72 protein-coding genes and 3 pseudogenes (1 of these 75 only partly in view) are annotated in these 53,030 nt (G+C 52.5%); 54 read left to right on the forward strand and 21 right to left on the reverse strand.

What is annotated here, in order from left to right:
- The first annotated feature begins 212 nt into the window (after positions 1 to 212).
- A complete protein-coding gene (gene tdk, locus GT756_RS07865; protein WP_025999297.1) occupies positions 213 to 830 on the forward strand; it encodes a thymidine kinase in 618 nt (205 codons plus the stop codon).
- 146 nt (positions 831 to 976) lie between these two features.
- Here tdk and adhE read toward each other — a convergent pair whose 3' ends face one another.
- Entirely contained in the window at positions 977 to 3,652 is a 2,676-nt protein-coding gene (gene adhE, locus GT756_RS07870) for a bifunctional acetaldehyde-CoA/alcohol dehydrogenase (protein ID WP_004203165.1), read from the reverse strand.
- Positions 3,653 to 3,729: 77 nt separating this feature from the next.
- On the opposite strand from adhE, the gene GT756_RS25810 reads away from it, so the two are divergent.
- The 8 genes from GT756_RS25810 to GT756_RS07905 all read left to right on the forward strand — a co-directional run bounded on the left by GT756_RS25810 (position 3,730) and on the right by GT756_RS07905 (position 11,991).
- On the forward strand, positions 3,730 to 3,915 hold the full coding sequence (locus tag GT756_RS25810; RefSeq protein WP_032425908.1) for a hypothetical protein: 186 nt from the start codon (positions 3,730 to 3,732) through the stop codon (positions 3,913 to 3,915).
- A 213-nt stretch (positions 3,916 to 4,128) separates the two neighbouring features.
- Positions 4,129 to 4,776, forward strand: coding sequence for a YchE family NAAT transporter (locus GT756_RS07875; protein WP_002910095.1), 648 nt, complete (start codon positions 4,129 to 4,131; stop codon positions 4,774 to 4,776).
- Positions 4,777 to 5,519: 743 nt separating this feature from the next.
- On the forward strand, positions 5,520 to 7,154 hold the full coding sequence (gene oppA, locus GT756_RS07880; protein WP_004203164.1) for an oligopeptide ABC transporter substrate-binding protein OppA: 1,635 nt from the start codon (positions 5,520 to 5,522) through the stop codon (positions 7,152 to 7,154).
- 85 nt (positions 7,155 to 7,239) lie between these two features.
- Positions 7,240 to 8,160 (forward strand): oligopeptide ABC transporter permease OppB, encoded by a 921-nt coding sequence (gene oppB / locus GT756_RS07885; RefSeq protein WP_002910089.1) that lies wholly within the window; start codon positions 7,240 to 7,242, stop codon positions 8,158 to 8,160.
- Between the two features lie 14 nt (positions 8,161 to 8,174).
- Entirely contained in the window at positions 8,175 to 9,083 is a 909-nt protein-coding gene (gene oppC, locus GT756_RS07890; RefSeq protein WP_004145396.1) for an oligopeptide ABC transporter permease OppC, read from the forward strand.
- A gap of 11 nt (positions 9,084 to 9,094) precedes the next feature.
- A complete protein-coding gene (locus tag GT756_RS07895; RefSeq protein WP_004151853.1) occupies positions 9,095 to 10,108 on the forward strand; it encodes an ABC transporter ATP-binding protein in 1,014 nt (337 codons plus the stop codon).
- Entirely contained in the window at positions 10,105 to 11,109 is a 1,005-nt protein-coding gene (gene oppF / locus GT756_RS07900; protein WP_002910083.1) for a murein tripeptide/oligopeptide ABC transporter ATP-binding protein OppF, read from the forward strand. Before GT756_RS07895 ends, oppF begins: the two co-directional genes overlap by 4 nt.
- Before the next feature lie 54 nt (positions 11,110 to 11,163).
- Positions 11,164 to 11,991: an ion transporter gene (locus GT756_RS07905; protein ID WP_160124660.1), complete on the forward strand. Its 828-nt coding sequence runs from the start codon at positions 11,164 to 11,166 to the stop codon at positions 11,989 to 11,991.
- A 63-nt stretch (positions 11,992 to 12,054) separates the two neighbouring features.
- Here the strand turns inward: GT756_RS07905 and GT756_RS07910 are convergent, their stop codons facing one another.
- Positions 12,055 to 12,384: an HI1450 family dsDNA-mimic protein gene (locus GT756_RS07910; RefSeq protein WP_002910079.1), complete on the reverse strand. Its 330-nt coding sequence runs from the start codon at positions 12,382 to 12,384 to the stop codon at positions 12,055 to 12,057.
- Between the two features lie 34 nt (positions 12,385 to 12,418).
- The gene (gene cls / locus GT756_RS07915; protein WP_004203158.1) at positions 12,419 to 13,879 is read right to left on the reverse strand and encodes a cardiolipin synthase; all 1,461 of its coding nucleotides are present in this window, start codon (positions 13,877 to 13,879) and stop codon (positions 12,419 to 12,421) included.
- A gap of 143 nt (positions 13,880 to 14,022) precedes the next feature.
- On the opposite strand from cls, the gene GT756_RS07920 reads away from it, so the two are divergent.
- Positions 14,023 to 14,196, forward strand: coding sequence for a YciY family protein (locus GT756_RS07920; RefSeq protein ID WP_023290120.1), 174 nt, complete (start codon positions 14,023 to 14,025; stop codon positions 14,194 to 14,196).
- A 278-nt stretch (positions 14,197 to 14,474) separates the two neighbouring features.
- On the opposite strand, the gene GT756_RS07925 is transcribed toward GT756_RS07920, so the two are convergent.
- Complete coding sequence (locus GT756_RS07925; RefSeq protein ID WP_072206868.1) at positions 14,475 to 15,122, reverse strand: YceI family protein; 648 nt, start codon at positions 15,120 to 15,122, stop codon at positions 14,475 to 14,477.
- Between the two features lie 884 nt (positions 15,123 to 16,006).
- Between GT756_RS07925 and GT756_RS07930 the strand changes: the two genes are divergently transcribed.
- Positions 16,007 to 17,200 (forward strand): site-specific integrase, encoded by a 1,194-nt coding sequence (locus GT756_RS07930; protein ID WP_087761504.1) that lies wholly within the window; start codon positions 16,007 to 16,009, stop codon positions 17,198 to 17,200.
- Here the strand turns inward: GT756_RS07930 and GT756_RS07935 are convergent.
- The 15 genes and pseudogenes from GT756_RS07935 to GT756_RS26310 form a co-directional block, all read right to left on the reverse strand.
- Positions 17,197 to 17,391 (reverse strand): excisionase, encoded by a 195-nt coding sequence (locus tag GT756_RS07935; protein WP_087761503.1) that lies wholly within the window; start codon positions 17,389 to 17,391, stop codon positions 17,197 to 17,199. The two genes, GT756_RS07930 and GT756_RS07935, sit on opposite strands and share 4 nt — an antisense overlap.
- 1 nt (position 17,392) lies before the next feature.
- On the reverse strand, positions 17,393 to 17,611 hold the full coding sequence (locus GT756_RS07940; protein ID WP_160124661.1) for a TraR/DksA family transcriptional regulator: 219 nt from the start codon (positions 17,609 to 17,611) through the stop codon (positions 17,393 to 17,395).
- Positions 17,612 to 17,775: 164 nt separating this feature from the next.
- Positions 17,776 to 18,093: pseudogene (locus GT756_RS07945) on the reverse strand (hypothetical protein); the annotation flags it as partial.
- Positions 18,090 to 18,314 carry a hypothetical protein gene (locus tag GT756_RS07950; RefSeq protein WP_064291614.1) on the reverse strand — a complete coding sequence of 75 codons (225 nt, stop codon included), beginning with the start codon at positions 18,312 to 18,314 and terminating at the stop codon, positions 18,090 to 18,092. The pseudogene GT756_RS07945 and the gene GT756_RS07950, both read right to left, overlap by 4 nt.
- Complete coding sequence (locus tag GT756_RS07955) at positions 18,311 to 18,532, reverse strand: hypothetical protein (RefSeq protein WP_023283320.1); 222 nt, start codon at positions 18,530 to 18,532, stop codon at positions 18,311 to 18,313. The genes GT756_RS07950 and GT756_RS07955 overlap by 4 nt, the downstream gene beginning before the upstream one ends.
- On the reverse strand, positions 18,529 to 19,185 hold the full coding sequence (locus GT756_RS07960) for an MT-A70 family methyltransferase (protein ID WP_160124662.1): 657 nt from the start codon (positions 19,183 to 19,185) through the stop codon (positions 18,529 to 18,531). Before GT756_RS07960 ends, GT756_RS07955 begins: the two co-directional genes overlap by 4 nt.
- Entirely contained in the window at positions 19,182 to 19,610 is a 429-nt protein-coding gene (locus GT756_RS07965; RefSeq protein WP_160124804.1) for a regulator, read from the reverse strand. The genes GT756_RS07960 and GT756_RS07965 overlap by 4 nt, the downstream gene beginning before the upstream one ends.
- A complete protein-coding gene (locus tag GT756_RS07970) occupies positions 19,607 to 20,287 on the reverse strand; it encodes a lambda exonuclease family protein (RefSeq protein WP_160124663.1) in 681 nt (226 codons plus the stop codon). The genes GT756_RS07965 and GT756_RS07970 overlap by 4 nt, the downstream gene beginning before the upstream one ends.
- The gene (gene bet / locus GT756_RS07975; RefSeq protein ID WP_032438697.1) at positions 20,284 to 21,129 is read right to left on the reverse strand and encodes a phage recombination protein Bet; all 846 of its coding nucleotides are present in this window, start codon (positions 21,127 to 21,129) and stop codon (positions 20,284 to 20,286) included. The genes GT756_RS07970 and bet overlap by 4 nt, the downstream gene beginning before the upstream one ends.
- 15 nt (positions 21,130 to 21,144) lie before the next feature.
- Complete coding sequence (gamL, locus tag GT756_RS07980) at positions 21,145 to 21,429, reverse strand: host nuclease inhibitor GamL (RefSeq protein WP_004201105.1); 285 nt, start codon at positions 21,427 to 21,429, stop codon at positions 21,145 to 21,147.
- A gap of 80 nt (positions 21,430 to 21,509) precedes the next feature.
- Positions 21,510 to 21,716, reverse strand: coding sequence for a phage encoded cell division inhibitor protein (locus tag GT756_RS07985; protein WP_008807814.1), 207 nt, complete (start codon positions 21,714 to 21,716; stop codon positions 21,510 to 21,512).
- A complete protein-coding gene (locus GT756_RS25815; protein ID WP_254067441.1) occupies positions 21,709 to 21,819 on the reverse strand; it encodes a hypothetical protein in 111 nt (36 codons plus the stop codon). The genes GT756_RS07985 and GT756_RS25815 overlap by 8 nt, the downstream gene beginning before the upstream one ends.
- A gap of 411 nt (positions 21,820 to 22,230) precedes the next feature.
- Entirely contained in the window at positions 22,231 to 23,253 is a 1,023-nt protein-coding gene (locus tag GT756_RS07990; RefSeq protein ID WP_160124664.1) for a P63C domain-containing protein, read from the reverse strand.
- A gap of 120 nt (positions 23,254 to 23,373) precedes the next feature.
- Entirely contained in the window at positions 23,374 to 23,790 is a 417-nt protein-coding gene (locus GT756_RS26145; protein WP_228725269.1) for a S24 family peptidase, read from the reverse strand.
- Positions 23,791 to 23,829: 39 nt separating this feature from the next.
- Positions 23,830 to 24,096 (reverse strand): annotated as a pseudogene (locus GT756_RS26310) (helix-turn-helix domain-containing protein); the annotation flags it as partial.
- Between the two features lie 68 nt (positions 24,097 to 24,164).
- Here GT756_RS26310 and GT756_RS08000 point away from each other — a divergent pair.
- The 39 genes and pseudogenes from GT756_RS08000 to GT756_RS08190 all read left to right on the forward strand — a co-directional run bounded on the left by GT756_RS08000 (position 24,165) and on the right by GT756_RS08190 (position 48,152).
- Positions 24,165 to 24,392 (forward strand): Cro/Cl family transcriptional regulator, encoded by a 228-nt coding sequence (locus tag GT756_RS08000; RefSeq protein ID WP_032431544.1) that lies wholly within the window; start codon positions 24,165 to 24,167, stop codon positions 24,390 to 24,392.
- A gap of 40 nt (positions 24,393 to 24,432) precedes the next feature.
- Entirely contained in the window at positions 24,433 to 24,654 is a 222-nt protein-coding gene (locus GT756_RS08005) for a CII family transcriptional regulator (RefSeq protein WP_001548453.1), read from the forward strand.
- 85 nt (positions 24,655 to 24,739) lie between these two features.
- Positions 24,740 to 25,537, forward strand: a complete 798-nt coding sequence (locus GT756_RS08010) for a DNA-binding protein (protein WP_160124666.1) — start codon at positions 24,740 to 24,742, stop codon at positions 25,535 to 25,537.
- A gap of 59 nt (positions 25,538 to 25,596) precedes the next feature.
- Complete coding sequence (locus tag GT756_RS08015; RefSeq protein ID WP_160124805.1) at positions 25,597 to 26,562, forward strand: replication protein; 966 nt, start codon at positions 25,597 to 25,599, stop codon at positions 26,560 to 26,562.
- Positions 26,559 to 27,296, forward strand: a complete 738-nt coding sequence (locus GT756_RS08020; protein ID WP_124989811.1) for a replication protein P — start codon at positions 26,559 to 26,561, stop codon at positions 27,294 to 27,296. The genes GT756_RS08015 and GT756_RS08020 overlap by 4 nt, the downstream gene beginning before the upstream one ends.
- On the forward strand, positions 27,293 to 27,595 hold the full coding sequence (locus tag GT756_RS08025; RefSeq protein ID WP_004218528.1) for a helix-turn-helix domain-containing protein: 303 nt from the start codon (positions 27,293 to 27,295) through the stop codon (positions 27,593 to 27,595). The genes GT756_RS08020 and GT756_RS08025 overlap by 4 nt, the downstream gene beginning before the upstream one ends.
- Entirely contained in the window at positions 27,592 to 28,137 is a 546-nt protein-coding gene (locus GT756_RS08030; RefSeq protein WP_160124667.1) for a hypothetical protein, read from the forward strand. Before GT756_RS08025 ends, GT756_RS08030 begins: the two co-directional genes overlap by 4 nt.
- Positions 28,134 to 28,340 carry a hypothetical protein gene (locus GT756_RS08035; protein ID WP_160124668.1) on the forward strand — a complete coding sequence of 69 codons (207 nt, stop codon included), beginning with the start codon at positions 28,134 to 28,136 and terminating at the stop codon, positions 28,338 to 28,340. Before GT756_RS08030 ends, GT756_RS08035 begins: the two co-directional genes overlap by 4 nt.
- Positions 28,337 to 28,531, forward strand: a complete 195-nt coding sequence (locus GT756_RS08040) for a hypothetical protein (RefSeq protein ID WP_160124669.1) — start codon at positions 28,337 to 28,339, stop codon at positions 28,529 to 28,531. Before GT756_RS08035 ends, GT756_RS08040 begins: the two co-directional genes overlap by 4 nt.
- Positions 28,531 to 28,881, forward strand: a complete 351-nt coding sequence (locus tag GT756_RS08045; protein WP_160124670.1) for a hypothetical protein — start codon at positions 28,531 to 28,533, stop codon at positions 28,879 to 28,881. The genes GT756_RS08040 and GT756_RS08045 overlap by 1 nt, the downstream gene beginning before the upstream one ends.
- 223 nt (positions 28,882 to 29,104) lie before the next feature.
- Positions 29,105 to 29,677: pseudogene (locus tag GT756_RS08050) on the forward strand (DUF550 domain-containing protein); the annotation flags it as partial.
- Between the two features lie 409 nt (positions 29,678 to 30,086).
- On the forward strand, positions 30,087 to 30,686 hold the full coding sequence (locus GT756_RS08055) for a hypothetical protein (RefSeq protein WP_117073879.1): 600 nt from the start codon (positions 30,087 to 30,089) through the stop codon (positions 30,684 to 30,686).
- A 78-nt stretch (positions 30,687 to 30,764) separates the two neighbouring features.
- Positions 30,765 to 31,361 (forward strand): DUF1367 family protein, encoded by a 597-nt coding sequence (locus tag GT756_RS08060; protein ID WP_001548464.1) that lies wholly within the window; start codon positions 30,765 to 30,767, stop codon positions 31,359 to 31,361.
- 5 nt (positions 31,362 to 31,366) lie between these two features.
- A complete protein-coding gene (locus tag GT756_RS08065; RefSeq protein WP_032413853.1) occupies positions 31,367 to 31,537 on the forward strand; it encodes a NinE family protein in 171 nt (56 codons plus the stop codon).
- Positions 31,530 to 32,168 (forward strand): recombination protein NinG, encoded by a 639-nt coding sequence (locus GT756_RS08070; protein WP_134936467.1) that lies wholly within the window; start codon positions 31,530 to 31,532, stop codon positions 32,166 to 32,168. The genes GT756_RS08065 and GT756_RS08070 overlap by 8 nt, the downstream gene beginning before the upstream one ends.
- Complete coding sequence (locus GT756_RS08075; protein ID WP_160124671.1) at positions 32,165 to 32,389, forward strand: protein ninY; 225 nt, start codon at positions 32,165 to 32,167, stop codon at positions 32,387 to 32,389. The genes GT756_RS08070 and GT756_RS08075 overlap by 4 nt, the downstream gene beginning before the upstream one ends.
- Positions 32,386 to 32,526: a YlcG family protein gene (locus GT756_RS08080; RefSeq protein ID WP_160124672.1), complete on the forward strand. Its 141-nt coding sequence runs from the start codon at positions 32,386 to 32,388 to the stop codon at positions 32,524 to 32,526. Before GT756_RS08075 ends, GT756_RS08080 begins: the two co-directional genes overlap by 4 nt.
- Positions 32,523 to 33,212, forward strand: a complete 690-nt coding sequence (locus GT756_RS08085; RefSeq protein WP_160124673.1) for a bacteriophage antitermination protein Q — start codon at positions 32,523 to 32,525, stop codon at positions 33,210 to 33,212. Before GT756_RS08080 ends, GT756_RS08085 begins: the two co-directional genes overlap by 4 nt.
- A gap of 429 nt (positions 33,213 to 33,641) precedes the next feature.
- The gene (locus GT756_RS08090; RefSeq protein ID WP_019704119.1) at positions 33,642 to 33,866 is read left to right on the forward strand and encodes a class II holin family protein; all 225 of its coding nucleotides are present in this window, start codon (positions 33,642 to 33,644) and stop codon (positions 33,864 to 33,866) included.
- On the forward strand, positions 33,844 to 34,338 hold the full coding sequence (locus GT756_RS08095) for a lysozyme (protein WP_153931723.1): 495 nt from the start codon (positions 33,844 to 33,846) through the stop codon (positions 34,336 to 34,338). Before GT756_RS08090 ends, GT756_RS08095 begins: the two co-directional genes overlap by 23 nt.
- Positions 34,335 to 34,685, forward strand: a complete 351-nt coding sequence (locus GT756_RS08100; protein ID WP_160124674.1) for a hypothetical protein — start codon at positions 34,335 to 34,337, stop codon at positions 34,683 to 34,685. The genes GT756_RS08095 and GT756_RS08100 overlap by 4 nt, the downstream gene beginning before the upstream one ends.
- Positions 34,686 to 34,838: 153 nt before the next feature.
- Positions 34,839 to 34,976 carry a hypothetical protein gene (locus GT756_RS25820; protein ID WP_174562428.1) on the forward strand — a complete coding sequence of 46 codons (138 nt, stop codon included), beginning with the start codon at positions 34,839 to 34,841 and terminating at the stop codon, positions 34,974 to 34,976.
- 145 nt (positions 34,977 to 35,121) lie between these two features.
- Positions 35,122 to 35,976 carry a hypothetical protein gene (locus GT756_RS08105; protein ID WP_160124675.1) on the forward strand — a complete coding sequence of 285 codons (855 nt, stop codon included), beginning with the start codon at positions 35,122 to 35,124 and terminating at the stop codon, positions 35,974 to 35,976.
- Between the two features lie 128 nt (positions 35,977 to 36,104).
- Positions 36,105 to 36,743 carry a putative metallopeptidase gene (locus tag GT756_RS08110; RefSeq protein ID WP_160124677.1) on the forward strand — a complete coding sequence of 213 codons (639 nt, stop codon included), beginning with the start codon at positions 36,105 to 36,107 and terminating at the stop codon, positions 36,741 to 36,743.
- A 30-nt stretch (positions 36,744 to 36,773) separates the two neighbouring features.
- Complete coding sequence (locus tag GT756_RS08115) at positions 36,774 to 37,241, forward strand: DUF2280 domain-containing protein (RefSeq protein ID WP_064323892.1); 468 nt, start codon at positions 36,774 to 36,776, stop codon at positions 37,239 to 37,241.
- Positions 37,225 to 38,523 (forward strand): PBSX family phage terminase large subunit, encoded by a 1,299-nt coding sequence (locus tag GT756_RS08120; RefSeq protein ID WP_064181888.1) that lies wholly within the window; start codon positions 37,225 to 37,227, stop codon positions 38,521 to 38,523. The genes GT756_RS08115 and GT756_RS08120 overlap by 17 nt, the downstream gene beginning before the upstream one ends.
- Before the next feature lie 12 nt (positions 38,524 to 38,535).
- A complete protein-coding gene (locus tag GT756_RS08125; protein ID WP_160124679.1) occupies positions 38,536 to 40,005 on the forward strand; it encodes a DUF1073 domain-containing protein in 1,470 nt (489 codons plus the stop codon).
- The gene (locus GT756_RS08130; RefSeq protein ID WP_160124681.1) at positions 39,932 to 40,933 is read left to right on the forward strand and encodes a phage minor head protein; all 1,002 of its coding nucleotides are present in this window, start codon (positions 39,932 to 39,934) and stop codon (positions 40,931 to 40,933) included. Before GT756_RS08125 ends, GT756_RS08130 begins: the two co-directional genes overlap by 74 nt.
- Positions 40,934 to 40,965: 32 nt before the next feature.
- Complete coding sequence (locus tag GT756_RS08135) at positions 40,966 to 41,595, forward strand: hypothetical protein (RefSeq protein ID WP_130963605.1); 630 nt, start codon at positions 40,966 to 40,968, stop codon at positions 41,593 to 41,595.
- A gap of 55 nt (positions 41,596 to 41,650) precedes the next feature.
- Positions 41,651 to 43,036 carry a DUF2213 domain-containing protein gene (locus GT756_RS08140; protein ID WP_160124683.1) on the forward strand — a complete coding sequence of 462 codons (1,386 nt, stop codon included), beginning with the start codon at positions 41,651 to 41,653 and terminating at the stop codon, positions 43,034 to 43,036.
- Positions 43,037 to 43,039: 3 nt separating this feature from the next.
- Entirely contained in the window at positions 43,040 to 43,471 is a 432-nt protein-coding gene (locus tag GT756_RS08145; RefSeq protein ID WP_160124684.1) for a hypothetical protein, read from the forward strand.
- An 11-nt stretch (positions 43,472 to 43,482) separates the two neighbouring features.
- On the forward strand, positions 43,483 to 44,580 hold the full coding sequence (locus GT756_RS08150) for a major capsid protein (protein WP_004178847.1): 1,098 nt from the start codon (positions 43,483 to 43,485) through the stop codon (positions 44,578 to 44,580).
- A 9-nt stretch (positions 44,581 to 44,589) separates the two neighbouring features.
- Positions 44,590 to 44,901 carry a hypothetical protein gene (locus tag GT756_RS08155; protein ID WP_160124685.1) on the forward strand — a complete coding sequence of 104 codons (312 nt, stop codon included), beginning with the start codon at positions 44,590 to 44,592 and terminating at the stop codon, positions 44,899 to 44,901.
- 2 nt (positions 44,902 to 44,903) lie between these two features.
- Positions 44,904 to 45,284, forward strand: coding sequence for a hypothetical protein (locus GT756_RS08160; RefSeq protein WP_024622703.1), 381 nt, complete (start codon positions 44,904 to 44,906; stop codon positions 45,282 to 45,284).
- A 172-nt stretch (positions 45,285 to 45,456) separates the two neighbouring features.
- Complete coding sequence (locus GT756_RS08170; RefSeq protein ID WP_023301678.1) at positions 45,457 to 45,819, forward strand: hypothetical protein; 363 nt, start codon at positions 45,457 to 45,459, stop codon at positions 45,817 to 45,819.
- Positions 45,820 to 45,821: 2 nt separating this feature from the next.
- A complete protein-coding gene (locus GT756_RS08175; RefSeq protein ID WP_160124686.1) occupies positions 45,822 to 46,190 on the forward strand; it encodes an HK97 gp10 family phage protein in 369 nt (122 codons plus the stop codon).
- A complete protein-coding gene (locus GT756_RS08180; protein WP_160124687.1) occupies positions 46,187 to 46,570 on the forward strand; it encodes a hypothetical protein in 384 nt (127 codons plus the stop codon). Before GT756_RS08175 ends, GT756_RS08180 begins: the two co-directional genes overlap by 4 nt.
- Positions 46,571 to 46,628: 58 nt before the next feature.
- The gene (locus GT756_RS08185) at positions 46,629 to 47,393 is read left to right on the forward strand and encodes an immunoglobulin domain-containing protein (protein ID WP_160124688.1); all 765 of its coding nucleotides are present in this window, start codon (positions 46,629 to 46,631) and stop codon (positions 47,391 to 47,393) included.
- A gap of 66 nt (positions 47,394 to 47,459) precedes the next feature.
- Positions 47,460 to 48,152 (forward strand): DUF6246 family protein, encoded by a 693-nt coding sequence (locus tag GT756_RS08190; RefSeq protein WP_160124689.1) that lies wholly within the window; start codon positions 47,460 to 47,462, stop codon positions 48,150 to 48,152.
- 50 nt (positions 48,153 to 48,202) lie between these two features.
- Here GT756_RS08190 and GT756_RS08195 read toward each other — a convergent pair whose 3' ends face one another.
- The gene (locus tag GT756_RS08195) at positions 48,203 to 48,586 is read right to left on the reverse strand and encodes a hypothetical protein (RefSeq protein WP_087847127.1); all 384 of its coding nucleotides are present in this window, start codon (positions 48,584 to 48,586) and stop codon (positions 48,203 to 48,205) included.
- 234 nt (positions 48,587 to 48,820) lie between these two features.
- Complete coding sequence (locus GT756_RS08200) at positions 48,821 to 49,294, reverse strand: hypothetical protein (RefSeq protein ID WP_231535051.1); 474 nt, start codon at positions 49,292 to 49,294, stop codon at positions 48,821 to 48,823.
- A gap of 139 nt (positions 49,295 to 49,433) precedes the next feature.
- Between GT756_RS08200 and GT756_RS08205 the strand changes: the two genes are divergently transcribed.
- From GT756_RS08205 to GT756_RS08220, 4 genes are all read left to right on the forward strand, one after another.
- On the forward strand, positions 49,434 to 49,772 hold the full coding sequence (locus GT756_RS08205; RefSeq protein WP_087847129.1) for a hypothetical protein: 339 nt from the start codon (positions 49,434 to 49,436) through the stop codon (positions 49,770 to 49,772).
- A 58-nt stretch (positions 49,773 to 49,830) separates the two neighbouring features.
- Positions 49,831 to 50,298 (forward strand): hypothetical protein, encoded by a 468-nt coding sequence (locus tag GT756_RS08210; protein ID WP_241506745.1) that lies wholly within the window; start codon positions 49,831 to 49,833, stop codon positions 50,296 to 50,298.
- A gap of 91 nt (positions 50,299 to 50,389) precedes the next feature.
- Positions 50,390 to 52,960, forward strand: a complete 2,571-nt coding sequence (locus tag GT756_RS08215; RefSeq protein WP_160124691.1) for a tail protein (tape measure) — start codon at positions 50,390 to 50,392, stop codon at positions 52,958 to 52,960.
- Positions 52,961 to 53,002: 42 nt separating this feature from the next.
- On the forward strand, positions 53,003 to 53,030 hold the 5' end (the start) of the coding sequence (locus tag GT756_RS08220; RefSeq protein WP_174562429.1) for a hypothetical protein. It continues 449 nt past the right edge of the window; the window shows 28 of its 477 coding nt (coding positions 1-28); it begins with the start codon at positions 53,003 to 53,005; its stop codon lies off the right edge, out of view.

The following is a 53,030-nucleotide window of genomic DNA, read 5'->3' on the forward strand; positions in this document are numbered from 1 at the left end:
CCTATAAGCACGAAAAGACAATGGTTACCCCGCCAGTAGCGTAACGGGGCGCACAAATAATGGCCCTGTAAATTCAATTCATCCTCTTAATCCTTTGGCTTCGCAGGCTCTTCGGCTGCGATACAATACCCCTGCTAAATGGGCGGCTGTACGCATAAAATATGGTATAATCGCCGCCGCGATAAAACACTTTGATTGGGGTCACGCAGCCGATGGCACAACTTTATTTCTACTACTCTGCAATGAATGCAGGTAAGTCGACCGCTCTGTTGCAATCTTCGTACAATTACCAGGAGCGGGGGATGCGTACCGTCGTTTATACCGCTGAGATTGATGACCGCTTTGGCGCCGGAAAAGTTAGCTCGCGTATCGGTCTCTCATCGCCGGCCCGTTTGTATAATCCACAGACGTCGCTATATAACGATATTGCCGCAGAGCACAAGTTAAAACCGATTCACTGCGTGCTGGTGGATGAAAGCCAGTTTCTGACGCGCGAGCAGGTTCATGAGCTGTCTGAAGTTGTCGATACGCTGGACATTCCGGTGCTTTGCTATGGCCTGCGGACAGACTTTCGCGGTGAGCTCTTCACCGGTAGCCAGTATTTGCTGGCCTGGTCAGATAAGCTGGTGGAGCTAAAAACCATCTGTTTCTGCGGACGAAAGGCTAGCATGGTGCTGCGCCTCGATCAGGAGGGGCGTCCTTATAATGAGGGCGAGCAGGTCGTCATCGGCGGTAATGAACGATACGTTTCAGTCTGTCGTAAGCATTATAAAGAAGCGCTGAGCGTCGGCTCGTTAACCCAGGTACAAAACCTGCACCGCCCCTGCTAATACGCGCAGAAGCTCGTCCAGGCGCCTGTAGGCGCCTTTTTATTGCCTGCGCTCCGTTGGGCCAGCAGGCGTTAAAGCTTGGCTGTCGGTGGGCAAAAAAAAGCCCCGTCAGATGACGGGGCTTGCAGAACGTTTATGCTTGTTGATTAAGCGGATTTTTTCGCTTTTTTCTCAGCTTTCACCGGAGCTGCTTCGGCTTTCGCGGCGGCTTCGCCTTCGACGAACTCGCGACCGTAGTAGGTATCCAGCAGGATCTGTTTCAGTTCGGAGATCAGCGGGTAGCGCGGGTTAGCGCCGGTGCACTGGTCATCGAATGCATCTTCAGACAGCTTATCAACATGGGCCAGGAAGTCAGCTTCCTGAACGCCAGCTTCGCGGATAGATTTCGGAATACCCAGCTCAGCTTTCACGCTTTCCAGCCATGCCAGCAGTTTCTCGATTTTCGCTGCGGTGCGGTCGCCCGGTGCGGAGAGACCCAGGTGATCGGCGATTTCAGCGTAGCGACGACGAGCCTGCGGACGGTCGTACTGGCTGAACGCGGTCTGCTTGGTCGGGTTGTCATTCGCGTTGTAGCGGATAACGTTGCAGATCAGCAGGGCGTTGGCCAGACCGTGCGGGATATGGAACTGGGAACCCAGTTTGTGCGCCATGGAGTGGCACACGCCGAGGAAGGCGTTAGCAAACGCAATACCGGCGATGGTAGCGGCACTGTGTACGCGCTCGCGGGCAACCGGGTTCTTGGAACCTTCGTGGTAGGACGCCGGCAGGTACTCTTTCAGCAGCTTCAGCGCCTGCAGAGCCTGGCCGTCAGAGAACTCAGAAGCCAGAACGGAAACGTAAGCTTCCAGGGCGTGGGTCACTGCATCCAGACCACCGAACGCACACAGCGATTTCGGCATATCCATCACCAGGTTGGCATCGACGATGGCCATATCCGGGGTCAGCGCGTAGTCCGCCAGCGGATATTTCTGACCTGTCGCGTCGTCGGTCACAACGGCGAACGGCGTAACTTCAGAACCGGTACCGGAGGTGGTAGTGATCGCCACCATCTTGGCTTTAACGCCCATTTTCGGGAACTTGTAGATACGTTTACGGATATCCATAAAGCGCAGGGCCAGTTCTTCGAAGTGGGTTTCCGGATGTTCGTACATGACCCACATGATTTTCGCCGCATCCATCGGGGAACCGCCGCCCAGCGCGATGATCACGTCTGGTTTGAAGGAGTTCGCCAGTTCAGCACCTTTACGTACGATGGTCAGCGTCGGGTCAGCTTCAACTTCGAAGAAGACTTCAGTTTCCACACCCGCAGCTTTCAGTACGGAGGTGATCTGATCGGCATAACCGTTGTTGAACAGGAAGCGGTCAGTCACGATCAGCGCGCGTTTGTGACCATCAGTAATCACTTCATCCAGTGCGATAGGCAGGGAGCCACGACGGAAGTAGATAGATTTCGGAAGTTTGTGCCACAACATGTTTTCAGCTCGCTTAGCAACGGTTTTCTTGTTGATCAGGTGTTTCGGACCAACGTTTTCAGAGATGGAGTTACCACCCCAGGAACCACAACCCAGAGTCAGGGAAGGAGCGAGTTTGAAGTTGTACAGGTCACCGATACCACCCTGAGAAGCCGGGGTGTTGATCAGGATACGCGCCGTTTTCATCATCTGGCCGAAGTAAGCCACGCGAGCCGGCTGGTTATCCTGGTCGGTGTACAGGCAAGAGGTATGACCGATACCGCCCATGGCGACCAGTTTTTCTGCTTTGGTCACGGCGTCTTCGAAATCTTTCGCACGGTACATCGCCAGCGTCGGAGACAGTTTTTCGTGAGCAAACGGCTCGCTTTCGTCAACGTCGGTGACTTCGCCAATCAGGATTTTAGTCGTGGCCGGTACGGTGAAGCCTGCCAGTTCAGCGATTTTCGCTGCAGGCTGACCAACGATAGCGGCGTTCAGCGCGCCATTTTTCAGGATAATGTCCTGAACGGCTTTCAGCTCTTTACCCTGCAGCAGGTAGCCGCCGTGGCTGGCGAAACGTTCGCGAACCGCGTCATAAACGGAATCAACCACCACAACGGACTGCTCAGAAGCACAGATAACGCCGTTATCGAAGGTTTTAGACATCAGAACGGAAGCAACGGCGCGTTTGATGTCAGCCGTTTCATCAATCACCACCGGGGTGTTACCGGCACCTACGCCGATAGCAGGTTTACCGGAGCTGTATGCTGCTTTCACCATGCCTGGACCACCGGTTGCAAGGATCAGGTTGATATCCGGGTGGTGCATCAGGGCGTTAGACAGCTCAACAGACGGCTGATCGATCCAACCAATCAGGTCTTTCGGTGCGCCGGCAGCGATGGCAGCCTGCAGGACAATGTCAGCCGCTTTGTTAGTGGCTTCTTTAGCACGCGGGTGCGGAGAGAAAATGATGGCGTTACGCGTCTTCAGGCTGATGAGCGATTTGAAGATGGCTGTTGAAGTCGGGTTCGTGGTCGGAACGATACCGCAGATGATGCCGATAGGTTCAGCGATAGTGATGGTACCAAAAGTGTCGTCTTCTGACAGGACGCCACAGGTTTTTTCGTCTTTATAAGCGTTGTAGATGTATTCGGAAGCGAAGTGGTTTTTGATCACTTTGTCTTCAACGATGCCCATGCCGGATTCGGCAACGGCCATTTTGGCGAGAGGGATTCGAGCATCTGCAGCGGCCAGCGCGGCGGCGCGGAAGATTTTGTCGACTTGTTCTTGAGTGAAACTGGCATATTCACGCTGGGCTTTCTTGACACGCTCAACAAGCGCGTTCAGTTCAGCGATATTAGTAACAGCCATAATGCTCTCCTGATAATGTTAAACTTTTTTAGTAAATCAGTCGCTCGATTCGACATTATAGACAGGCTGTAAACAGCTTGCATGTAAATGTTTATGTAGGAAAATCAGGACGCTGTTTTACCGATTTACTAAAAAAGCTTTATCTTTTTAACTTTCAGGTACTGCTGCCTTCCACTCTGTTGGTGTCATCAAGATTACTCACTTCTGAGTACAAATTACGTGATTTAGATCAAGTATTGGCACTGCTGATACCTTTCAGCTGACTGCTTTTTGACCGGTTCGATCAAGTGTAATGGGAGGGTTTTGAAATTAAAAAAACGATTAGCATTAAAACTACAAATAGCTAACATTCGATACATATCACCGGGTTATGCATATTTATAATGAATATTGCATGCAAAAAGCGTATGTTTCGCGCAGTTATTTTATGCTGTTAACAGTCAACCGCCAATTTTGATGATGCTGCGGAGCCCATTGTGACTCAATCACTGTTCGATTTTTCTGCATATTTCAAGTTTTTCATCGGCTTATTTGCTCTGGTTAACCCGGTGGGCATTATTCCTGTGTTCATTAGTATGACCAGCTACCAACCGGCAGCAGTGCGCAATAAGACCAACCTGACCGCCAACCTGTCGGTGGCGATCATCCTCCTGACGTCATTGTTTCTCGGCGATGGCATTCTGCAGATTTTTGGTATCTCCATTGATTCATTCCGTATCGCCGGCGGCATCCTGGTGGTGACCATCGCGATGTCGATGATCAGCGGTAAGCTCGGTGAAGATAAGCAGAACAAGCAGGAGAAGTCGGAGACGGCGGTGCGGGAGAGCATCGGCGTGGTTCCTCTCGCGCTACCGCTGATGGCCGGACCGGGGGCAATCAGTTCCACTATCGTGTGGGGTACGCGGTATCACTCCTGGGTGCACCTCGTCGGTTTTTCACTGGCGATTGCCGTCTTTGCCCTCTGCTGCTGGGGGATTTTCCGCATGGCGCCGTGGCTGGTGCGTCTGCTAGGGCAGACAGGGATCAACGTTATCACCCGTATTATGGGCCTGCTGCTGATGGCCCTTGGCATTGAGTTTATTGTGACGGGGATTAAAGCGCTCTTTCCGGGGCTGCTGAGTTAGCTGGTTGCCACGCAGGCGGGTAGGTTCCCTTCTCGCCTGCGCGATTATTAGCAAAACCTATTAGCCAGCGCGTAACCGGCGGTAGGAATAACATTTTGCGATATCGCTATTAATTCCATAATTTTCATTAATATATGAAATATTTCTCTTAACATTCCCCTCACGTCTCCCCATCCTGTGATGTTATTTTCTTCACATCATTCTCTGGTACTTGCTGTCGGATCATCGAAATGATATTAGTAATTTTAACAAGGCTGTAGATGAATGTGCTAAAAAGTAATCTATTGTTAAATTTTTGTACAAAAAATCATCTTGCGGTCGTTGATCAGTATGTTGGCTGGTGAAAGTGTCATAACTAAATGATTAATAATGATATTTTTCTATCGGCGTTTTGTGGCAACCGCGAGTAACGCTGGCAAAGCCGGCAATAAAAGAGAATCCGGTAACATATTTGCAAATTGCATTGGCGGAGGTGTTTACCTTTTGGTACTTTCCGCCGTTATCGTCTGCTGAATTATGTGCGTAAATGAGAATCATTTTTAATGATCTCGCTATGCCGGAACTGCCCCCCAGCGAGGGGGAACGAATCGACGTTAAGACTGCCGTTCGAGCGGTCGTAATAAATAAGTCGGTGATAGCAATCTGCCAATCGCAAACACTCCTGCGCTGGACAGATCCCCTAAACGGGAAAAAAACAGGCTGGTTAAAAAACCAGTAATTATAATGACTGGAGTTACAACACAATGACCATCATCACTAAAAAACGTTTGATCGCCGCAGGAGTGCTATCCGCACTCATGGCCGGCAATATGGCTATGGCAGCGGATGTCCCGGCCGGTGTGCAGCTTTCGGATAAGCAAACGCTGGTGCGAAATAGCGGCGCCGAACCGCAATCGCTGGACCCGAATAAAATCGAAGGGGTGCCTGAGGCGAATATTAGCCGCGACCTGTTCGAAGGCTTGCTGAATACCTCGCCGAAAGATGGCCACCCGATCCCTGGCGTGGCAGAGAGCTGGGATAATAAAGATTTCAAAGTCTGGACTTTCCATCTGCGTAAAGATGCGAAATGGTCTAACGGCGAGCCGGTGACCGCCCAGGACTTCGTTTATAGCTGGCAGCGTCTGGTGGATCCGAAAACCGCGTCTCCTTATGCCAGCTATCCGCAGTATGGTCATATCGTGAACGTCGACGAAATCATTGACGGCAAGAAAGCTCCGAGCGAACTGGGCGTAAAAGCCATTGACGACCACACGCTGGAAGTCACCCTCAGCGAGCCAGTACCCTATTTTTATAAACTGCTGGTTAACCCGGCGATGTCTCCTGTCTACAAACCAGCGATTGAAAAATTTGGCGAGAAGTGGACGCAGCCTGGCAATATCGTCACCAACGGCGCGTACACCCTGAAAGACTGGGTGGTCAACGAACGTATCGTCATGGAGCGCAACCCGCATTACTGGGATAATGCCAAAACCGTTATTAACACTGTCACCTGGCTGCCGACCTCTTCTGAAGTGACCTATGTTAACCGTTACCGCAGCGGTGAGCTGGATATGACCTATAACCAGCTGCCGATCGAGCTCTTCCAGAAACTGAAAAAAGAGATCCCGAACGAGCTGCACGTTGACCCGTATCTGTGTACTTATTACTACGAAATTAACAATCAGAAAGCACCGTTCACCGACGTGCGCGTACGTACCGCGCTGAAGCTGGGTCTGGACCGCGACATTATTGCCAATAAGGTAAAAGGACAGGGCGATCTGCCGGCCTACGGCTACACCCCGCCGTATACCGATGGCGCGAAACTGACCGAGCCGGAATGGTTTACCTGGTCGCAGGAAAAACGGAATGAAGAAGCGAAAAAACTACTGGCCGAAGCCGGCTATAGCGCCGATAAACCGTTGACCTTCAACCTGCTCTATAACACCTCTGATTTGCACAAGAAGCTGGCGATTGCCGCCGCCTCGCTGTGGCGTAAAAACCTGGGCATTGACGTGAAGTTAGTCAACCAGGAGTGGAAAACGTTCCTCGATACCCGTCATCAGGGTACCTATGACGTGGCGCGTGCAGGCTGGTGCGCCGACTATAACGAGCCAACCTCATTCCTGAATACCATGCTTTCAGACAGCTCAATGAACACTGCGCACTATAAGAGCCCGGCGTTCGATAAGATTATGGCTGAATCCGTGAAAGCATCCGATGAAGCGCAGCGCACTGCAGCCTATGCGAAAGCAGAGCAGCAGCTGGACAAAGACAGCGCGATCGTACCGGTCTATTACTACGTTAACGCCCGCCTGGTGAAACCGTGGGTCGGTGGCTACACCGGTAAAGACCCGATGGATAACGTCTATACCAAAGACCTTTACGTTATCAAACATTAATGGCAATACGTGGAGCGGGCCTGTGCTCGCTCCATCGTGTCTTATTTGAGAGCAGTGCAAAGGCACACGCCAGAAGGTACGGGCAATGTTAAAATTTATCTTACGTCGCTGTCTGGAAGCGATTCCGACGCTATTCATTCTTATTACCATTTCATTCTTCATGATGCGTCTGGCTCCGGGAAGTCCTTTTACCGGGGAACGCACGCTACCGCCGGAAGTCATGGCGAATATTGAAGCAAAATACCATTTAAACGACCCCATCATGACGCAGTACTTCAATTACCTGAAGCAGCTGGCGCATGGCGATTTTGGTCCCTCCTTTAAATACAAAGATTATTCGGTCAACGATCTGGTGGCGGCCAGCTTCCCGGTTTCGGCGAAACTGGGCTTCGCTGCCTTTTTGCTGGCGGTAGTGATCGGCGTCGCTGCGGGCGTTATTGCCGCTTTGAAGCAGAATACCCGCTGGGACTATGCGGTGATGGGGGTAGCCATGACCGGCGTGGTTATTCCGAGCTTTGTGGTGGCGCCTCTGCTGGTGATGATCTTTGCTATTACCCTGCACTGGCTGCCGGGCGGCGGCTGGAACGGCGGGGCGTTGAAATTTATGATCCTGCCGATGGTGGCGCTTTCCCTGGCCTATATCGCCAGCATCGCGCGAATTACCCGCGGCTCAATGATTGAAGTGCTGCACTCTAACTTTATTCGCACCGCGCGGGCGAAGGGGCTGCCGATGCGCCGCATTATTTTGCGCCATGCGCTGAAGCCGGCGCTGCTGCCGGTGCTCTCCTATATGGGGCCGGCTTTCGTGGGCATCATTACGGGCTCAATGGTCATTGAAACCATTTACGGCCTGCCGGGGATTGGCCAGCTGTTCGTTAACGGGGCGCTTAACCGCGACTACTCGCTGGTGCTCAGCCTGACGATCCTCGTGGGTGCCCTGACTATTCTGTTCAACGCCATCGTTGACGTGCTTTACGCCGTTATCGATCCGAAGATTCGCTACTGAAGCCGGAGTTCGCCATGATGTTAAGTAAGAAAAATAGCGAGGCGCTGGAAAACTTCAGTGAGAAGCTGGAAGTGGAGGGGCGTAGCCTCTGGCAGGATGCGCGTCGCCGCTTTATGCATAACCGCGCCGCGGTCACCAGCTTGATTATGCTGGTGCTCATTGCGCTGTTCGTGACCTTCGCGCCGATGGTGTCGTCATTCTCCTATTTCGATACCGACTGGGGCATGATGTCCAATGCCCCGGACATGGCCTCTGGCCACTACTTTGGGACCGACTCCTCCGGTCGCGATCTGCTGGTGCGCGTGGCGATCGGCGGGCGTATTTCGCTGATGGTTGGGGTGGCGGCGGCGCTGGTGGCGGTGATCCTCGGCACGCTGTATGGTTCGCTTTCCGGGTATCTCGGCGGCAAAGTGGATTCGGTGATGATGCGTCTGCTGGAGATCCTCAACTCCTTCCCGTTTATGTTCTTCGTTATCCTGCTGGTGACCTTTTTTGGTCAGAATATCCTGTTGATTTTTGTCGCTATCGGCATGGTCTCCTGGCTGGACATGGCCCGTATCGTACGCGGACAGACCTTGAGCCTGAAGCGCAAAGAGTTTATTGAGGCGGCGCAGGTCGGCGGGGTCTCCACAGCGAGCATCGTGCTGCGCCATATCGTTCCTAATGTGCTGGGTGTGGTGGTGGTGTACGCCTCGCTGCTGGTCCCCAGTATGATCCTCTTTGAATCCTTCCTCAGCTTCCTGGGGTTGGGGACGCAGGAGCCGCTCAGCAGCTGGGGGGCATTGCTCAGCGATGGCGCCAACTCAATGGAGGTCTCGCCCTGGCTGTTGCTGTTCCCGGCGGGTTTCCTGGTGGTGACCCTGTTCTGTTTCAACTTTATCGGCGATGGTCTGCGTGATGCCCTCGACCCGAAAGACCGCTAAGGAGCGCTGCCATGACCATGATTGAAACGGCAAAAGCGCCGCAAGCGCAGAGTCACAGCGGCCTGCTGCTGGACGTGAAAGATCTTCGCGTCACCTTTAAAACGCCGGATGGCGATGTCACCGCCGTCAATGATCTGAACTTCACCCTCCAGGCGGGCGAAACGCTCGGTATTGTCGGGGAGTCCGGCTCCGGTAAATCGCAGACCGCCTTCGCCCTGATGGGGCTGCTGGCGGCCAACGGTCGCATCGGGGGTTCCGCCACCTTTAACGGTCGGCAAATCCTCAATTTGCCCGAGCGTGAGCTGAACAAACTGCGCGCCGAGCAAATCTCGATGATTTTCCAGGATCCGATGACCTCTCTGAACCCATATATGCGGGTGGGAGAGCAGTTAATGGAAGTCCTGATGCTGCATAAGGGGCTGAGCAAAGCCGAAGCATTTGAGGAGTCGGTCAAAATGCTCGACGCGGTGAAAATGCCGGAAGCGCGCAAGCGCATGAAGATGTTCCCGCACGAGTTCTCCGGCGGGATGCGCCAGCGCGTGATGATTGCCATGGCGCTACTGTGCCGGCCGCGGCTGCTGATTGCCGATGAGCCGACCACCGCCCTGGACGTCACTGTGCAGGCGCAGATCATGACGTTACTGAATGAGCTGAAACGCGAATTTAATACGGCCATCATTATGATCACCCATGACCTCGGAGTCGTGGCGGGGATCTGCGATAAAGTGCTGGTGATGTATGCGGGCCGCACCATGGAGTACGGTCAGGCGCGCGATGTCTTTTATCAGCCGTCGCACCCATACTCTATTGGGCTGTTGAATGCGGTTCCTCGTCTGGATGCCGAAGGCGATGCGTTATTGACCATTCCGGGCAACCCGCCGAACCTGCTGCGTTTGCCGAAAGGCTGCCCATTCCAGCCGCGCTGTCCGCATGCAATGGAACAGTGCAGCAGCGCGCCGCCGCTGGAGTCTTTCGCGCCAGGTCGCCTGCGCGCCTGCTTTAAACCGGTGGGGGATCTGCTATGAACGCCGTAACTGAACAACGAAAAGTCCTGCTCGAAATTGCCGACCTGAAGGTGCATTTCGATATTAAAGATGGCAAACAGTGGTTCTGGCAGCCGTCGAAAACGCTGAAAGCCGTAGATGGCGTGACGCTGCGTCTCTATGAAGGCGAGACCCTCGGCGTGGTGGGGGAGTCAGGCTGCGGTAAATCGACTTTCGCCCGCGCCATCATTGGCCTGGTGAAGGCCACCGATGGCAAAGTGGCCTGGTTGGGTAAAGATCTGCTGGGCATGAAGCAGGAAGAGTGGCGCGACGTGCGCAGCGATATCCAGATGATCTTCCAGGATCCGCTGGCCTCGCTGAACCCGCGTATGACCATCGGAGAAATCATCGCTGAACCGCTGCGTACCTATCATCCGAAGATGCCGCGTCAGGAAGTGCGCGATCGCGTGAAGGCGATGATGATGAAAGTCGGGCTGTTGCCTAACCTGATCAACCGCTATCCGCACGAGTTCTCTGGCGGTCAGTGTCAGCGCATCGGCATCGCGCGGGCGCTGATCCTCGAGCCGAAGCTGATTATCTGCGATGAGCCGGTGTCCGCACTTGACGTGTCCATCCAGGCCCAGGTGGTCAACCTGCTGCAGCAGCTGCAGCGTGAAATGGGACTGTCGCTGATATTTATCGCCCACGATCTGGCGGTAGTTAAGCACATCTCCGATCGCGTACTGGTGATGTATCTGGGCCATGCGGTGGAGCTGGGAACCTACGATGAGGTGTACCATAATCCGCTGCATCCCTATACCAAAGCGCTGATGTCGGCGGTGCCGATCCCCGATCCGGACCTCGAAAAAACGAAAACCATCCAACTGCTGGAGGGCGAATTACCCTCGCCGATTAATCCGCCTTCGGGCTGTGTCTTCCGCACCCGCTGTCCGCTCGCTGGACCGGAGTGCGCCAAAACCCGTCCGGTGCTGGAAGGCAGCTTCCGCCATGCGGTTTCCTGCCTTAAGGTAGACCCGTTATAATCTCAGGGGCTGACGCAGGTCAGCCCTTTTTTTTGCGAGGTTAACGAAGTGGGTATGCTTTCTGCCGCTCGCCTGCGGCTTTATCATTTGCTTTTCGATCAAAACCGACGTTCCGGCGGCCGCTTCGAAGGTCTGTGCGGACTTTTCGCATTGCTCAGCGTGGTGGTGATATTTGTCGAGTCGGGGCTGGGCACGCAATATCATCTGACATTAGATGAATGGCATATTTTCGTCTGGCTGGAGCTGCTGGTGACCGCGGTCTTTACCCTGGAGTATCTGCTGCGTATTGCGACATGGCCCAATCCGCTCCACTACATTTTCAGCTTCTGGGGGTTTATTGACTTAGCGACCATCCTGCCGCTGTACGTGATGTGGCTGTGGCCGGAAATTAGCCTCAATTATGTCTTTGCCTGGCGGGCAATGCGGGCGATCCGCGCGTTGCGTATTCTCAAACTGTTGCGCTTTATGCCTTCGCTCAATGTGTTCTGGCGGGCGATTGTCAGCGCGCGCCATCAGCTGATCCTGTTCTATTCGTTTATCGCCATTGTGATGGTGATTTTCGGCTCGTTAATGTACCTGATAGAAGGGCCAGAGTATGGTTTTACCACGCTCAACGCTTCGGTCTATTGGGCCATTGTAACCATCACTACCGTCGGCTACGGGGATATCACGCCGCATACACCGCTGGGCCGCATCCTGGCCTCCATTCTCATCCTGATCGGATACTCCATTATTGCCATTCCGACCGGGCTTATCACCACCCATATGACCAGCGCCCTGAACCGGCGGCGTCAGCAGCGGGTATGCCCGCAGTGCCAGCAGGGCCACCATGACGATAACGCCCGGTTTTGTCACGCCTGTGGCCATGCGTTACCGCAGTAAACCCTCGGCATAAAAAAAGCCTGCCGGGAGGAACGCGGCAGGCTTTTCACTGGCTAGTCAGCGTTATTCACGCCACAGAATATGACACAGCTTATGATCTTTCTCGCGGCACAGCAGTACGCGGGCGAAGATATCATTGATTTCCCCGCCGTCGGTATCCGCCAGGCCAATCACCACTTCGGCGAAGAAATCCGGGTTCAGATCGTAATCCACATGCTCTTCCCAGTCTGCAGACGGGTCGAACAGCTCGGCGCCGCCGCGCTCCTCAAACTGCAGGTTAAACAGAATGATGTCCGCCGGGTCGAGGTTATCGGCCGCCAGTTCGAGGAAGATGTCGTATGCCTGCTCAAGCGTTTCGTCTTCGGTCAGACGGTTGTTTAAATCCATATCCATGATTGCTACTCATTCGGTATCTGATGGGCACGTTTTACAGCAACGGGCTGAAGAAGTAAAACAGTCGCTCGGCGATCCGCTGCCACAGCGGACGTTTTAACCAGCGACGGGCGTCCAGCAGGCGCGAGCGCGAGATATAGTCATCCTGGACCGCCGCCAGATCGCTGCCGAAGCCGGCGTCATCGATGACCAGCGTGATTTCAAAATTGAGCCACAGGCTGCGCATATCCAGATTCACGGTACCCACCAGACTCAGTTCGCCATCGACCAGCACGCTCTTGGTATGCAACAGGCCGCCTTCGAACTGGTAAATCTTCACCCCTGCTGCCAGCAGCTCGGTGAAAAAGGCCCGGCTGGCCCAGCCCACCAGCAGCGAATCGTTCTTGCGCGGTAAAATAATACTCACGTCCACGCCGCGCTGGGCAGCGGTACAGATCGCGTGCAGCAGGTCGTCGCTGGGTACGAAGTAGGGCGTGGTCATGATCAAATGCTCTTTCGCCGCGTAGGCGGCGGTGAGCAGCGCCTGATGGATAAGATCTTCCGGAAACCCCGGGCCGGAGGCGATCGTGTGGATGGTATGTCCACTGGCCTCTTCAAACGGCATGATATTGACGTCCGGCGGCGGCGGCAGAATACGCTTTCCGGTCTCGATCTCCCAGTCACAGGAGTAGACGATGCCCATCGAGGTCGCCACCGGGCCTTCCATGCGCGCCATCAGGTCAATCCACTGTCCGACCCCTGAGTCCTGTTTAAAGTAGCGGGGATCAACCATATTCATGCTGCCGGTGTAGGCGATATAGTTATCGATCATCACCATTTTGCGATGCTGACGCAGGTCCATCCGGCGCAGAAACACACGCATCAGATTGACCTTGAGAGCCTCGACCACTTCAATGCCGGCGTTACGCATCATTGCCGCCCATGGGCTGCGGAAAAAAGCCACACTGCCCGCGGAGTCGAGCATCAACCGGCAGTGAACCCCGCGACGGGCGGCGGCCATCAGCGATTCGGCGACGCTGTCGGCCATGCCGCCTGGCTGCCAGATATAGAAGACCATCTCAATGTTATGGCGAGCCAGTTGAATATCGCGGATCAGGGCCTGCATGACGTCGTCAGATTCCGTCAGCAGCTGCAGCTGGTTGCCTTTTACGCCGCCAATGCCCTGGCGCCGTTCGCACAGCTTGAACAGGGACTCGGCCACCGGGCTGTTATCTTCCGCGAAGATATGTTTGCAGGCTTTGAGGTCGTTTAACCATTTGGCCGTGGAAGGCCACATCGCCCTCGCGCGTTCTGCCCGCCGCTTGCCAAGATGCAGCTCGCCAAAGGAGAGATAGGCGATGATCCCCACCAGCGGCAGAATATAAATGATCAATAACCATGCCATCGCGGACGGCACAGCGCGGCGTTTCATTAGAATTCGTAATGTTACACCGGCGATCAACAGCCAGTACCCCAGAATGACCAGCCAGTTCACCACCGTGTAAAAGGTTGTCATAGATGTAAAATCCTTTTGAATGACGTTATGTGATGAGTTTACGCATCAGTATTTTTCTGGCAAATAAAAACGCAGCGAAAGCGGTGGTCAGCCGCAGGCAGAGGTTTATAATGGGGGCTGTTTTCACTCGTAGAGTCGTTGCAATGAAGCGTAGTAGAACGGAAGTAGGGCGCTGGCGCATGCTGAGACAGGTGAATCGCCGTAAAGCGCGCTGGCTGGAAGCCCAATCACGCCGCAATATGCGGATCCTCGCCATCAGGAAGGGGCTGGTGAAACGGCAGCGTCATGCTCTGCTGTTTATTTTCCCCGACTGTTAAGCGAGCAGACTAACGGCACCGTGCGCGGTGCCGTTGTCGTTTTCTCAGCCCTGCGCCGAACTCCCTTTTAACATCGCCAGGTGGCCTAATGAAATATCTATGCGATGTCTGTCAGGGTATGACGGGGAATTACCGACAGAACTCCTTATTCTGCGACAGACATTAACCGCCCTGCAGAAGCCTGAACAGGGCGCGGGGTTGTCGATCGTTTTTCAATTTCATGCTAACTATCGGGGTGACCACTCTGATTAAAATGCACCGCTTTTGTGGGTGTAAATTTATTTGGCATAGGCTTCCGTAGATAACGTGATGGTCACGTTATCACTCACCGCCGGAACATATTTATCAAGCTTGAAGTCTGAACGTTTTATTACCCCAGTGGCATCAAAACCAATGGCCTCCTTTTTCACCATCGGATGCATGTCCTGCTTGTTCAGGGTGGCATGCAATACTACCGGTTTAGTGATGCCTTTAATGGTCAGGTTACCTTCAACATCATATTTATTGCCGCCTTTACTTTCCACCCGGGTGCTCTGAAAGGTTGCCTCAGGATACGTTTTGACATCGAAGTACTCTTTGCCTAAAAACTCATCCGTTAACGCTTTGACATGCGTATCAATGGTTTTGACTGGCAGCGTGACGTGCACAGAGGATTTCTCTGGGTTATCTTTGTCAAAAGAGAGTTTCCCTGAAACATCAGAGATATAGGCGGTAGGGTTAGAGAAACCAAAATGGTTCCAGGCAATAACAACCGAAGTATGCTGTGGATCCAGGCTATATTCTGTCGCAGCGGCCTGTGATACAGGAATATATAAGGCAAGCAGAGAAAATAATGCGGTTTTTTTCAGGGTGTTCATACAAAAATCCTCATAAGCGTCAGGTGCATAAATGGTAGCCCAAAAAAATGCAGGGCTTATTGAAAACATTTGTTATTCCCGTTCAAATATTTTAACCAACCAATAATAACCCTACAATCACTCCGCGTGAATTTTACCTAACGAAATTAATAGGCATTAAAAAAATCCTCTGTAACGTAAATCTGGTCACGTGATCTTTATACGTTCATCCCTATGGGATATGCCTGGATCAGCGCATTTTTTTATTTCCGGTTGTTTTCCAGACACCGCGATCCTGAATGCAGCAAGATAGGCGATATTTGGTCCTATGTCAGCTGAACCGGATATACATGCTTATTTACTCCAGGCGTTAATATCTGTTGCTGAGAATCCCTCTCTCTTTAACGATCTTCTTTCAACTGTGTTTAAGATTTACCGGACGATGTCGGGATGCGCTGGCATGCAAAGCAAGCGATAGATCCATGCAAGATCTCTGTCACAGACTTATTGAATATATTAGCCATTCAATATCATGCCGGGCGTCGACGTTTGGTCGGCATTTTCTGTTGCCGCAAAAGGCGAGGTGATGGTCGATGATGTCGTCGCTGGGGAAGAGATGTGCTCATCTTCCAGGCATCTCAGGCGGATAACAGCCAGCGCTTTCGTGCGGTTAAAAAGGGCGGCATTTTAATGTTGTGTAGAAAAATGCGCCCTTTCATCTGATGGCCTGGTGTGTTTTTGCGGTTAACCAGAAAAAGAAAAGGGTATTTTCAAAATACTTTCTTATATTGTCATTTATCTGGTTTCGAACAATTCCACTCAAAAACGATCCGTTACGTCCAGGCGCTGCTACTCATGGGGTTGGAGCTATGTGAAGGTACGTTCCATGTATAAGTGTTACATTGTGGGTATCTTTGAGCAAATGATTTTGTGTACACTTTTGCGTACTCAACGATCACATGTGTACTCATCAGATGCTCACCGATACAAAGCTTAAAAAAGCGCTTGGAAAGAAACGTGACGATATTGAAGTGCTGTCCGACTCCCATGGACTTAACGTCAGGATCAGCCAGGCTGGAAAAATCACCTTCTTCTATCGCTACCGCTGGCAAGGTAAACCAGTAAAAATCAATGTCGGTGATTATCCTGCAATGAGTATCGCCCAGGCAAGAGATCGCCGCCAGCAATTCAGGGCATGGCTTATTGAGGGAAAGGACCCTCGCGAGCAAGCCAAGCTGGAGCGGATAAGCCGACAGGATGCTCTGTCAGTAGAGGAAGCTTTTAATTACTGGGTAGAGAGACACTGTATTGCCAATAACCTGACTAATACGACCTATTACCAATCAGTGTTTGCTAAGCACATATCAGCGCAGATGAAGGGGGTTAAGGTCGATAACTCAACCCGGCGCCACTGGACAGAGCTTTTCGACAGCATAGAGAGCAGGGTGATGGCTCACTATATGCTTTCTTTGTGCAAAAGAGCTTTCCGTTTTTGTTTTAATCGTGGTGTTATCTCTACGAACCCACTGGATGGACTTATCCCCACAGATGTAGGGCAAAAACCAAAGATCAGCACACGACGACTCAGCGATGAGGAACTTCGGGCTGTGTACCAGTGGTTAAAAAATCACATGTCCATAGAGTCGGTATTCCTGGTGAAATTTATTATGCTGACCGGTTGCAGAACAGGGGAAATCAGACAGAGCGAAAGATCCTGGTTCCAGCTCGACGAATGTGAGTGGACCGTGCCCGCCAAGATTTATAAAACGAGGGTCAATACGCGACGTGGTTTGCCTGATGCTGCTGTTAACCTTGTGAAAAGCCACCTTGAAATGGTAGGCACGAAGCATCTTGTCACTTCACAAAGACGTGTTGATGGGGAGATTTTGGACAAGCCTGTTCAGGGGCCCGTGGCTTCAAATTATGCGAGGTCAATATGGTCTGGCGCCAACATGCAGGAGTGGTCTATGCACGATTTGCGGCGCACTATCGCAACTACTCTTTCTGAGCTTGGCGCACCTCCCCACGTGATAGAAAAAATCCTTGGTCACCAGATGGTGGGGGTAATGGCTCATTACAACCTTCATGATTACATCGATGACCAGAAACACTGGCTCCGCGTTTGGCAGAGCCACTTAGAGAAGGTCATCGGCGAGCCATTTTGTTAGTGCTGCTTTGTCTCTTCCCACTCCTTTATCGACTCTGCTTTCCAGCGGTTAGGATTCCCGGGGAAGTCAGGCGCAGGGAAGGGGCGAGCAAAACCCCGTGGCATGGTTTCTTCGCTTTGCCATGACCACAGGGTTTTGCGCGAAATTTTGTATCGACTGGTCAGGTCGGATGTCAGCAAAATATCGTCCATATCACCTCCGATGCTTTTTCAGTATTTCTTCAACTTCCTGGCAATCAGCGCAGCGCTGACAACCCGCCACCAGTTCCCGGCGCCGCTCAGGTATCTCTTCCCCACAGTCGCGGCAGTGAGTAGCTGAAACTGCCGCATGGTTGATGCGCATGCTCTGGATGGTCATTTCCAGCCGGCGCTCTGCCAGCTCGTTGGCCTGATCGATGATTTCTGCGCTCATGCTGCACCGCCTTTGATGCGGGCGATGGCCGTGCGGGCAACGGCAATTGGGTGATCGCCTGAGAACTCCATACCAGGCGGCGCGTATTCCATGCACTCAGCCCAAGGCAGCAGGCGCTCCAGCGCCGCCAGAAGTTCGTCGCGCTGCCCGGCGACTTTCGCATACTCAAGCGCTGCGTTTTCCAACTGGGCTTTGTGCTTCTTGTAGGCCTCGTATGCGTGCCAGCTCTGGCCTTTTCGAACGCTCTCGCTGATTTCCGCTACCTGCTCAGGCGTGAGCGCGGTCAGAGGTTGAGCCGGGTAGATAATCACCTGCCCCGCGTCCCAGTCGAAGCCAGCGTGAATGGCCTCTACCTCGACGGATGGCGACGGCCCGATGCTGCCGGGCGAATGGACAAGTATTGTAATCTCGGGGTCGCGCCGCTGGGTCAGTGGGTTAGACCATAGGCGCGCCACCAGCTCAGAGAACTTGGAGAATTTCATGCTGCACCTGCCTTGTCTTCATCCATTTTCCAGGCAGTGGCAAGAGCGCCAGCCACCTGGTGGAAGCTATGTTTTACTGCCACCTTCCCATGGTCGCCGGCTGGCGAAACCAGTTCGATTGTGGTCAGCTCTCCGCCGCTTTCAGCGTCTGGGTAAAACTGCGCGACGTCGTTGGTTTCGACGATCACAGACCCGGATGGGGTATACATTTTCAGCTTCATGACTCCACTCCATAGCGGCCGCTCAGCCGCCCAATAACACTGACAAATTTCACCAGGCTGACACCCATCGGCTTTACCTTCTCGTAGTGCTTGCGAAGGATAGGGGGGCATACAGCGTTCCACTTCGGTTTAGGCTTTACGCTCATCGCTTTGGTTATCTCTTCTGCGCAGCGACGAGCCTGGGCGCGGAGAGCGTTTTCTTTTTCTTCTGGCGTCATGCTGCCTCCGTCTTCACTACGTCGATGGCGCAGCCGGGGATCAGCTCAACGGAAGCGGTGGCGCACTGGTTGCCCCAGTGGCTCCAGCCTGGCGCTGCGCTGCGGCTGAAAAGCTCAATCCGCGGCACGTCGCCGTAAAGCAGCTCCAGGCGATGGCGAACTTCCCACGGTTTCTCGCTGTGCGCGCCGAGAGGGCTGTAGACCACCTGCTTAATGCCGGCGTGCTTGCGCTCCAGCACGGCGCCGCGGGTGGCGATCAGCACGTCTTCGGTATTGGCGCGGGTGTGGTTGCCGCCGTTCATGCGCGTCTCGGCATTCAGCAGGGCGAGGAAGTCGTAAAAATCGTTCACATCGCCATCTGCCAGAGCCTTGGTAATGCGCAGCTCGGCCAACTGGTTCAACTTCACCCAGGTGAAGCCCTTCATCGTGCGAACCGTAAAGCCCCAGGCCTCGGCCAGCTCGATCGCCTCCTGGTTGTGGGTGCCGGTGTACCACATCGCCAGCACAGCGTTATCCGCTGCGAGTTCCCATACCGGGAGCCGCTTCATATCGAGCAGGCTCATGGTGGGGTAGTGGTCGGCAGCGGCGCCGTTGCTGATCGTGTTCCCGTAAGACCTGGCCGGGTCAGCATAGATAAGTGAGTAGCGGTTCATAGGACTGACTCCATTTCATCGATATAGAGGCCAGATGCGATAAGCCGGCGGCGCCGGGCCGCTTTATCAATACATTTCTGGCGGTTGCCAGAGGCGGCCTGAGCTATCGAGCGCTTAGTGAACAGGCGAGTTTTACCCTGCGTGGTAATGACCTTTGGCCTTGTGATCAGGTCAAAGGTGCGATCGCAGATGCCGTCCTCGTTAAGCCAGGTTTCCGATGCAATCAGCTGCGCAATGCGGCCTTCTCCCTTGGTTATGCCGTTCGCAACGCGGTTAAATTCGACAAGCGTCACGCCGAACTTCTCCGCTATTTCGCTGCCGGTAACAGGGCGGCAGCGCGTCTGAATCATCCAGATCACGCGCTCGCGAAGGCCGGAGAATTTCCCTGCTTTACCGGGCCTGCGGTAAAATGGAGTGCGTTTCATTTCCACTGCTCCCCGAAGGTAAAGCCGATCTCCGCCAGCGATTCGTCCATCTTGCTGATGAACTCCGGCACCATTTCGTTGAAGTCGGACATGTATTTGTCGTCGCGCTCAACAACGACATGGTGAATGCCTTCTCGCTTCATTCGAGGGTCATAATTCGCGAAATACCAGGCATCCTTCCCGGTTACCCACATGCTGAATTGCACTTGGGCCATGTAGGCGGATTTGATAGCCTCGAAGCCGCCAAGCCGGAACTTCATGAAGTCCCGAGAGGTAAAAGGGCACTTCAGCTCAAGGCCGCGGCCATCACTGCACAGGCCGTCTGGTGAGCAGGCGGTGCGCATACCTTCGTCACGGAAAAGGATCGGCGACTCGGTTACCTGCACGTCGGTGGTGAACTCAAACAGGGTGCGAGCATCGGCCTCGTACTGTTTCCCCCAGGCCAGCGCCTTGGCGTTAACTTCCGGCGCCACGCCGGTGCACACTTCGGCAAGGAGCGTAAGGAAGTAGGACATCTTCATATCAGTCCATTTCTTGCCTGACTTAGGCTTAGAAATGACGTTGTGAACTTCCGAGGCAGTTATCACGCCCAGGCGTAAGCGGTGCCATGATTCATCTCCCTGTTCAACGCGGGTAACGTCAATGCCAGTTCGAACGAGGATAATTTCTGGTGTCATGCTGCCACCTGCGCTTTTTTCTGGAGGAAGCTAAAGCCTTTCTGCGCTTCTTCTTCGGTGAGTTGTGATGCCTGGAAAATGTCACGCTTGAAGATGTTGCTGCACAGAGGCAGGAAGTCCTGCTCCCAGTCCTTATTCAGGGACGTCAGGAGGTCGGTAATTGCCTGCAGCGTTTCCTCACTGGCCACCAGGGGGAGCGCCTCTGTCGTGCTGCGCGGCGTCACGTCACGCGCATCCACTTCCAGCGTTTTACCTTCCATCTCCTCGGCAGTGGGCTGCTGGCCAATTTCAGGCCACGCCTTGCGCAGAGCCTGAGCCTCGGCACATTTCGCCAGCTGGCCATAAGGGCGCTTCTTCCACATAGCATTTGGCGCGGTAGTGTCGCGGCCGGCGGTGGCATAGTTCTCGACCCAGTATTCTTTCGCGCTGAATTCGACGATCTCCCCGCTCGGCATGCGCTTGCTGACCGTGTACTTGCACCATTGAGGTACGGTCACTTCAATACCGGTAAGCGTCAGAGTGACGTCCGGCCCGAACTCTGGTTCTTTTGCGCCAGCGTAATCACCGGAGCGATCGGCCTGAATCCGATAAAGCCCGATGCCAGGCATAACCACATCGCGCCACTCGCTTTTACCCGACTTCGAGTCCTTAACGCTCATTGGCACCAGATGAACGGGCTTCAGAAGCGGATCGAGGTTTCTGGCCCGGCAGTAGTCCAGCGCCATCATCACCGACTCATCCTTGGCGCCAGGATAAATACTGTTCTTGAGGGCGCTCCAGGTAGCGCCGTCAATTCCTCGCTCAGCAAGAGAGCTGGCTGTAATCACAAGTTCGTTAGCCATTGCTATTCCCCAAAGTTAAAACGGGCAGCCGGTGCGGTGATCCCAGTCGTATTCCGCCTGGGCGTAAGCTACTGCCGAGATGAGATCGTTATATGCCTCGCCAGCTGCATCGCTGCGGAGGCCTTCGTATGGGCTTTTGTCCATCGGCACTGAGAAGCGGAACAGGCCTGACGGCTCTTTCGGCAGAGAGTCGATAATTTCCTGCGCCCGATCGTCAATCCACTTTTGCTTCTCTTCGGTGAGCGACTGTTCAGCCCATTTCCGTTCTTCGATAGCGTCGTATGCGCGGTATGCGTTCATAGCTCGCTCCTGAAATTTGGTTGTAATAATCCCGGCACCGTATTGGCTGCCTGATAACTCAGTTAAATTCTTCGTTTCGATTACCGGCTGAGACCTTGTCCCAACCCGTTCAGATAAACTTCAACCAGCAAGTCGGTTGTGTAAGTCCGCTCAATACCGCGATGCAGGTAGAGGCGGCCGCGTTTATTTGCTGATGCTGTCCAGGTGCTTTCCCGATGCTTAACCAGCATCCCTGGGAGAACGGCGCCGCGGTTAACGGTCTGTGTCCCGTAATGATGACTAACCATTGAACACCCCCGTAGCGTGCAGAATTTTGATAATCAACGCTGTCCAGATAACGCCGAAGATCAGCAGGCAGTAAATCAGTGAACGAATGCCGTTTCTGCTCATGCTGAACCACCAGGCATCAGGCAGAACGCGCTTGCTATCAGTACGCATACGACGATGGCGAATGCGTGTGCCAGAAACTTAAACCACTCAGTTTTATCTTCTTCGCGGATCATCTCTCCACCTTTGCCTTAAAGCCGGCCAGCTGAGCGTTGTTACGATTACCCGGCGTTGCCGGTGTTGTTTGGATGAGTTGATAATGTACTAATGGTTCATCATTGTAAAGTACCAAAAGTACATTTTTGGTTTGTGGATAGTTCAAATTTAGGTAAGTTAATGAACTTAAAGTATATTATTTTTGCGTTTTGTTCAGGTGGCGGGAATCTTGCGGTTAAGTTGGGGCAGGATGTGGTAATCCAGCCGGAAGAACAGGGCAATAAAAACCCGGCACGGTGGCCGGGTTAGGTAGGATTATCAATGAGAATCAATATCTTCTATCTTCAGAAGAGGATGCACTCTATCAAGTAATTCTATGAATTCTTCATATGTATCGCTTGCTTGCATGAGGGTTGTTACCCCGGTTAGCCTCTTCTGAAGGAGGCTGTATCCAGTTCCATCTGATAAGAACTGATGCATTTTTGCCCCGGTTTTCTTGGTTTTTGCTCTTTCTTCTTTCAGCGCGCTTCTTAGCTCGGGTGCCATACGGTCATAAGTTATGTTATTAACTAGATGCCCGAAATATTGTGGTCTACGCATATTGGCTTTGAATGGAACGTTTCGCAATCGGCATAACTGTTCGAAAAATTCTGGTGGATAGGTGCTGACCCAGGGGCGCATTTCTTTGGCAATAAACTCTTCAAGCAGCTTCGCAAGTGCATCTCGCTCTCTCTCTTTTTGGTAGCCTGTCGCCTCATCTACAAGAGCAATAATACCAACCTTAGCTAGAGATCGAACGAGAACTTCAGCTTTTTGAGCGACTGCAAGCTGTTCTTTATTTTTTATCGCTCCATCCTCTCTCGCCCTGAGGTATAAATCGCCAACAAGAGGAAGAATTACTGCATTGTATCCATCCTTAATCATTCCAGATTTCGTCTTGAATTCAACGCGAGAGATCACGCCCTTAAGCTCTTGATTAATATATGGAATAAGGTTTATTGCATCCATAAATGCGGGTGTCTGGATCCCATCTATAAACCTTTGATCTTCAAGATGTTTTTTATTCCCCCTGCGAGTCCTTCCAAGGGCTGTAAATACTGATGCAGCAGATACGACCCGCTCCCCATTATCAAGCACGGCCACTTCCAGTTCTGCATCGCCAACACGCAAGTACCCTTCATTTGCAACTGTAGGGAGCATGGCTTTAGCTTTTTTGGCTTCGGCCATTTTCTTTGCTGCTTCTTTTCGCTCCTCTGGGGTCATCTTGGCAGCCCTTGCCTTTCCCCCTTTAGCTTTACCAGTAGGCTCATGGTCATCTTCATGTTCAATAATATCATTCATTGCAATTTGCTCGTGTTGTGAATGTACGAGCATTAGAGCATATGCACGTTAATGCGTGCAAATAATATTTATGAAAGAAAAAAGGCTGCATTTCTACAGCCTCTCATCATCTGCCCTTATCTACCCATGCTTCCTGTATGTCTGCGGCATGCTGCCGATCACCTTACCGAACACGAACACCCGATTCATCTCATCTTTCTCGATCGGTTCCCAAGGGGCATAGCTCTTGTTGTCAGAGATAACCAACAGCTTGTCCTTCATCTTCTGCAGGCGCTTAACATGTGCAGTGTCGTCGTACAGGAATGCGTAAATCCCGTCGCCGTCAAAGCTCTTAACGCTGATATCAACAAACAGCAGATCACCCGGCTCAATCGTGCCAGACATGCTGTCGCCGCGCACGTTGATAATCCTGATGTTCTCAGCTTTGCGCCCATCGAACATATGGTTTGCTTCAGCTGTCGCATATTCAACTGAGCGGAGAATCTCAACGAATTCCTGGTTTATCACCCCTGGACCAGCGCTGACGGCGATATCCAAGAGGTCAATCCTAAAGATGTCTTTTCGATTGGTTGCCGATCCTGGTTCAATACCATCATCGTCAGCGTCGCCAAGCAGGTAGGATGCAGACGTGCCTATGTGAGACGCTAAGGCCTGAAGCGTTCCACGCCTTGGTATTGACTCCCCGTTAAACCATTTGCTCACGGCCTTCGGTGTCAGCTTCATTCTCTTAGCGATCTCAGCCTGGCGACCGTGTGGCATCAATCCAGCTTTATCGCAGGCCAGCGCTAGCCTCAGAGAAAATTCTTTTCGCGCTCTTTCTTCGTGAACCATATGTTCAATCATAATATCACTTGCGTGAACTATCAGTTCCGACTTAATATGTACTTACAGTTCATTATTGAGGGTTAAACATGGCACCTAACAGTCTTGGCGAAATCATCAAAAAGATTCGCGTTCCTGTTGTAGCTAAAGCCTGTGGTTGCTCTCCGCGCGCAATTTACAAGTGGATTGCCAACGGAAGCCTGCCGAGAACGGACTACACCGACGAGACCAATTACGCAGAAAAAATCGCTCTCGCTTCTGGCGGCCAGTTTACTGCTGCGCAGATCCGGGAAGTCAGCAAGCCTAAAGCCGCCTGACTGGCGGCCATACCAAACAACACCAGAGGAAGTATCACAAATGGAGAGTTCAACGACACGCAACAAAGTGGAGGCTCGCAGGATAGAAAGCTGGTTACACAGCCAGATAGCTGAACTGGGAACCACGAATATCGCCAAAGTGGCCGGAGTGAATAAGTCGACGGTGAGTCGCTGGCGGGAAAGCCTGCTGCCGAACATGTCGCTACTGCTGGCCATCCTGATTTCTAACAGGCCTGGAGAGAAAGGTGACTTTGAAGCATGAGCGGGAACAGAAAGGCGAAAGCCGCAGTGCGGGAACACTAACGGCTTTCTACGCGAATTAACTGGATCAATTCACAGGAGTAATTATGAGTTCACTTTACCAGCTTTACAAGCACAAAGACAAAAACGGCACCGGAACGGTGGTTAACAAAACTTACACGGTTCCTTTGTCAGAGCTGTACGTCGAGCCCGGCCTGAATATCCGCGAAATCGACCAGTATCACGTCGCAGAATTCCGCGATGCGTTTATCGCTGGCGAATCGGTGCCGCCGCTGGACGTCCAGGTTACCGAGAAGGGCGTGAAGGTTATCGACGGCCACCACCGCTATTACGGCGCCATTGAAGCGACGAAAGCAGGTGCTGACATCATTCGTCTTGAGTGCAAAGACTTCGTCGGGAACGAAGCTGACCGGATCGCCTTCATGGTTACCCGGAACCAGGGCAAGCCTCTCACTGCTCTGGAACGCGCAGCTGCATATCAGCGTTTGAGAAATCAGGGGTGGGAACCGGACGAGATCGCGAAGAAGGTTAAGCGTTCTCTGTCCGACGTCGACTATCACCTGCATTTGCTGACCTGTGGAGAGGAGCTGATCAGCATGGTGCGTGCCGGCGAAGTATCCCCGACGACCGCGGTTGCTTTATCCCGCGAGCACGGCCCTCAGGCGGCCTCTGTAGCCGTTCGCCAGATGGATAAGGCCAGAGCATCGGGTAAATCGAAATTAACCCGCAGCGCAGCGCTGCCGCAGTTTAGCGCAGCAAAGGCGCGCCAGTTTCTCCAGATAATCGCTGATCAGGCTGACATTGAACTGCCAGCTGATGCACGCGCCATCCTGGACAACTATCGCGAATTCCTGAAAGAGGCCGGCTGGGAGAGTGAAGCATGAACACCGCAGAAATACTCAAGTTTCCCGGCGCCGCGCCGGGGCAATTCAGGAGCAACCGGATGGAAAACCAGAAATCTGGCTACATCCCGTTGTACCGGAGCGTTCTCAAGCAGTCCTGGGCAAAAGATGTGTACCTCAGAACCCTGTGGGAAAACCTGCTGCTTAATGCTGCTCGTCAGCCATTCAGAGCGACTTTCAAAGGTCATGAGTGGTCACTGCTGCCCGGACAACTGGTGGTCACAGCGGCCGATTTAGGGCTGCAGCTTTGCGACCGGAAAGGGAATCCTACTAGTCGCGATTCAGTGGAGAGAATGCTGGCTGTTTTTGTACGCGAAGGGATGATTTCTATCGAAGGTGAGAAGCAAAAAGGGAGAGTGATCACTATCACAAATTTTGCAGAATATGCTCAAAAAACAGACAATTTACCCGCACATGAAGCCGCACATGAAGCCGCACATACTTGCGCACATGACGAGCCCAGCAATGGCGCGGGTTTGAAGGTGGTACCCGCACATGATGGTGCACATGAAGCCGCACAAACAACCGCACAACATGAACAAGAAGGTAATAACAAGAATAAAAACATTAAAAGATCTTCGTCCGAGAATTCTGGCGAATCCTCTGACGTCCGCCTGAAGAAATTTTTGTCTGCTCATCCTGATGCCGCGGTTTACACACCCAGCGGCAGCAAGTGGGGAACCGCAGAAGACGTTCGCGTTGCCGAGTGGATTTTCTCCAGGGTCAGGATGATCAACCCAACCTGCAAAGCTCCTGACATGACCGCCTGGTCAAACACGGTTCGACTGATGCGTCAGATCGACAACCGCAGCCACCAGGATATCTGCGCCATGTACGACTGGGCCAGCAAAGACTCGTTCTGGCATCGCAACATCCTGAGCCCTGAAGCGCTGCGCAAGCAGTGGGACAAGCTGACCATGCAGCGCAGCACGCCAGGGGTTCAGGTTGCCGGGAAGCCAAAAGTCGACCTGAACAACACTGACTGGATTTACGGGGTGCTCGAATGAAATCAATCGCTGAAAGCATGCACAACTTCGACCGGGAAAATTTCCAGCGCGTGGCTGCCGGGCTTCCTGAAATGCAGGACGAGCAGGCAGTAAAGCGCCAGGCGGCAAAGACTGCTGAGATCTTCAACGAACTGTTCCGCCAGTTGCTAGCTGTGTTCCCGGCGCTGGCCAGCAAAACACCCGAGGAGATGAACGAGATGCGCCGGCAGTGGCTCCTGGCGTTCAAGGAAAACGGGATTGTCTCCATGGAGCAAATCAACGCCGGAATGCGCGTTGCCCGCAAACAGGATCGCCCATTCATGCCATCGCCGGGTCAGTTTGTCGCCTGGTGCAAATCGGAATCAGCTGTATCTGCCGGACTGCCGGATGCAGTGGAGCTGGTCGATATGGTTTACCAGTATTGCCGGACCCGCGGGCAATACCCGGATGCTGAGTCGTATCCGTGGCCAGATCACAACGTCACACCGGTCACGCTGAAGCACAAAGCCTGCTACTGGATGGTTACTGGCCTGTACGCAGACATGCGGGCAAACGGCCTCAGTGACGCTGAGCTGCGTCGTAAGGCACAGGATGAGCTGATGCGTATGGTGCGTCGTTTAAACGCAGGAGAAGCGATTCCAGAGCCAGTTAAGCAGATTCCAAAACTTGGTGGTCGGCCATTAAGTCAGGAGCAGGGGTTAAACAAAATCGCAGAGATTCGGGCGAAATTTGGACTGGGGAGAGGGCGGTCATGAAAAAGAACTCTGGCAAACAAGCCGTTATTAACTTCATCGGCCAGCATCCTGGCTGCAGCTTTCAGGATATCCGCCGCGGTACCGGGCTTGACTCTTCAGTGGTCAATTCCTCCCTGTGGCAGATGCACCGTGACGGACAGGTTAAGCGAGAAGGTGAATGCAGGAGCTACCGGTACACCCTTATCGACACAACAGCTGTAACCGAAAGCGATCCGTCTGTTCAGTATCGCCAGCGTCCTGGCGGCGTAAACCCAATGACCAACCTGTTTAACCAGTGCCTGGCGGGAGTAAGAAAATGAACATCGAAATAGTAAACGAGCTCATTCAGTCGCTGGAGTCGGCAGGCGAGCTGTCAATCAGAGAGCAGAAGTTCCTGAATCTGGCGAAAGCGTTTAAGCAACTGGCTGCGGAGAATGCACGATATTCGATGTCTGCAGGTCATGCCGACCAGAGGATGGCTGAATCTCGCGCTGTGCGCTCTGCTCTCGGCTTTAAGCCAGATGCAGACGATGTTCTGGTGGAGGCAATAAACCAAATCGTGGCGGAGTTATGCGTCATTCGTACTGCTCACCCTCAACCTCTTGGACCAGCAATGGACGCTGCGATCGATGCATTTAATGCGGAGGAAATGCCAGAGACTGGGATGCTCAACGCTTACTTCATCCTGCGTGAAAGCATCCGCATCAAAACTCCCGCAACCGATCGCATCGTAGCCGAAGCCGAGGTGCGCGGAGTTGAGAAGGCCATCGCTCACCTGGAGAAGAAGTTCAGCAATATCGGCGTGCAGATCATGAATTTGCAGTGGCTGGCAGACTCGCTGCGTGAAGGGGCCGACAAATGAGCAACCGTATCCCTAACTTCGGCTGGAACCGCCTGAAACTGGCAACGCTCACCTATGAGCAACTGGCTCAACTGGAAGAGAAGGTGAAGGCTGAGCATGCCTGCAAAAACGGCATTCACCTCTTCGACAAATCCGGTCAGCGCAAACTCGACGCTCTGAGCTGGGCCGCATACAACAAGCAGAAGGCGGAGCGTGCAGCATGACTGATATCACCGAACTGGCGCAGAGCGACATCAACACCGCGATGTTTTCTTCAATCGAAGGGTTTGCATTCCTGGTCGTTGATTCACTCGAATTTGAAATGGGCCGCGAACTGACCGACGAAGAGTCTCAGCGCGTCTATAAGCAGGTAGAAGCGGCTATTAACAACGCGACAAGCGAAGGCGGTGTGTAATGACTGACGCAGAATTAGCACATACAAAAGAGCTGGCATTTTGGATGACAGAGCGCGTCTTCATGAATCCTATTAGCGCCAAGTTGCTCAATGAAGACTGGCGAAAAGCATTTCCTGATGAGGTGGCTATAGCTGAGCGTATGAAAGCGCTGGTAGAGGCGCTGGAGAAGGCGCAGAAGCGGATTTCTCGGTTAGAGTCCCGCAGCGTGAAACTACCAAAAGCAATGAGCATTGAGGGCGGCGCATATTGCAGCGCTCATGCTCATTACGACTCTGATGGCGATTATTACGATCGCGCAGATGTGGAAGAGATGCTGTCCGCCGCTGGCATCAAGTTGGAGGATGAGTGATGGGCGTAACAAAAATGATATGTGTCAGTTCCGCTACGCCAACCTGGTTTACTCCGGGTGCCGTATACGACTCAGAACCTCGCGGTACCGATATCTGCATTTGTGGCGACAACCTCGTTTCAGACCTCAACAAAGAGGACTGGTACGAAATGAGCCAGCGCGCAGATGGGCTGTGGTTCTTAATCGGTTTTCAGCAGGCAATTTTATTTCGGGGAGCCAACCAATGACCAATAACCAGTTAAACAGAGAGCGCCTAGAAAAAATTAAATCATGGCGTGAAACCTACGGCGCCGGAAGCAACGTAATGCTGCCAGCCGAGGAGGCCGAGGAGCTGGCTCGTATAGCGCTGGCCGCAGTGGACAGCGAGCCGGTGGCGTGGACAGATGAGCAGGAGTTGAGAGATGTTGATCGTGGTGGTTGCGGGTACCTTTTCACTGTTAACCCTGTTACTCCGCATGCAGACGAGCGCCGAATTATTCTGCTCTATCGCCACGCGCAGCCAGCGCCGGAACGTGACTAGGTACGCAGTGCGCATGCCGAGTGGTCACAGGCAACTTTCGGTAATGTAGGCCCGGTTGGCCCGCTGAAGCACCTCAGCAAAGAAGCACTGGAAGCCGCTGCCGAGCCTGGCGACCTGTCGGAGTGGGCTGATATTCAGTTCCTGCTGTGGGATGCGCAGCGTCGTGCAGGCATCACTGATGAGCAGATTACTCAGGCGATGATCGAAAAGCTTGCGGTAAACAAACAGCGTGAGTGGCCGGAGCCGAAAGACGGAGAGCCAAGACTGCATTTGAAATAATAGCTACCTTTAACTTTTAAATTTACACATTTAGTGGTTGTATCTTTTTCCAGCAAGTAGTTAAATCAGATTATCCCCGCGAGAGATCCGAAAAGGAGGGCCCAATTTTGTCCGAGTTTTTGTATTCCCCCGCATGCCACTGTAGAGCGCAACATCTGAGTGTCTGACCAGGGGATGAATCAAGATTGGATAGTGGGAAGAGAGTGGAGACGGCGGCAGGGCCAAAGTCTACCAGTTCACCCAGAGGGTGTTCAGCTCTTGCCTTTGATGTTGCGATTGAAGGTTAATACACGAAAAGCTGAGAGGTCAGACAACCAACTTGCCAGAGGAGCATCTCCTGCGTGATGCTTGAGAGCCAACCGAAAGCAATGCGAAAAAGCATAAACTCGGTCTTCCAGTCGACTACATGAAACCGCCTATCGGCGGTTTTTTCATCATCTTTATTGTTTCTAATATGTTTTTAATTGGTGAGTTAATGGATAACACTTTCATAACGAAAGAATTGGGTGAGCGTAATCCATATCCTAAAGAACTTTATGAAGTATCTATGAAGTTTACTATGGCATTTTATTATTGCGAAGAGCATTTCTTTTCTAGGTATTGCAGTATTCGCGAAAGTGATACATACAGCAGTCGCATCCTGAATATAGTTGAAGACGAATGCAGCCCAGTTATCATCGATACTTTTAAATATTTCCAAGGAAGATATATGGAAGGGGAAATGGCTCGACATCGATTGCATGCCTTAACCATGCAAGAGGAGGGGGGCGATCTTACTGGATATGCTGAAGCTATTTATAGATATTTGGAAAACGCTGATGGCAATATTCATGCAATGTTGTCGGTGTGTTTAATGGTTATTATCAGGTTGCGACATAATCTTTTACACGCTAACAAATATGAAGCAATGATTGGCGAGCCTGAAGAGCAAAAGGTATTGCTCAATAGAGGATATCTGTTGCTGTCAAGTCTACTATTCGCAAGAAATACAAAACTTGCTGTTTGATTTTCCGTAATCAACCATACATAATAGCAATGTCAGCCTGAGCAACTGACACGATTATCCGGCGCCAAGTGGGGACACATGGCGCAAACACTGCAATTTGAGAAGAGTTATCAAAACGTACTGATTCCCGCAGAGCCGGGAACCAGCGAATACCTGCAACTTATCCCGGTAGGGCAACTGCTTTGCGGTGAGTTCCGCAAGCCCCGGAATTACGCATTCCACAAAAAGTTCTTCAAGCTTCTGACTCTCGGGTATCACTACTGGACCCCTTCCGGTGGTCTCATTGAGCCCGCGGAGCGTACCCTCATATCCGGGTTTATCGACTTTCTCTCATCCGACCTCGATCAGCGCGCTGCACTCCAGAACGCCGCGGAGATGTATCTATCCTCGGTCGGTATCTCCCGTTCCCGCGATATGGCGCTGCTGAAACACTTCGAATCATTCCGCGAGTGGGCAACCATTCAGGCTGGCTTTTACGACGAATACCAGATGCCTGACGGCAGCCGTCGTCGTGTCGCAAAGTCGATCTCCTTCGCCAGCATGGACGACAGCCAGTTTAACGGCGTCTACAAATCAGTGCTGAATGTGCTCTGGAACTACATTCTGCGTCGCAAATTCCACTCGCCGGCTGAGGCTGAAAACGCCGCCAGTCAGCTGCTGAGCTTTGCGGGGTGATGGCTATGCAATGTCTTCTCGCCAAAGTAATGGAGCGCGGCATCTTCCGCGTGCCGGCGCGCCGCAAACGCAAGGTAGAAGTAAAGCCTTCCGACATCCCGACCCTGAAAGACTACACCGCCCGCCTGGTCGATAAGAAGTGGCTCCGCCTGAGAGCAAGGAGGCCACATGCGTAAACCTGCACGTCGTAAATGCGCCCACTGCCGCGAATGGTTCCATCCTGCCCGGGAAGGGCAGGTGGTATGCAGTTTTGACTGCGCCAGCGCGATCGGCAAAAAACAGACAGCAAAAGCCCGGGAAGCGGCGAAGGCCAGGGCGGTGAAGCGCCAGCGAGAATCCGAGAAGGAGGGGCGCCAGCGTCGCCGCGCTAAGCGTGAGTCATTCAAGACAAAGGCTCAATGGGATAAAGAGGCTCAGTCAGCCTTTAACCGGTACATTCGCATTCGTGATGAAGGTAAGCCCTGCGTCAGTTGCGGAAGCCCGCTTATTGGTAAGAGCAACTACCTGACCGGCAGCGCTATTGACGCCAGTCACTACCGTTCCCGCGGCGCAGCGTCTCACCTGAAATTCAACGTGTTCAACGTCCACTCCGCCTGCACCCGCTGCAACCGGCAGTTGAGCGGAAATGCCGTTGAATACCGCATTCACCTGATTGAACGCATTGGCCTGGATCGCGTAGAGCGCCTTGAGGCTGATAACGAGCCGCGCCGATTCGACATTCCCTACCTGCAGCGCATCAAATCCATATTCACCCGCAGAGCCCGCGCGCTGGAGAAGCGCCGCGCCCGCCATCAGGAGGCCGCATGAGCAAAATCCAATACCCGATGTCCACTGCCGCTATTTTTGATGACGTGGTTTATCCCATCCGCCTGAACGGATCGCATCAGATAGAGAGCGAGGTTATGGGCGCGATCAAATGGTTCTGCCGGTGGAACAACGAGGAGATGGCCGTCGTTAAGGCGCATGTGCTGTTTAGCTGCTGGGGACTTTACCTGACGTATGACCAGCTTATGGCGGAGGCCAAATGAGCCGTGACGTTATCGAACGCATCCGCGACCGCTGGCAAAAGCTCCGTTTATGCCGGCACCGCGGCACCGTACTGGTTGACTACAAAATATTACGCAATTTCGTCCGTATCTATAAGCGCCTGGGAGAGACAGTATGACAGCTCAATACTTGGAATTTGTTCGCCAGCAGCTGATAGTGGCCACCGCCGATCTGAGCGGCGCGACGAAAGGGCAACTGGTGGCCTTCGCAGAAAACGCACAATTCACCGCTACGGCGCGCAGCCGGGGTAGGAAGAAAGTTTATAGCGAGGTAAAGCAAAAAATGGTTAACCCGGATGGCCCGCCAATGAGCGGCAGCCAGTCCCGCGCTAAGGGTTCTTCAATCGCTCTCGTTCTGCCTGTTGAGTATTCGACGGCCAGCTGGCGCCGGGCTCTGTTGTCGCTGGAAGAGCATCAGAAAGCGTGGCTGCTGTGGAACTACAGCGACAATATCCGCTGGGAGCACCAGGAGACGATCACCCGGTGGGCATGGGCTGAGTTCCGTGAGCAACTTGGCGCAAAGAAGGTGGCCGGCAAGACGATGGAGCGCCTGAAGAAGCTTATCTGGCTGGCGGCGCAGGACGTGAAAGCAGAGTTGGCGGGTAAGTATGTATACCAGCACCAGGATCTTGCAGCCCTGTGTGGCGTTAAGCCTGATAACTGGTGCCATAACTACGCTGATTACTGGCGGGCTATGTGCGCCATTTTTAAGCGGCTTGATAGTGACTCTCTTCTCTGCGCTGTGAGAACACGATCACAACAAAAATCAGCTTTTTCGCAGCACGGTCTTGCAAAAGTCAATTAAATGCGTCATATTTGAGTCTACTTTGATATGCTGCCTTAACTTTAAGTGGCGGCATGAAGATGATAGTCACATACCAGTTTGTAAAATTAGCCTCGGCATCCCGCCGGGGCTTTTTTATGCCTGCGATCTGAACCAGATTGTTGGTTCAACCAGCACAAGATAATGGCCTGACCTGATGACGGACTCATAATCCAATCCATCAGGGGGCGCTGCTGCAACAGCGTCGCAGGCCGCCAGACCCAGCCAGGGTATTTTCGGTCATCACCGACATTGCTATTACCCTCATGCTTATTGCCCGCCTTTTTGCGGGCTTTTTTATTATCAGGTCCCGCGGGAATCATCATCGATACGCTTCGTTGTTAAATCCAGCCCGACGGGCCTGACCCTTTCAAACACACACAGCACCCGCTAACAACGCGAGGTGAGAGTATGTATCGCATGGAAAAGATAACCACTGGTGCTGCCTATGGCGCTTCAGCCGGGAGCATCCTTAACGGCATGCTAAATGCCTATAGCCCCGAGCAGTGGAATGCCATCGGCGTACTGGTGGGCATTGTCATCGCCGTACTTACGTATCTGACGAATTTGTATTTCAAGATTCGCGAAGACAACCGACGCAGCAGGAGCCGAGATGAACCCGACGCTGAGGAATAAGCTGATTGGTGCGATCGCCGGCGGTTCGGGCGCGATCGCAATTGCTTCTGTCATGCTTGGTAATGCTGACGGCCTGGAAGGAAGGCGTTATTACGCCTATCAGGATGTTGTCGGCGTCTGGACTGTTTGTGATGGTCACACTGGCACCGATATTCGCCGCGGCCATCGTTATACCGACAGGGAATGCGACAGCCTGCTGAAGGCAGATCTGCAGAAGGTGGCAAGCGCCATTGACCCGCTCATCAAAGTCCGCATTCCTGATCCTACGCGCGCCGCGCTTTACTCATTCACTTATAACGTTGGCTCTGGCGCCTTCGCCAGCTCCACGTTGTTGAAGAAACTGAATGCTGGAGATGTGCCGGGCGCGTGCAAGGAACTGCAGCGCTGGACGTATGCCGGTGGCAAGCAGTGGAAGGGACTGATCACCAGGCGCGAGATTGAGCGTGAAGTCTGCGAGTGGGGCCAGAAATGAGCCGATTAACCGCAATCATCAGCGCTGTAGTCATCCTGCTGCTTTCCTGCTTTTTCTCGTGGCGTTCTGGCTGGAATTCTCACGCTGACCATATCAACGCCCTCGCGGCGAAGAAGAAAGAGAAAGCCGAAAAGACTATCCAGCCAGTTGAGGAAAAGGCCGCTGCCGCTACAGAAGAGGGCAAGGTCATCTACCGAACCATAACCCGCGACGTGGTGAAATATGTCCAGTCTCCGAATCGTACTGTGTGCCGGTTTGACGATGATGCTGTGCAGCTGCGCCAGCGAGCTATCGACGCTGCCAACGCCATCCCCGGATTTGATGATCCCTCCGTGCAAAGCAAGTGACGCAGGGAAGGATACCGACGAAGACCTGCAATCGGACGTCGAAACCGCTCAATGTCTGCGCCAACTGCGGTTGGATAAGTTCCGCTGGCAGGCCTACTACCGGGCAATCAGCCAATAGCAGTAATACATCATCACGCAGTGTCTGAGGTAGCGATGCTGATACTCTTCATTCTCCTGTCGATCTGGCTCTGTCGACTGTCGGAGAAGCCTGGCTGGTTTAAGGTCAGCAATAATATCTCAATGCTGGCGCTCGAAGATGAGCATCCGGCACGCAGTAAGGGGCTGCGCTGAGATAAGAGCTTGCATTACAGAAGTCATGCTACGAATGGCTTCGATAATGATATTAAATATGATGTTCCCATCTGCAGTAGGATTGAGATATGTTGTAATCACTAAATGGAACATGATTGGCAACATAACGACAGAGGATATCTATATGCAGCAAGTTGGTAACATAAAACGAAGGGTGGATGATGCTGATTTTCTTATTGAAAATAAAAAATATGAATCCGCACTACTGCTCCTGCTAACGGCAATTGATGGATCTGCCATCAAAGTATTTCCTGCAAAAACTCAGTCTATAACGAACCCAACGCGAACTAGAAAAAACCGGCAGATTGCTAATCAAATGCCTAACAGCGAGCGTTATCAGAGATTTTTGGGTGTAAGGATTAGACAGTTACTCGGAATGATTTTGTCTGAGGACGAGTACTATACAAAAGAATTAGTGCATTTTGTTGAAGGACAGGAAGATCCAGAGGTCATAATTTATAAAGCTTTTAGATGTAACGATGTTCATGAATCCTCCATACCAACTGAATATCATTATGTATATTCTGAAGATGCCATTTCAAATAATTTATCCTTGGAGTTTTCTAATGGAACTATTAAGTTTTCATCTGGTTTTTTAAGCCTGCTGCGAAGCGCAATTGTATATGCTCCTTGTAATGGCTCAGAATTCGGTATTAGCCATTTTAGGCTGAAGCCAAATGCTGGAATGACAGAGGAAGATATATATAATCATTGTGATAAGGAATATGGTGTGTCATACGGCAAGGTAATTGTTATCAATAGGTTGCTAGCCGATATTGGTCCTAGTGTGCATTCTTTAGACTTAGATGAATTATCAGAAATCATAGTCGAAAGTATTCACCCAGGAACAAAAACAGGATTGAGTTTTCCTAGGGGTGGAAAACCAGCGTGTATAAGTAATAACAGATTCACAGAATCTGGTAAGTCTATGCTCAGTTATATTTTAAAAAATAGTCAAGTTGTTGATATTGCATCTTAGATGCATGAATAGAAAATAATTCTGCAAGTGGTGTCAGTAAAACGCCATTGGCAGAATTATATAAAGGTTCGTTGGTGTTATATTGCCAAAATTACCGGGGAAGTATAAAAATCAGAGGGTCGTTCTGTATGACTGGAAATGACAATCGCAGACCATACCCTCCCGTTAACTTCACTAGTCCTGAAAACTACCGCCCATACATTGCTATCATCCCTGCGAACGAGGTCTATAGCTGGGTGAGCGACAATATCCTGATGGAAAACGGCAGCCTCCATAACGAGGATCACTTCCATCTCCACACGGCCGACATAGCGTTTATGTGGGCGTCGAATGCCTTTGATAAACGCGGTCGCGTCGTTCTCGGTCAATGTGAAGAAGTAATGCTCCGCGCCGGTGGCTGGCAGAAATCCCGCATGGAGCAGCAGATGCATGAATGGTTCGGTCGCATACCGAAGTTCATCATCACCCTGGCTGCCGACTATTGCGAGCAATGCAACGATCTGGAGTTCTGCGCACTGGTAGAGCATGAGCTTTACCACATCGCCCAGGCTACCGATGACTATGGCGCGCCGAAGTTCAACAAAGAGACCGGAATGCCGGTGCTCAAACTTCGCGGCCATGACGTCGAGGAATTCGTCGGAGTGGTCCGGCGTTACGGCGCCAGCAAAGACGTGCAGGAAATGGTTGATGCGGCGAACAGGCCGGCGGAGGTTGCTCATATCGATGTTGCCAGGGCTTGCGGGACATGCATGCTTAAGATGGCGTGATTTTATACTGCTTTATACGGACGGTGGGTTATGGCTGCACTAAAACCAGAAGTGAGAGCCTTTATCGTTCAAGAGCTCGCTTGCTTTGATACGCCATCCCAAATCGTCGAGTCCGTACAAAAAGAATTCAAGGTTCAGGTGACGCGCCAGCAGGTGGCATCGCATGACCCGACAAAGGCGGCAGGGAAAGGTTTGGCTCAAAAATGGGTCGAACTTTTCAACCTTACCCGCGACCGTTTTCTCAACGAAATTTCCGATATTCCGATCGCCAACAAGGCCTACCGTCTGCGCGTACTGCAGCGAATGTCGATGACTGCTGAGAACATGAAGAACATCGGTATGACGGCCCAACTACTGGAGCAGGCAGCAAAAGAGGTGGGTGAGGCTTACAGCAATAAGCAAAAAGTCGAACACACCAGTCCTGACGGTAGCATGTCGCCGAGACCAACGACGATCAGACTGGTAGGAGTAGAGCCAACTAATGGAAAGTCAGGTTGACCTACAAATCCCGGCGAAGCTCGTTCCCGTATTCGCGACAGAGGGCATTCGCTATCGTGGTGCGCATGGTGGCCGAGGTTCTGCAAAGACGCGCACATTCGCGCTGATGAGTGCGGTTAAAGCGTATCAGGCAGCCGAAAGCGGATTAAGCGGCGTCATACTCTGCGCTCGCGAGTTTATGAACTCCCTCGAAGAGTCATCGATGGAGGAAGTGAAACAGGCGATCCGGTCTGTCCCCTGGCTGGATGACTACTTCGATATTGGCGAAAAGTACATCCGCACTAAAAACCGCAACGTCAGCTACGTCTTCTGCGGCTTGCGCCACAACCTCGACAGTATTAAGTCAAAGGCGCGCATTCTGGTTGCGTGGGTAGATGAGGCTGAGTCGGTATCGGCGACGGCCTGGAAGAAGCTTCGCCCGACGGTGCGTGAAAATGGCTCTGAAATCTGGGTGACATGGAACCCGGAGAAAGACGGCAGCGCCACTGACAAACTCTTCAGAAAGAACCCGCCGAAAAGCTCGATGATTGTCGAGATGAACTACAGCGACAATCCGTGGTTCCCGGATGTACTCGAAGAAGAGCGCCTCGAAGATCTGGAAAACCTTGACTACGCCGATTATGCGTGGATTTGGGAAGGCGCCTATCTGGAGAACTCAGACAAGCAGGTGCTGGCGAATAAATACGTCGTGCAGAGCTTTGAAGACGACCTCTGGAAGAAATCAGAGCGCCTGCTGTTCGGCGCCGACTTCGGTTTCGCAAAAGACCCAAGCACGCTTATTCGGATGTTCATCCTGGATAACAACCTCTACATCGAATACGAGGCCTACGGTAATGGTGTAGAGCTCGATGACATGTGGAAGTTTTACGCTGGAAAAACCGATGCCACGCCGAAACAGCTTGAAGACTGGAAAGTTACTGACGAGGCGAAATTCCCCGGCATACCCGAGGCTCGCAAATGGCCTATCAAAGCCGACAACTCCAGACCTGAAACAATCAGCCATATCAAGGGCCAGGGTTTCAATATCTCAGCAGCTCAGAAATGGCAGGGCAGCGTAGAGGATGGGATAACTTGCCTGCGTGGCTTTAAGAAAATCATCATTCACCCACGCTGCAAGGAGACGGCCAAAGAAGCTCGGCTCTACTCGTACAAAACTGACCGGATCACTGGCGAAATCTTGCCGGTCATAGAGGACAAGAACAACCACTGCTGGGACGGTGTCCGGTACGGTCTGGACGGGTATATCAAGCACAAAGCGCAAGTCGGCGCAGTATTCTTCTAAGGAGCATCGCCAGTGAGCGAACAAGATAACGGCCTTCAACTGGCTGTGAACAATCTCGCCACTGAAATGCGGCGAGCGAATTACCTTAACGCCATCGGTATCGGCGGGGGCAATACCAAGCGCCCTACGCTCTATCAGGAGTTTGGCTACCCGCGCACGATCACCTTTAACGACTTCTACAACATGTACCGCCGTAACGCCGCAGGATTCGCTGTGGTGCATCGTCTTCTGGATGGATGCTGGCAGGACTATCCGGTCATCGTTGATGGTGATGAGTCCCAGGAGGCGAAGAAAACTAACCCGTGGGAAAAGAACGTCACAAGATTCATGAAGAAATGGTGGCCGAAGGTGAAGGATGCCGACCGCCGCAATATGGTCGGGCGTTACTCCGCACTGCTGCTGCAGGTGAAAGATAACAAGCCATGGAGTGAGCCAGTAGATATCCGGCTGGTGAAATCCCTGGGAGAGTCAGCGCTGGTAAAACTTATTCCGGTGTGGGAGCCGCAGTTAACTGTCGCCGAATGGGATAACGATCGCCAGTCCGAGACGTTCGGCCAGCCGAAGATGTTCAACTTCAACGAGCAACCGGTTGGAGACGAGGCTTTCGTCGGACCGACGCGTGGTGAGCCTGTGCATCCGAGCAGGGTGATCCTGTTCTGTGAAGGCTCGGAAGATGACAACGTTCTGTCGGGTATCCCGCTGCTTGAGGCCGGATACAACAAAGGACTCGACCTTGAGAAGATTTCCGGTGGTGGCGCTGAGGGCTTCCTGAAGAACGCCAGCCGGCAGATCGCTGTCGAGTTCAGCAAAGAAACCGACATGGCCACACTGTCCGATCTGGCGAAGAAGGCTGGTTATGCTGACCTCGGCGAAGCTATGGGCGATAAGGTCAACAAGCTTAACCGCGGCACCGATGCAGCGGCGGTCATGCAGGCCGGGCAGATGCACGTCCTCAGCGTGACACCCGGCGACCCGGGGCCGACTTGGGAGGTCACCGCGAACGAACTGGCGGCGTCAGTACAAATCCCGTTTACAATCCTGTTTGGACAGCAGACCGGGCGCCTGGCGAGCGATGAGGATAAAACCGACTGGGCCATTCGTCGCAATACCCGCCGCAACGGCTTCCTGACTGACCGAATCACAGCCTTGCTGGAGCGCTTCTGGACCCTGGGCATTATCGATCCGCCGACAAATGGAGAGGTCACCATTTCATGGACTGACCTGCTGGCCCCGGGCGAGAAAGAGAAAATCGAGAACGCATCGAAACTGGCCGATATCGTTCAGAAAACTTCTGGCTTCTACGGTGGCGAACCGCCATTCACGGCCAACGAACTTCGCGAGATTGTAGGCCTCGACCCTCTGCCTGAGCCAAAGCAACCACCTAACCCGAATGACAAGGTGACAACCGATGATCCACTGGCCGATGACACCGGAGCAGACGGCAAAGGTGGGGCTGCCGATAGTTCCGCGCAGCAAGGTTGACCCGACGCGATCGGCTAAGCAGGTCAGCGCGATGTTCCGGGATATCGAGGACCGGTATCTCGGCATCAAGCGCGCTCTGAAAGCACTGTTTGACCAGCGCCTGACAGGGAGAGAGCGAGAGGTTAACAGCCATAGCTGGCACTTCCTGTGCCACGTTAACGGCGCCGAGCCAATGCTCTACCAGGTCAACGCCGGCAAGTTCATCTACGACATGTCAGCGAAGGAACTGGCCGACCTGCTCGAAGCGGTACAGTCCATTCTCGACGATTACCTGCTGGAAGGCGGCGAACAAAACCTGTGGGCGATGGATTACGTCGCCGCTGAGGCGCAGCGCGGAACGCTGGAGGCCTTCAACAATCTCTCGCAGCAGTCGCAGGTATACGCCAGCCAGACGACGCTACAGCAGCTTTTAAGCAGCCCTGGTCACCTTAATCAGGTGGCAGCCGCCAGACTGACAACGTTCAGTGACTGGAAGGTCATCAGCGACACCGCCCGTGGCGATCTGACCAACATCATCACCGATGCGGTCGCGCGTGGGGTGAATCCTCGCGAAACGGCCAGCGTCATCAGTAAGCGCCTCGATGTTTCGATGTCGAAGGCCAAGACCATCGCTCAGACTGAGCAGGTTGGCGCGCTGCGCCAGGCGCAATGGAACGAAACGGACTGGGCTTCCGAGAGGCTGGGGCTAAATACCGGCTTATTGTGGCTGTCAGCACTCAAGCCAACGACGCGCAGCTGGCACGCCAGCCGCCACGGCAAGGTCTACACCACCGAGCAGGTGCGAGACTTCTACGCTGAGAACGGCAACCGGTACAACTGCTATTGCAGCCAGATTCCGGTGTTGCTCAACGACGACGGTAGCATTTTCAACAAAGGGCTGGCTGAGAAGCTGGATCAAGAGAAAAATACTTGGATTTCTGTCAATTAATTAATAAATTCATACTTTCCAAGGGGGAGAGTATGGCTAAAAGAAATGACAATTCTGGTTATCTTTATCACTGGATAAAAGCAGTACCTTTTATGAGGAATAATAGCCTCGATTACTCAACTGCATTTGAAGTGCTAATCAACATCATAAGAGATGGGGCAATCAGAGCAGGTCTGACAATGGAGGCAGGTGGTCATGAATGCATCTGTTTTACAGAATCAACCAAGTACTCCCTTAGAGATGATACATCTAAATATCAACCTTTTGGATTTGAGTTTTCTAAGCGAAGAGTGTTTACTGCCGGAGGGCGACCGGTTATCTACTCACCAATAGCTGAAAAACAACTCTTAGATCCGGTTATTCAATGGCGTTTCATGCCGTTTGATCTGGACGCAAGGTCAGAAAGCTCGCCATTTGGCATTGACTTCACTTGGGAGCGAGAGTGGCGTCTCAATGAGCCTGAATTATCCTTAGATGAAGTAAGTAGAATATTTGTTCCAAATGAACGTTACCGGGAATTGCTTATAGACAGGACTAACGACATCGTAAGTGAGAGCATCAGTGAAGATACTTCAGATTACTACTATGGATATCCCCACCCTAGCGTGGAAGATTACATTGATTCTATCCACGAAAGGATTGATGTTTTAAGAATTGACTGAATGGTCGCTGCGGCGGCCTTTTTTATTGCCTGAAATCCACCTATGAGGACCCAGCATGAAACGCAACCGCGTTAACGTGCTGACCGTCGTCAACTCCGCTTCAAACATCACCACTGAAACCATCGACGGCAAGCCACATATCGTGGTTCGCGGCATCACGCCTGTCGTGGACGATATCGTGATGAACCGGAAGTTGTACCCGGCAGCAGAAATCGAAAAGGCCTACAACACGCTTGAGCTTAACCCGATGCCGCTGGGCCACCCGAAAGTGGATGGCAAGCATGTGTCTGCTCGCGATGTCCGGGCGGTGAATGAATATCACGTCGGCGCATGGCTGCAGAACGTCAGCCACAAAGACGGGAAGGTGACGGGCGATATGTACGTTAACCGTCAGTACGCTGAGTCAAGCGAGAAGGGCAAACGCCTGATTAATCGCCTTGATGAGATGATCGCCGGTACCAACTCAGAACCCATCCATATCTCTACAGGACTGCTGTATTCCGGCATTGCCGCTAATGGCGAGTCAAAGGGCAAAAAGTACAACGAGATCGCCACCAACATGATGTTTGACCATGTGGCGGTGCTGCTCGATGAACCCGGAGCCGGAACACCTGAAGAAGGCGTGGGCATCTTCGTCAACTCAGAAGGTCATGAGCAGCAGATCGAAGTTGCACGCCTTGCTGATGGTATCGACTGCACACGCGAAGGCCTGCTCAACAAGACCAAATTCTTCTTCACCAATGCCTCCAACTTCTCTTTTGACGACATTTCACGCGCTATCAGCGACAAGCTTCGCGAGGGTGACACAGAAGATAAGTGGCTATGGCCAGAAACGGTGTGGCCAGACAGCTTCATCTACCGCGATGACGCCAGATACCTAAAGCAGAAGTACCTCATCGATGATGACGGCAAAGCCGTGTTCGTCGGCGAACCTGTAGAAGTCGTGCGCAAACCCATTGAGTACGAGATTAAAACCAACGGAGAGAACGATCCGATGAAAGAACTGATTATCAATGCGCTCCAAGCCGCGGGTAAGCCGACTGAAGGCAAGTCCGATGCCGAACTGATGGACGCTTACAACCAGTTAGCGGCAGAGAAGGCGGCAGCCAAGAAAGATGGCGGCGACGAAATCGACCCCGCCACCGGCAAGCCTAAGAAAAAAGAGCAGGCCAGCAACAGCGAAGAAGCGCCGGCATGGTTTAAGCCATTTGCTGATGATTTGGCAGCCGTCAAGTCAGGCCTTGCCGTGAACGCTGACAAAGAGAAAGGCGAAAAACGCGCTGCCGTAAAAGCGAAATTCGGGCTGGATGACCTGGCGGTGAATGCGCTTGACGGCGCCGCCCTTGATGGCCTGTTTGCTCAGTGCCAGACCTCTACCGGCCTGAATGGTGCATTCCGTTCGGTCAACAACAACGATTCTTTCAGCGAAATGCCGGAGTAAAAAATGGCTAAAGACGGGAAACACGTAATTCACGCGGGCGGGATTTTCCCCAGCCCGCAACTTAATCGTGAAGGTTCTGCGGCCGCAGCGTTTCTGCCGGGTACCGTTATCTTTTTCAGTGCAGCCAAGCCTACACCGTCTGTTGATGGCGCTGAAGACGCAATTCTTTACGTTGCTAACTACGACTATTTGCGCTGCAAAACGGTTGACGATGCCTATGCGATCGGTGACTGGGTGGTAAACATCCAGCCAACGCCGGGCGTTTTCCTCAACGTTCGCGCTGCAGCTGGTACCTACACCAAGGGCCAGCCGGTTTCTGTGGCCAATGGCCAAATTAAAGCACTGGCAGAAGGTGAAACCATCTTTGCCTATGTCGAAGAAGACAAGTCCCTGACCGCCACAGCAGGCGATCTGGTTCGCGTCGTGTTCAAGTAAGGAGAGGCTGAATGTTTGTATTTTCCACCCGACGCGCGACTGAGACGGGCAACCTCGAAGCTAACCAGGCGCAGTTCAATGAGCTGCAACTGGCGCGCAATATGAGTGCTCAGGCCGTTGCAGATTTCGTATCCCGCACCCGCTGGCGTGGTGATGCGGCAAACACTCCGGCGCTGGACGCGACGAACGCTGTCGACGATATCCGCCGCCTGTATCGCGCTTATGATCAGACTGTGCTGGCTGAATTCGAACCAACTACTGAATTCACTCTGCTTAACGACCTGATCCCGTTGTCCCGCTCTGTTCGTCTTGAAGAGTCCGTGTACGAGTATGCTCGCACCGGTGGCCGCGGCTGGGCGCATACCTCCATGTCCGGCCAAATTGGTGCGGCGCTTGATGCGCGCGCGTACACCTTCGACGGTACGATGGTTCCGATCCACGACTCTGGCTTCAAATTCCAGTGGCGTGATCCGATTTTCAACAAAGGCTCCGCTCTGGCTTCTCTGGCCGACGCTCAGCGCGGCTCTGTTGATGATGTTCGTCGTCAGTACGTGGATTACGTTTTCAACGGTTTCCGTGACTCTGCTGGCAACTATATCGCTTTTGATGGCAAGACCTGGAAGGGGGTAAAAGCCGATGAGCGGGTGCAGATTGTCGATCTCAGTGCTTCCGGCCTAAATATCGACTTCACCAGCTCAAGCGCAACGGCTGAGCAAATCCGCAATGCAGCCATTGCTCTGCGCGACGTGATGAAGCTGACCAACCTGCAGTATGCACAGCAGACCTGGTATGTTTCAGGCGAGATCACCTCAAATCTGGAACGCTACTTCAGCGACAACTACCAGTCTGACACCATCCTGCAGGAGCTGCTGAAGCTTTCTGGCATTGCAGCCATCAAAGAAGATGCGCAGTTGTCTGGTAACCAGATCCTGATTGTTCCGCTTACCGCCGGCGTTATCGCTCCGATTGTCGGCCAGGCGGTCGGCACCGTTGCTGACCCTCGCCAGTTCTATAACAGTGACTACGTCTGGCGCACCTGGGGTGCGATGGGCTTGATGGTTAAGACCGACATCAACAATCGCAAATCTGTTATTTACGCGCACAGCTAAGGGGCAACTATGGCACTGGTAAAAGTGGTTCGCGATAACCTGCTTTCCGGTGCCAATCTCCAGAAACTGGAGGTTGGTGCTCAGGTTTCGGTAAGCGGCGATGTCGCTAAGCGCTGGGTGGCCGCCGGTCTGGTTGAAATCATCAGTGATGACGACCAGACACTGGAAGTGGCTACACCTGGCAATGATGCTGCAGAGCAGGCAGAGCAGGCAGAGCAGGCAGAGCAGGCAGAGCAGGCAGAGCAGGCAGAGCAGGCAGAGCAGGCAGAGCAGGCAGAGCAGCAGGAAGAATCTGCCAGCAAATCGAAGAAGGCGAAATAACCATGGCTGACCCAATCACAGCGGCAGACGTGCAGGCGTTCCTCGGTGAATTGGGTTACTCCATCCCGGCCGCTCTGCTCGATTCGATTCTCTGCGTGGTGAACAAGATTATCCCGTGCCTTGATGGTGCGGGATATGACGACTGCACGGCAAAGCTCATCCTGATGTATGCCGCTGCGCTCATGGCGACGTCATCCGGCGCCAGGCGAATAAAATCGCAGGGGGCGCCATCAGGAGCGTCGCGCTCGTTCGACTACGGTGACGACGGCATTACCTGGTTGCGTGACTCGCTGGCGAAACTGGATACCAGCGGCTGCACCAGTGAACTACCGATCAGCGCCGGCAACAGTGTGGGCCTGTTTATGGTGGTCGGGGGCTGCTAATGGCGTGGGTTTCAGTTCAGCAACGGCTGCCGCGGACGTTTACCCGGGTGTGGGTGATCACCGATACAGGCCAACAAACGACGGCGTACGTGAAAAGCAATGGTGAGTGGTACATCAACTGCGACCGCATACGCGCCACAGACGCCGTTGTGCTGCGATGGAGGGATGACTGATGTCTTCGGTAGCTAATTGGTCATACACCGCGACGGCGACAATCTGGCGGCGTATACGCGATGCTGACGGTAGTGATACCGACGGCGGAGGTCAGCCGTACGGGTGGGAAGCACCGATCGCTATCCTCTGCGACTACCAGGGTGGTCTCTCTGCAAAAATCGGAGACCTTGGCCGGGAGATCGTGGTTAAAAACACGATATGGACCGAGTACGCAACGGCGCGGGAAGGGGATTACATCCTGATTGGCGCGTCGACCGATGCAGCACCACCGGATGAGGCCGACGAGATACGGCAGATCGTCCAGTTCGCAGATACGTTCGAGCGACTGGCGGACGATTTCGCACTGATTACGGGAGTCTGATTATGGGCGTTAAAGTTCGCGGCATCCGGCAGGCCAAGGCCAACCTCGAGCGCATCATCAAAGACGTCCAGGGGCGTAAAGTCGTGCGGGCAATCCAGTCTGCGATGCTTATCGGCAGCGCGCAGGCCGCGCTTTACACCCCGATCGATACGTCGACGCTCATCAACAGCCAGTTCCGCGAAATCACGGCTAACGGTACCAGGATAACCGGGCGCGTTGGTTATTCCGCCAACTATGCGGTGTATGTTCACGACCCGGCAGTGAAACAAAACTTCACGCGAGCAACGGCCCGCAAGGAGTTCTTAACGAAGGGCTTCGAGGATACCCGCAGCCAGATTGACGCGGTGGTGAAGAAGGAGCTTTCGCTATGACCCCTCCGATGTATATGCGCCTCAAAGACCTCTTTGTGGCTGAGGGGCTTATCGCGGGGTTTAAGGTCCAGTGGCGGCAATGGCGCGATACCGGGAAAGACATGGACCAGTTCATCGTGTTCAGGTCTTCCGGCGGTACCGATATCACCTTTGACCTTGGCGGCGACTGGTATGTGATGGTTGATGTGATCTCCTCGAAGGCCAATCCCGATGCTGCTGACGCCGCGGTAAACGCCATTGTGGAGTATATCAGCGCGCAATCCGGCGCCGATGATTGCGTTGGCGCGCTGCGGCTTGTCGGTAATGTCCCGGCGCCGATCCCCACCGAAGAGGGCCGATTAGTAACCCGGCTACTCATCTCCTGCACATACGGCGAATAATCGTCAGAATCACCCATCAGGCTGCCATATGGCGGCCTTTTTTAATTGAGAGGCATACATGCAAGGCTGCGCTAATGACACCGGCAAGCTGATTGGTAAGGTGGCCGTGCTCCGCATGGCTTTTGGCTGTGCTGATACGGTTCCTGCGCTTTCCGAATGGAAGCGACTCGGCGCCATGACCACCAAGGGCTTTGACTACTCCATGAATACCGTCACCTCTGAGGCTGACGATACGAAAGGTATGGTTGAGAACCTGGTCAACAATATGGACGTCACCATTTCCGGGGAAGGTGAGTTTCGTAAAAAAGACAAGACGACTGAAGTTGGCGCTATTGCCATCTCGAAATATATTTTCGATGAAGTGCAGGCCGGCCGTCAGCCGACAGTCTGGGTCCGCTTCGACTTCACTGGTGAAGACGCCGGCACTTATATCATGGGCTACTTCAACACCACCTCCTGGTCTGGTGATTTCGGCACCACGGATATTTCGACCTTCTCCGGGGAATGGAAAGTCTACGATGCCGATACTGTAGTCTTTGAAGTTGCTGGCCCGGCGCTGGCGTTCACCACCAACCTGCCGACCACCAAGAGCGTGGCTGCCGGATCGGCGCTGAATATGTCGGTCGTGGTTGAGGGTGGCACTTTGCCTTACACCTACGTCTGGAAGAAAGACGGCACGGTTGTCAGCGGGCAAACAACGGCGACCTTCAACAAGGCCAGCGCTGCTTCTGGTGATGCCGGGGTTTATACCTGTGAAGTCACCGATTCTTCCGCGACACCAGTCACGATCACCTCTGCATCCTGCACGGTCACCATCAGTTAACCACCAGGCATTTCGTGAATAGTACAAAGGGCGTTCTGCGCCCTTGATACTGTTTATGGAGCGACTATGACCCCGATTAAAGAATTAGGCGAATGCGTTATCGGTACCGGTGATCGGGAATTCTTTTTCCAGCCGTCGTTTCGCAACGTGGCGCGAATCGGTGAGCCAGAGGATATTGTCCAGGCGTTCTATGACCTGTGCAATGACGAGACGACACCATTCGCGCAGCGCGCGGCTGAGGCCTATATCCGCGATGAGTACAGCCGCCTTCCTGATTGCGTCCTGCGGTTTATGCATAGCGGGCTTCTGTCACGCAAAGCGCTCATGGCCGCGCATACGGTACTTACAGCATGTTGTGACGATGATATCGGCGATCTGGTTGGGTGGATGAAGCCGGGGAAATCACGCAAGCGTGGCTTTGTATGGCGCCCGGGCAGCATGCCGCCGGAAAGTATGGTCATTGTCGCGCAAAACCTGATGATGCACGGCATCATCGGCAAAGCGAAGGTGCGGAAGCTGCAGCGTTACGAAACGAACGAAACAACCACAGAATTCCGCGCAGCCGACTACATCATGGCGGCCCGCAACCATTTCGGTATAAGCCGGGAAGAGGCTGAGAACCTCACGATGACAGAGTTCGCCATGATGATTAACGCCAAGTACCCCAATCAGAGCGGCTTCACGCGCGAAGAGTACGACACGGTCATGGAAGAAGACGATCGCCGCTGGCAGGCGATGATGGCGCGTGAGAAAACATGACTGCGGATTACCTCTTTGTGCGTCTGGCGCTTCGAAGAGCAAAAGTAGCCCTAGCTTATACGGTCATCATTATTCTTAGCTGTAACTATGAGGTTTTTCGCATTTTCAAGAGATTTTGCCAATTCCTCCTGAGACATCCCGGTAGCCTTAAATTTATAGCCGTCTTTCTCAACAAAAATGGTTTTACGGGAGTTTCGCTTGGTGAATGCCCATATCGCGCTACCCAAACACCCCCAGAAAGCTTTGGACTCTATCAACGCTATTGCAATTTCTTTCAAATCGGCAGAGTTGACGATAAAACCCATATCACCAGTTCTGAATTCATATCTTCGTTCTAATTTGGGAGTGTACTTTATGTCGTTTTCTTTGAGAGTGGCGCAAAAGGCAGCAGAAATATCCGACGGGAACTGCAACTTCAAAGGGGCTTTGTCCATTAAAATCACCTATGAGACATGGGGGGCAAGGTTAAGAAATTTCAGCATTTTTGCTCAGGCCGCACTGTCATCACTGCTTAACAAAGATACTGAGCTTCTGTTTTATGATGAGGATATTGCAGAGTGGACACGTGGCATGAACCGTCAAGAGACTAACTCCGGAAGAAACAATCCGAAATCCTGACATTTGATCAGTGCCCGCCATGCGGCGGGTTTGTGTCTTATTGTTCATGCTCACTTTCCAAGAAGCACTGATATCCCGGCGGTTGTTGCTGCCTGTACCACGGTTTTAATGGCTTCCGTCGACATTTCGCCGAGAGTCGACTTGGCTTTTTCCTTCTGTTCGTCGTTCATGTTTGAAATGGCGATCAGGTCTTCGAGGACGATCACCGCATCCCGGTGAAACTTAATGGTTTGTACGTTCAGAATTGCGCCCAAACCGCCGTCATCGCGAATGAAATCTATGCCTTTGCTGGTGATTTTCGTGAAAGAGTCCATTACAGATGGCAGTCGTCGGCCTATTTCATTGCTAAGTCTTATCTCAATGAGTCCGTGACCAGCAAGATAAAGTAAGTTGGCAGTAAAGATATTAATGCCTCCAAATTTTTCTGAAAACTCCTTTGAGAAGCTACTATCGGCAGATTCTGGGTAAATGTCGCAGAGACGTTGGAGTAGCTCTCGCTGGATTATGCGGTCAAACTTATCCATGTTGATTCCTTGTTTCGGATTTACGCTCCAACCTACTCTGAAAGCGCGCCGCCGAACATCCTGATAAACGATCAGGTGGTTTTGTCGTTCTCTCCTATCCCTGCTAATCTGTCCAAAACTAACCAGTGGGGATAGGGATATGAGGAAGTTTCTGTTAGTGGCTTCGCTTTCGTTGGCATTCAGCACAGCGGCGTCAACAAGCTATACAAAAGAACAGCTTAATTCAATGGCCGCATCAGGACAGTATCCTGAGCAAGAGTCTCCCGTAACTAAAAGTGTGCAGGTGGTTGATTTTGATCACTGCAAACAAGATGCGTATAACATTTTTAGCCAGATTAGTGATAGTTATCCGGCCAATGTAATAGTAGATACGAATATTCTTTACATAGTTAAATTCTGGACCAACGATGGAACAGTTATGATCTCCTGCTCTGAACCGGATGGAAAGAAGGTTGTAACGTCGTCTGCTTACAAATAAAGGCCATTAAAATGATGAATGAGAAGTCTATTCATAAAGAGTGCGGGGTAGCGATGTGATGCGGTTAATCATTATCGGGCTACTTTTCTTGTCACACTTTTGTTATGCAAAATCTGATACTCAGATCATTAATGATGCAAAAGAGGCAGTAAGAAAAGAGCTATCTCAGAAGTATAAGCCGGGAGACTGCGAAAGATGGCGATTACTTGAGGCTAGCGGTAAAGCCAGAAGTGGCTCTGCTGTCATTATTTGTGACAGTAATTTCAACCCATTGTTAGGACTGGATTTCTCAGAGATAAAGGTTTTCAGGAATGGAAGCTCAAACGCTGTCTGTGGTATTGTCTCGGGACATACCGATATAAGTAAAATTGGAGGTCGGTTCGTTTATACAGATGGTGATGCAGGGCATGTTTTCATTAAGAAATCAAAAGAGCCTGCTTTCTTATCTGATAAGAGCGAGAGCGGTCGCAATATGTTGAAGTTACTGGATCAACAATTAAAAATTGAGTCCAGAAGCTGCGGCTAATGCAGAGTACGTAATTGGCAAATAATTACGAAACTTTCGTAGACAACACAAACCTCGCTCCGGCGGGGTTTTTTATTGCCCGGAGAAAGGTATGGCTGAAGGTGAAAATCTTGGCGGAGTCTACATTGAGATTGAGGCCGATGTTGCAAAATTGCTTACTGGTCAGCAGCAGGCGAATAAAGCCCTAGATAACATTGGCGATAATGCACAAAAAACATCAGGGCAATTCAAAAAGCTTGATACGCAACTTAATGCTACCTCGAAAGTGATGTCTTCAGGGTTGAAGGGAAGTGTTCAGCAGGCAGGTTATCAGATCCAGGACTTCATCGTTCAGGTCCAAGGTGGTCAATCTGCATTGGTAGCATTTAGTCAGCAAGGGTCGCAGCTGGCTGGGGCATTCGGGCCGGGTGGTGCTATCGTCGGGGCGCTAATCGCGCTTGGAACTGTTGTTGCAGGGACTTTAATTTCTTCTCTTAATGGTGGCAAAAGTGCAATGGATGCGCTTAAAGATGCCGCCGAGAGGATGAATGATGTTATCTCTATTTCTACTCAGGGTATCGCTGCACTTTCTGACAAATACGCAAACCTTGCTAGAGTGAATGCTACCGCTGCAACATTACTCAGAAATCAGGCTGCGATTGAATACAATCAGGCAATTTCAAAGATACCTAAAGCCATCGGTGATGCCGCTGACTCCTTCCTTTCATTTGGCGATAAAGCTATTTCAGCTTTTGGTGGTGGTTATGCATCAATTGACGGATTCAACGATCGGCTTAAGTCGCTAAATATCACGACAGATGATTACAAATCTGCGATAAATCAGGCGTATGGCGCGGGACAGGCGTTCTCGGCAACAGCCAATAGCATCGGCAATACTGTCGGTGCCGTAGCCTCTAGATTGGGTATTTCTGAAGAGGCGGCGTTTGGTCTTACTAAGCAACTCGCCGATCTAAGCGATAACCCATCACCTCAGGCTCTGCAGACTTTAGCGTTAAGAATTGGCGATATGATTTCGTCATCAAAAAACGCCAAGCCGGAGTTAGTAGAGCTTTACAACAAGATAGTAGACCTTTCCACCGGAGCATCTCAGGCGGCCTTTAACTTTGAAATGTTGAAGAAGTCCACTGATAACCTAACCGCCGGGCAAAAAAGCTTAATTCAGCAGTCCGAGAGGAATCTGGCGCTCTCTAAACTACAAGGTGCCGCAAGGGCAAAATTAGCGGCTCAATATGCAGCTGAGGACGCGGGATTCTCGAAAGACGATCCGCACACCAAGCGAATGATGGATGATGCTGCCGCGACTTACACCAATCTCGATTCGCATAAGAAGCTGACAGCGGAGCAGAAGAAAGGTGAGAGTCAGGCAGAGAGAAATGCAAAAGTTGTCGAAGAGTACAGCCAGAAAGCAAAATTGGCTGCCGATTCTACAAGCGAACTCTCGCGCGAACAGGCGATACTGGCAGCAAAACAGAAGTTAACGAATGCTACACCGCAGCAGGTTGCTCAAGTTGAACGTGATGCAGCGGCGGCATGGGATACGGCCAATGCTCTCAAAGCCCAAGCCGCCGCTCAAAAGCTCCTCCCTGAAACAAGAGAGAACGCCTCTTATCAGCAGGATATGAAGGATCTGAAAACTGCTCTTGATGGAAAGAGGATTACCCAGCAACAGTACGATCAAACCAGTGAGCAACTGGAGGCCCAGCATCAGGCCAACCTTGCCAAAATACGCTCGCAGCAGGTGGTTAACCCCACCCAGCAGGCACTTGCAGAAGTTGACCCGGTGCAGCAATTGGCCAACCAGCACGCGCAGGAGCTGGCGCTGATTCAGCAGTTCGAGCAGCAAGGGGTTCTCGCTCATGAGAATGCATTGGCGCTGAAAAATGCCGCTGACCGGCAGTATGAGCAGCAGCGGATCGCAGCTCAATGGGAAATGCTGAGCCAGCAAAGCCTCGGCTATAACATGCTGACGAGTGCGGTGGATGCGTTTAGCGGGAATGCCTCCAATGCGATCACCGGTCTGCTAACCGGCACAATGTCAGCACAGGAGGCGATGCGGTCGCTAGGTAACACCATCCTGAACAGCGTGATCAACAGCATTGTTCAGGTTGGCGTCGAAGCGCTGAAAAACTACATCCTCGGTCAGACGCTCGGTGCCGCATCGGTGGCGACATCAGTCGGGCTGGCAGCAACCACCGCGTCTGCCTGGGCTCCGGCGGCCGCGATGGCATCGCTCGCCTCGTTCGGTGCTAACGCTGGCCCGGCAGCAGCTGGTATCAGTTCGACAGTTGGACTTGCCAGCGGGCTTGCGCTTGCCGGCGCTCGCTACAACGGCGGCCCGGTATCAGCTGGCGGTCTGTATCAGGTCGGCGAGAAAGGTAAACCAGAGATCTACCAGGCCAGCACCGGCAAGCAGTACATGATCCCCGGCGATAACGGGAAGGTCATCAGCAATAAGGATATGCAGTCAGGAGGAGGGGTCAGCGTGCAGGTGAACGTCATCAACCAGTCTACCGGCGCCACCGTTCAGAGTGCCAACGGCTACATGCAGGACGGTAGTGCGGTGGTGGACTTGCTGATCACCGACATGGAAAGAGGCGGCCCGGTATCCTCTCAGATGCAGCAGACATTTGGACTAAGCCGCAAAGCGCAAGGTGCTTACTAAACCAAACCCGCTCCGGCGGGTTTTTTAATGCCCGGAGGAAACGTGGCAACAGTTCAATACCCTCCGTTCC

The sequence above is a fragment of the Klebsiella sp. Q2 genome, from assembly GCF_009900705.1.
Lineage (GTDB): Bacteria > Pseudomonadota > Gammaproteobacteria > Enterobacterales > Enterobacteriaceae > Klebsiella > Klebsiella quasipneumoniae.

Bases quoted from the DNA above. Each gene is read 5' to 3' on its own strand.
- tdk (WP_025999297.1), top strand. From the start codon at position 213: ATGGCACAACTTTATTTCTACTACTCTGCAATGAATGCAGGTAAGTCG.
- adhE (WP_004203165.1), bottom strand. From the start codon at position 3,652: ATGGCTGTTACTAATATCGCTGAACTGAACGCGCTTGTTGAGCGTGTC.
- oppA (WP_004203164.1), top strand. From the start codon at position 5,520: ATGACCATCATCACTAAAAAACGTTTGATCGCCGCAGGAGTGCTATCC.
- oppB (WP_002910089.1), top strand. From the start codon at position 7,240: ATGTTAAAATTTATCTTACGTCGCTGTCTGGAAGCGATTCCGACGCTA.
- oppC (WP_004145396.1), top strand. From the start codon at position 8,175: ATGATGTTAAGTAAGAAAAATAGCGAGGCGCTGGAAAACTTCAGTGAG.
- GT756_RS07895 (WP_004151853.1), top strand. From the start codon at position 9,095: ATGACCATGATTGAAACGGCAAAAGCGCCGCAAGCGCAGAGTCACAGC.
- oppF (WP_002910083.1), top strand. From the start codon at position 10,105: ATGAACGCCGTAACTGAACAACGAAAAGTCCTGCTCGAAATTGCCGAC.
- GT756_RS07905 (WP_160124660.1), top strand. From the start codon at position 11,164: ATGCTTTCTGCCGCTCGCCTGCGGCTTTATCATTTGCTTTTCGATCAA.
- GT756_RS07910 (WP_002910079.1), bottom strand. From the start codon at position 12,384: ATGGATATGGATTTAAACAACCGTCTGACCGAAGACGAAACGCTTGAG.
- cls (WP_004203158.1), bottom strand. From the start codon at position 13,879: ATGACAACCTTTTACACGGTGGTGAACTGGCTGGTCATTCTGGGGTAC.
- GT756_RS07920 (WP_023290120.1), top strand. From the start codon at position 14,023: ATGAAGCGTAGTAGAACGGAAGTAGGGCGCTGGCGCATGCTGAGACAG.
- GT756_RS07925 (WP_072206868.1), bottom strand. From the start codon at position 15,122: ATGTTTTCAATAAGCCCTGCATTTTTTTGGGCTACCATTTATGCACCT.
- GT756_RS07930 (WP_087761504.1), top strand. From the start codon at position 16,007: ATGCTCACCGATACAAAGCTTAAAAAAGCGCTTGGAAAGAAACGTGAC.
- GT756_RS07935 (WP_087761503.1), bottom strand. From the start codon at position 17,391: ATGGACGATATTTTGCTGACATCCGACCTGACCAGTCGATACAAAATT.
- GT756_RS07940 (WP_160124661.1), bottom strand. From the start codon at position 17,611: ATGAGCGCAGAAATCATCGATCAGGCCAACGAGCTGGCAGAGCGCCGG.
- GT756_RS07950 (WP_064291614.1), bottom strand. From the start codon at position 18,314: ATGAAGCTGAAAATGTATACCCCATCCGGGTCTGTGATCGTCGAAACC.
- GT756_RS07955 (WP_023283320.1), bottom strand. From the start codon at position 18,532: ATGACGCCAGAAGAAAAAGAAAACGCTCTCCGCGCCCAGGCTCGTCGC.
- GT756_RS07960 (WP_160124662.1), bottom strand. From the start codon at position 19,185: ATGAACCGCTACTCACTTATCTATGCTGACCCGGCCAGGTCTTACGGG.
- GT756_RS07965 (WP_160124804.1), bottom strand. From the start codon at position 19,610: ATGAAACGCACTCCATTTTACCGCAGGCCCGGTAAAGCAGGGAAATTC.
- GT756_RS07970 (WP_160124663.1), bottom strand. From the start codon at position 20,287: ATGACACCAGAAATTATCCTCGTTCGAACTGGCATTGACGTTACCCGC.
- bet (WP_032438697.1), bottom strand. From the start codon at position 21,129: ATGGCTAACGAACTTGTGATTACAGCCAGCTCTCTTGCTGAGCGAGGA.
- gamL (WP_004201105.1), bottom strand. From the start codon at position 21,429: ATGAACGCATACCGCGCATACGACGCTATCGAAGAACGGAAATGGGCT.
- GT756_RS07985 (WP_008807814.1), bottom strand. From the start codon at position 21,716: ATGGTTAGTCATCATTACGGGACACAGACCGTTAACCGCGGCGCCGTT.
- GT756_RS25815 (WP_254067441.1), bottom strand. From the start codon at position 21,819: ATGAGCAGAAACGGCATTCGTTCACTGATTTACTGCCTGCTGATCTTC.
- GT756_RS07990 (WP_160124664.1), bottom strand. From the start codon at position 23,253: ATGAATGATATTATTGAACATGAAGATGACCATGAGCCTACTGGTAAA.
- GT756_RS08000 (WP_032431544.1), top strand. From the start codon at position 24,165: ATGGCACCTAACAGTCTTGGCGAAATCATCAAAAAGATTCGCGTTCCT.
- GT756_RS08005 (WP_001548453.1), top strand. From the start codon at position 24,433: ATGGAGAGTTCAACGACACGCAACAAAGTGGAGGCTCGCAGGATAGAA.
- GT756_RS08010 (WP_160124666.1), top strand. From the start codon at position 24,740: ATGAGTTCACTTTACCAGCTTTACAAGCACAAAGACAAAAACGGCACC.
- GT756_RS08015 (WP_160124805.1), top strand. From the start codon at position 25,597: ATGGAAAACCAGAAATCTGGCTACATCCCGTTGTACCGGAGCGTTCTC.
- GT756_RS08020 (WP_124989811.1), top strand. From the start codon at position 26,559: ATGAAATCAATCGCTGAAAGCATGCACAACTTCGACCGGGAAAATTTC.
- GT756_RS08025 (WP_004218528.1), top strand. From the start codon at position 27,293: ATGAAAAAGAACTCTGGCAAACAAGCCGTTATTAACTTCATCGGCCAG.
- GT756_RS08030 (WP_160124667.1), top strand. From the start codon at position 27,592: ATGAACATCGAAATAGTAAACGAGCTCATTCAGTCGCTGGAGTCGGCA.
- GT756_RS08035 (WP_160124668.1), top strand. From the start codon at position 28,134: ATGAGCAACCGTATCCCTAACTTCGGCTGGAACCGCCTGAAACTGGCA.
- GT756_RS08040 (WP_160124669.1), top strand. From the start codon at position 28,337: ATGACTGATATCACCGAACTGGCGCAGAGCGACATCAACACCGCGATG.
- GT756_RS08045 (WP_160124670.1), top strand. From the start codon at position 28,531: ATGACTGACGCAGAATTAGCACATACAAAAGAGCTGGCATTTTGGATG.
- GT756_RS08055 (WP_117073879.1), top strand. From the start codon at position 30,087: ATGAAACCGCCTATCGGCGGTTTTTTCATCATCTTTATTGTTTCTAAT.
- GT756_RS08060 (WP_001548464.1), top strand. From the start codon at position 30,765: ATGGCGCAAACACTGCAATTTGAGAAGAGTTATCAAAACGTACTGATT.
- GT756_RS08065 (WP_032413853.1), top strand. From the start codon at position 31,367: ATGCAATGTCTTCTCGCCAAAGTAATGGAGCGCGGCATCTTCCGCGTG.
- GT756_RS08070 (WP_134936467.1), top strand. From the start codon at position 31,530: ATGCGTAAACCTGCACGTCGTAAATGCGCCCACTGCCGCGAATGGTTC.
- GT756_RS08075 (WP_160124671.1), top strand. From the start codon at position 32,165: ATGAGCAAAATCCAATACCCGATGTCCACTGCCGCTATTTTTGATGAC.
- GT756_RS08080 (WP_160124672.1), top strand. From the start codon at position 32,386: ATGAGCCGTGACGTTATCGAACGCATCCGCGACCGCTGGCAAAAGCTC.
- GT756_RS08085 (WP_160124673.1), top strand. From the start codon at position 32,523: ATGACAGCTCAATACTTGGAATTTGTTCGCCAGCAGCTGATAGTGGCC.
- GT756_RS08090 (WP_019704119.1), top strand. From the start codon at position 33,642: ATGTATCGCATGGAAAAGATAACCACTGGTGCTGCCTATGGCGCTTCA.
- GT756_RS08095 (WP_153931723.1), top strand. From the start codon at position 33,844: ATGAACCCGACGCTGAGGAATAAGCTGATTGGTGCGATCGCCGGCGGT.
- GT756_RS08100 (WP_160124674.1), top strand. From the start codon at position 34,335: ATGAGCCGATTAACCGCAATCATCAGCGCTGTAGTCATCCTGCTGCTT.
- GT756_RS25820 (WP_174562428.1), top strand. From the start codon at position 34,839: ATGCTGATACTCTTCATTCTCCTGTCGATCTGGCTCTGTCGACTGTCG.
- GT756_RS08105 (WP_160124675.1), top strand. From the start codon at position 35,122: ATGCAGCAAGTTGGTAACATAAAACGAAGGGTGGATGATGCTGATTTT.
- GT756_RS08110 (WP_160124677.1), top strand. From the start codon at position 36,105: ATGACTGGAAATGACAATCGCAGACCATACCCTCCCGTTAACTTCACT.
- GT756_RS08115 (WP_064323892.1), top strand. From the start codon at position 36,774: ATGGCTGCACTAAAACCAGAAGTGAGAGCCTTTATCGTTCAAGAGCTC.
- GT756_RS08120 (WP_064181888.1), top strand. From the start codon at position 37,225: ATGGAAAGTCAGGTTGACCTACAAATCCCGGCGAAGCTCGTTCCCGTA.
- GT756_RS08130 (WP_160124681.1), top strand. From the start codon at position 39,932: ATGATCCACTGGCCGATGACACCGGAGCAGACGGCAAAGGTGGGGCTG.
- GT756_RS08135 (WP_130963605.1), top strand. From the start codon at position 40,966: ATGGCTAAAAGAAATGACAATTCTGGTTATCTTTATCACTGGATAAAA.
- GT756_RS08140 (WP_160124683.1), top strand. From the start codon at position 41,651: ATGAAACGCAACCGCGTTAACGTGCTGACCGTCGTCAACTCCGCTTCA.
- GT756_RS08145 (WP_160124684.1), top strand. From the start codon at position 43,040: ATGGCTAAAGACGGGAAACACGTAATTCACGCGGGCGGGATTTTCCCC.
- GT756_RS08150 (WP_004178847.1), top strand. From the start codon at position 43,483: ATGTTTGTATTTTCCACCCGACGCGCGACTGAGACGGGCAACCTCGAA.
- GT756_RS08155 (WP_160124685.1), top strand. From the start codon at position 44,590: ATGGCACTGGTAAAAGTGGTTCGCGATAACCTGCTTTCCGGTGCCAAT.
- GT756_RS08160 (WP_024622703.1), top strand. From the start codon at position 44,904: ATGGCTGACCCAATCACAGCGGCAGACGTGCAGGCGTTCCTCGGTGAA.
- GT756_RS08170 (WP_023301678.1), top strand. From the start codon at position 45,457: ATGTCTTCGGTAGCTAATTGGTCATACACCGCGACGGCGACAATCTGG.
- GT756_RS08175 (WP_160124686.1), top strand. From the start codon at position 45,822: ATGGGCGTTAAAGTTCGCGGCATCCGGCAGGCCAAGGCCAACCTCGAG.
- GT756_RS08180 (WP_160124687.1), top strand. From the start codon at position 46,187: ATGACCCCTCCGATGTATATGCGCCTCAAAGACCTCTTTGTGGCTGAG.
- GT756_RS08185 (WP_160124688.1), top strand. From the start codon at position 46,629: ATGCAAGGCTGCGCTAATGACACCGGCAAGCTGATTGGTAAGGTGGCC.
- GT756_RS08190 (WP_160124689.1), top strand. From the start codon at position 47,460: ATGACCCCGATTAAAGAATTAGGCGAATGCGTTATCGGTACCGGTGAT.
- GT756_RS08195 (WP_087847127.1), bottom strand. From the start codon at position 48,586: ATGGACAAAGCCCCTTTGAAGTTGCAGTTCCCGTCGGATATTTCTGCT.
- GT756_RS08200 (WP_231535051.1), bottom strand. From the start codon at position 49,294: ATGGATAAGTTTGACCGCATAATCCAGCGAGAGCTACTCCAACGTCTC.
- GT756_RS08205 (WP_087847129.1), top strand. From the start codon at position 49,434: ATGAGGAAGTTTCTGTTAGTGGCTTCGCTTTCGTTGGCATTCAGCACA.
- GT756_RS08210 (WP_241506745.1), top strand. From the start codon at position 49,831: ATGCGGTTAATCATTATCGGGCTACTTTTCTTGTCACACTTTTGTTAT.
- GT756_RS08215 (WP_160124691.1), top strand. From the start codon at position 50,390: ATGGCTGAAGGTGAAAATCTTGGCGGAGTCTACATTGAGATTGAGGCC.